This is a genomic window from Blautia sp. XA-2221 (assembly GCF_028767025.1).
In the GTDB taxonomy this organism is placed as follows: Bacteria; Bacillota; Clostridia; order Lachnospirales; family Lachnospiraceae; genus Blautia_A.
In genome coordinates this window covers 1-42,843 of sequence record NZ_JAJQXX010000018.1, presented here as the reverse complement: position 1 = coordinate 42,843, position 42,843 = coordinate 1, and the positions used below count along the sequence as shown (strand labels likewise).

Genomic DNA, 42,843 nt, shown 5'->3' with positions numbered 1-42,843 from the left:
ATGGGGTCTTAGCTCAGCTGGGAGAGCATCTGCCTTACAAGCAGAGGGTCATAGGTTCGAGCCCTATAGGCCCCATAGAAATCAAGGGTGGATTCCCGAGTGGCCAAAGGGGGCAGACTGTAAATCTGTTGGCACCGCCTTCGAAGGTTCGAATCCTTCTCCACCCATTAACCTGAAAAGGTTAAGAGCTAATGTCAAAGGCTCATGGTAAGCCGATGTGGCTCAATTGGCAGAGCAGCTGATTTGTAATCAGCAGGTTATCGGTTCGAGTCCGATCATCGGCTTTCAATTCAATAATACCGCGGGGTGGAGCAGTCTGGAAGCTCGTCGGGCTCATAACCCGAAGGTCACAGGTTCAAATCCTGTTCCCGCTATTTATGCCCAGATAGCTCAGTTGGTAGAGCAGAGGACTGAAAATCCTCGTGTCGCTGGTTCGATTCCGGCTCTGGGCATTTCCTTTTGGAAAGTCATTCATGTACTTTCTGAAAAGAAATAAATAATTTAATAATATGGGGTATTAGCTCAGTCGGTAGAGCACTTGACTTTTAATCAAGTTGTCCGGGGTTCGAATCCCCGATGCCTCATGAAAAGCCTTCAAGTATTTACCTGAAGGCTTTTATTCTATCTGAAAACAGATTTTTTCTATTGATGTTTGATCCGAAGCAGCCATACAATTCAAGAGTTAGTAACAGATCACTGGTTGAATAGAAAAACAAAAATCAGCTTATAAAATTCTTGATATCCTATTTCTTCATCAGGATTATATTTCGCATTATCTTTATTCACAAGTTTATCTTTTTCTTTTATATCAGAATGCACTTTCTTTTTATCCACAAGTTTATTTTCTTCTTTTATTCAGAAGATATTTTTCTTCATACACAAGCTTATCTTCTTCTTTTATATTAGAATATACTTTTTCTTTATCCACAAGTTTATTTTCCTTTATATCAGAATGTACATTATCTTCATTCACAAGTTTATCTTTTTCTTACATATCAGAAGGTACTTTTCAGAGAAAGAGAGAAAGGTTCTGGATTTCAGGCTTCTTGTTGACAGTAGTTCTTATACACGTTGATATAATGAAAGTGATTTCCGGAAATATATTTGGGGAAATACTGGAAGAAGCTTTTTCCAACTATAAAGTTTTAAGGTTAATAGCCGGAAAGGCTAATAATTAATGTAAAAGGTTCATGGTAGGTTGATAATTACATTACTTTATCATGAATTGGGTTTTGAAATATACAGAACATGATGTAATGAAAATGATAAAAAGTGAAATTTATAGTTCTATCTTTCTAAATGATCCGCATAGAGTTATAGTACCTGAAACATTGTGGGAAAGGCGCAGCCCTGGTGGGACAGGCATAAGAATAAGGAGGGCTATTATGAGAGGATTAAAAGAATTTTTCTGTAAGATAGTTGCTGCTGTGATCTGTTTTGGTATAAAAGTATTTTCTGGAAATATATTGCTCAACATACCGAAAGAAAAAAATGCGTCATTTTATCCGGAAATGAAAAGAAATAAAAAATGCGGAAGTCACAAAGTACAGGCTGGCGGCAGGTGTGCTGAAACGACAGGTTCTGTAACTGGTAAAATATCTTATGTCAAAAATAGTATAGATAAAAGTCGATATCATTTATTTTTAAAGCAGGTTTTTTACTGGCTTCAGGGGCCGGGTGACAGAATGCAGATAGTTAAGTATTCCAGTGCAAAGAAAGGTTTAGAACTAAAAAAGAAAGAGTTGCTCTATTTAGTTCCTGAATAATCTGAGGATTTAATGTTCTGGAAGCTCTGTGTTGGATGATAAAAATAAAAAAGATTAAGAGCTAATGTCAAAGAGCCATAGTAAGCTTGGTTTGGTTGGCAAAGCAGCTGATCCGTTTACTCCTGCCCGGCTATATTATACTTCGGGCAGGAGTTTTTGTGTCAGAGAAGAAGAGATTTTTATAAAGAAATCTGCTTATAAAACATCACAAAGCGACATATATTAAGACAAAGTACATACGGGAAAATTTATGAGAAAAAGAGAAAGGTTTTGGATTTCCGGTTTTCTGATGTTGTTTTTTGTTCCGTATATAGGCGTTATGGCAGTAAATGGAGTGGAGGCTGCAATTATAAACAGAACTCCGGAGCCGGAAGAATATATTCCTCTTATTCTTTCTTTGCAGATTCCGGATGATTATGAAAAAGAAGCAGTAAAGGCTCAGGCAGTCATAGCCAGAACAAATTTTTTCAGGAGGATTCAGGAAAAAAATATTTCAGATGTGCTGGGGGAGATCTGCAGAGAAATAAAAAATGAAAAATTTGCGTGGCTTTTTCCAGATAAAATTTATGAAAAAGCTGTAAAAGAAACGCAGGGGCAGGTATTGATATCAGATGGTGAACTGAAACTTGTTCCCTATCATGAAATCAGCAACGGTCAAACCAGGGACGGAACACAGGCCTTTCATGATAAAAAATATTCTTATTTGAAGTCTGTGGACAGCAGCGGAGATAAAAATTCTCCACTTTATTTAAACAGTACATATATACAAGAACAGCAAATGCCTTCTAAACTGGATATAGAGCAAAGAGATGGCAGTGGGCATGTGGTAAGTCTTAGGGCAGATGGGGATATTCTGGAAGGAGAGGCGTTTGCACAGGGAATGGGGCTTTCCTCTTCGGATTTTTCGATTCAGAAAGTGGGTGGAGAGTTTCGCTTCCTTTGTAAAGGAAAAGGACACGGGTTGGGATTTTCCCAATATGGAGGAAATGAGCTTGCCAGAGATGGAAAAGACTGGAAAGAAATCCTAGAAACATATTTTCCAGCAATGGAAGTTGCGGCATATGAAGGATAGATATGTCAGAGAAGAAAAACCAGAAAGAAATCCAGGAAACATATTTTCCAGCAATGGAAGTTGCGGTATATGAAGGATAGATTTTTGAGAATTAATGGCGGTTCTGTTATGTGCTATTGGATATTTTCTCATTTATAGTAAATAAAAGTGAATAGACTCAGGTATTCTGGACACCCTATAAATACAGAAATGATTATAAGCAGAGGTGAAAGGAATATGACAAAAAACAGAATTGTAAAGTATGCCACAAACACAGCCCTTTTAGCAGTTCTGGCTGCAGCCGGAATTGGAGCTTATCAGCTTGGTACATCAAAACCAGAAGAAAATATCCAGGAAGAACAGGATTTTGTGGAAATGGAACAGAGCACAGAAGAGGAACCTATGGTAGATGTGGGAACAACTGAGGTAGAAGCTGATATGGAAAATACATCAGGGGACCTGGCAGGAACAGAAATGGCAGACGAAAACAACAGCAGCGAGACAGAGTCTGCACAGGAAGAAACAACTTTAGAGGAGGAAAGCCAACAGCCAGAAGAAGAAGGAATTACTGGCCAGGCTGGAGAAAACGAAACGACAGATGCAGCGGCAGGCGCAGTAGAAGCCCCGGTCTTGAGCTTTTCGGAGGAAACACAAATGGAATGGCCGGTAAATGGAAATATTCTGCTTGACTATAATATGGATCAGACTGTATATTTTCCAACGCTTGATCAGTATAAATTAAGTCCTGCTATTTCAGTGCAGGCTGCTGAAGGAGCTCCGGTGCTGGCTTCTGTGCCTGGAACAGTATATTCAATCGAGCAAAATGCACAGACAGGAACAACTGTGACAATGGAAATAGGAAGCGGCTATCAGGCTGTTTACGGGCAGCTGAAAGACCTTGCCGTAGAAGAAGGCGAAACAGTAGAGAAAGGCACTGTAATCGGCTATATTGCAGCTCCTACCAAGTATTACAGTGAGGAAGGAAGCAATCTTTATTTTGCAATGAAAAAAGACGGAGAGCCTGTTGACCCGATCGCCTATCTTCCGGAATAAAAATAAAAGAAACAGTTCGGTTTTCTATGGAAGTATTTTTAAAAAATAAGGAACATGGAACTGTTCACAAAAAATAAGAAACAACGTATAATAAAAGCAGGTGGGAACAAAAATCCGCAGTCGGCAGTTCTCCTACCTGCTTTTTATTTATCAGTGATGTACTTTGTACGGCCGGCTGCTTTTATATAGATGCAGGGATGGCTGCTGAAGCGAAACGGCAGTTGTCCTTTACATAGATGGAGTAGAGAATGAATTATACATATATGGTACAGTGTGCGGACGGCAGTCTTTATACAGGGTGGACAAACTCTCTGGAAAAACGTCTGAAGGCTCATAATGAAGGAAAAAACGGGGCGAAATATACAAAGGCAAAGCGTCCGGTACGTCTTGTTTATTATGAGGGATTTGCTACCAGGGAAGAGGCCATGAGGCGTGAATGTGAAATAAAAAAGCTTACCAGAAAGCAGAAAGATGTTTTGAGAAATTTTTAACCGGAACACAATATATAAGCTATAAATGAGCAAATATCGAATTTTCATTATGGAATCCGCAATATGCGGACATAAAAGAAATATTAAGCTTTATATGTACATTTTATACAGACAGATTTGTAATGATCTTGTCTACTTTTTTGAATTGACTTATTTATAGATATAAGATGAAATAGATCAAAAAAATAATTAAAGGCATAAAAATATCCATTTGTCTGATAAAAACTGTCTGTCAGACAAATGGATATGGACGTTATAGTGGCATGGTGGCAATAAAGAAATACATTACAATAAAATGGCAGGCGCTTCCAAGCATAATAAACACATGAAAGATTTCGTGGGAACCAAAATTTTTATGTCTGGCATTGAAGATCGGAAGTTTTAATCCATAAATAATACCGCCAATGGTATAAATGATCCCACCGGCCAGAAGCCAGTTGAATCCGGCTCTGGGAAGCGCATGAAAAATCGGGACAAAAGCAAGGACACAGAGCCAGCCCATTCCAATATACAGAACAGAGGAAACCCATTTCGGACAGTTGATCCACAGTGCTTTTAGAAGGATTCCAACAATGGCTATTGTCCATACAAGACCGCAGAGAATATATCCGATTTTATTGTGAAGAGCAATGAGACATACAGGCGTATAGCTTCCTGCGATCATAATAAAAATCATCATATGGTCTATTTTGCGAAGCCTGCGGTTGATTTTTTCTGTGGAATCTACAGAATGGTAAAGGGTACTCGCTGTATAGAGAAGGATCATTGTCAGTATAAATACTGCAAGAGCAGTAATGTGCAGAGTATCTTCAGCTCGTGCGGCTTTTATGAGAAGTGGAGCTGCTCCGGCTGCCGCCAAAAGAACAGCTATGCCGTGAGTGATGGCACTCCATGGATCTTTCAGTTTCAATTTCATGAAAATCGCCTCCTGATTTAAGCTTGACTTAGATGTTTTGATATGTAGTTTTAAAAACTACATATTAAGTATATGACAACTATATTACAAACATGCATAAAAGTAAAGGGATTTTACAGAATTTTAATATTTTTTGATAATCAAAGTAATTTTCGCGAAATATTGTATAGTCCGGGCAGAGCTACCCTTACGTTCTTTTTTGAGCAAAGCAGAACAGTTATCAGATCAAGATGGGATTGGATATAAGCTGGCATATGAGAGATGATGAACGGCAGAATGATATCGGTTACGGTTCTTCTGCGCCACAGTAATTGGTATCTGTGCAACAGCAGTTGGTATCCGGTTATAGAGAATACAGAAAATCAGGGTGGCAATAATAAGAGCAATTTAATAGAATGGCAAAATAAAGCAAAGCTTCATCTTGGGGACAGTGTTATGATTTTTCTGTTATATTTAATACGGCAGAAAATGGAAAACTCTGTCATTATTCGGATCGGGTGAAATGATCAAAAAAGAAATTATATTAGAGTAAATGTATAAAAATCCTCCATTTACAGATACTATTTCCAGAATCGGAAAGTACAGTAAACGGAGGATTTTTTATATGAAAGCTACGGGAATCGTAAGGCGTATAGATGATCTGGGCAGAGTTGTGATACCTAAGGAAATACGCAGAACATTAAGGATAAAAGAAGGAACTCCACTGGAAATTTTTACAGACAGAGAGGGCGAAATTATTCTGAAAAAATATTCTCCTATTGGTGAACTCAGTATGTTTGCCAAGGAGTATGCAGAGGCTCTGGCTCAGACAACAGGATTTCTTGCGTGCATTACTGACCATGATCAGGTTGTGGCGGCTGCAGGACATGGAAGCAGAGAAATTGCAGGAAAAGAAATCAGCCGGTGTCTGGAGAAAGTTATTGCAGAGAGGGAAGGCAAGTGCTTTAATTACGGAGAAAAAGGAAAAATTCCTGTTGCAGACAGCCAGGAAGGAGTTTTATATGCGCAGATCATTCAGCCGATCATTTGCGCCGGAGACGCCATAGGGGCGGTGATCCTCATTGGAAAAAGTGAAAAGGATATATTTGGAAACCCGGAGAAAATGCTGGTACAGACAGCAGCAGGATTTCTGGGAAGACAGATGGAGCAGTAAAAAAGCTTCATTTTGCAGCTTCTGACATTCATTTATATGATTTATTATTGAGAATATAAGCATAGAAAAACCACCCTTATAACTTTGATAGGTTCATATCAAGGTTTGGGTGGTTTTTTCTATGTTAAATAATGCTGAAAGTTAATTTCCTTATAGCTGGGAGTGCCTTCTATAGATTTCTCAGCATTTCTCAGCAATCTCGTAGATCAGTCGTTCGGTATCCTCCCATCCAAGGCATGGATCAGTGATGGAACAGCCTGGAATCATATGATCGCTGATATCCTGCCGGCCTTCTAAGAGATAGCTTTCGATCATAACACCCTTTACAAGCTTTTTCAGGTCGGAATTGTAATTGCGGCTGTGGAGAACCTCACTGACAATACGGATCTGTTCTTTATACTGCTTGCCGGAGTTGGAGTGGTTCACATCAACAATAACAGCCGGATTTTTGAGATTCCACTGATTATATAATTCTGCAAGGCGTACAAGTTCTTCATAGTGATAATTTGGCTGAGTCTGGCCGAATTTATTTACGCCGCCTCTGAGGATCGTGTGGGCAAGTTCGTTTCCACTGGTAGCAACATCAAATCCACGGTAAATAAAATGGTGGGAATGCTGGGCCGCGGTAACGGAATTTAACATAACAGAAAGATCTCCGCTGGTAGGATTTTTCATTCCAACAGGGATATCCATTCCGCTTGCAGTGAGTCGGTGCTGCTGGTTTTCTACAGAGCGGGCGCCGATCGCTTCATAAGACAGAACATCGTCCAGATAGCTGCGATTTTCAGGGTAAAGCATTTCGTCTGCGGTAGAGAGCCCGGTTTCTGCCAGCACACGGATATGCATTTTACGAATGGCGATGATGCCGGCCAGGAGATCAGGAGCCTTGTCCGGTTCCGGCTGATGAAGCATACCCTTGTAGCCGTCTCCTGTGGTGCGGGGTTTGTTGGTATAGACTCTCGGAATGATGATCAGCTTGTCTGAAACCTGGTCTGCAACATTTTTCAGCCGGTTTGCGTATTCGCACACAGTATCCTCGTTGTCTGCAGAGCAGGGCCCAACCAGAACAACGAATTTATCAGATTCTCCGGTAAAAACTTTGCGGATCTCACTGTCTCTCAGAGATTTTACTGATCTGAGTTCATCTGTTAAGGGATACTGTTCCTTCAGCACTTCGGGCAAAGGAAGCTGGTGGTTGATGTTCATTGACATGATAGATTTCCTCCGTAAGTAGATTGGTTATAAAATATTTATAAAGGTTGTGGACAGTAATGTGTAAACAATAGCGGAAATTTTTATTTACGAAACATTCATAGTATATCACTTTAAATCGGAAAAGTCCACCGGATTTTCAAGCATATGATATTCTTCCAGGGTAAGACCGGTAAGCGAAAGATAAGAGGCAAGAGATCTGGTTACATATCGAATGTGCCAGGGTTCCCAGGGGATCCCGGTGATATGCTCTTTATTTTGGGGATAGCGTATAATAAAACCAAAAAGCGCAGCATGACGGTTCAGCCAGATTCCCTCCTTTGTTTCTGCAAAGGCCTCAGTCAGCTCCATTTGTACTGCAGGGCAGGACATATCCAGCGCCAGACCGCTCTGATGTTCGCTGGAGCCCGGAGACGCTACATAAGGCGCTCCTGTAAAAAGCTCTTTCTGGCGGCTGTAGGAGCGGTAGCCGGAGATGCAGTACAGGCTCAGTCCCTCAGAGCGGCTGCGCATGATCAGCTCCAGAGCGGAGCGGGCAGTTTTTTCTTCCAGAAGGCGCTTGGGCTCTCCGGGAACAGCATCAAACGGCAATCCGATATCAACCAGATGCTCCGGGATAAAATCTGCCGGAAGCGGATGCTCCCTGTTAATGAGAATCGTGTAGTCTTTGTCCATAAAAATCCCCCCTTACCTTTTATGATATGAAAGGCACAGAGGGGATATGACCGTTTAATCAAGAGCTTTTTCGCTGATTTCCTCAAGAAGATTCTTTTTCAGATCATAAAGCTTCTGAGAAAGATCTACATAAACCTTCTGAGGATTCACCAGACGGCGGGATTCATCCCAGAGAGTATCCTGCTCTTTCTGGCAGTATTCGCGAAGCTCCATAACCTCAGGCGAAGTGTAAACCCGTTTTCCTTCCCGGATCACCGGAATAAGAAGTTCACGAAGCTCGTAGGTGCCGCCCAGAACCTTTGTCTTTTTCCAGGTATCCACCGGATCAAAGATGATCATAGTTTCTTCCGGGTCAAAGCTCTCATCAGTCAGACAGATCAGGTCGGCCTTGATCTTTCCGGTTTTTTTGCTGTAAATACGATAAACCGTTTTGTCTCCGGGGTTTGTTACTTTTTCTGTATTTTCGGAAAGCTTGATCTTTGGCACAAAAGTATTACTGTCAGCATCTTTTACTGCGGCCAGCTTATAAACTCCACCAAAAGCCGGATTGTCTTTGCTGGTAATCAGATTGGTTCCCACGCCCCAGGAATTGATTTTTGCATCCTGGGTTTTCAGGCTGTCGATCAGGTATTCATCCAGATCGCTGGAAGCCGAGATGGTAGCGTCATCGAAGCCGGCAGCAGCCAGCATTTTGTACGCTTCCTTTGAGAGATAGGCAAGATCGCCGCTGTCAATACGGATGCCATATTTTGTCAGCGGAATACCCTCCTCACGCATTTCCTCAAATACACGGATCGCATTGGGAACGCCTGATTTCAGTACATCATAGGTATCGACAAGAAGGATACAGGAATCAGGGTACATTTTTGCATAGGTTTTAAATGCAGTATATTCATCCGGAAAACTCATGATCCAGCTGTGAGCATGAGTACCCAGAACAGGAACATGGAACATCTGGCCTGTAAGAACATTGGAGGTTCCCACACAGCCGGCGATCACAGCCGCGCGTGCGCCGTAAATGCCCGCATCAGGTCCCTGAGCGCGGCGAAGTCCGAATTCCATAACTCCGTCTCCACGGGCTGCATAACAGACTCTTGCCGCCTTGGTGGCAATAAGACTCTGATGGTTAATGATATTAAGGATCGCTGTTTCTACAAGCTGCGCTTCCATAACAGGGGCAATTACTTTTACAATAGGTTCCCGTGGAAAAACAACAGTTCCTTCCGGAACAGCGTAAATATCACCTGTAAAATGAAAAGTGCTGAGATATTCCAGAAAATCTTCCTGGAATATATTCAGACTGCGAAGATAAGCGATATCTTCCTCTGTAAAACGGAGATTTTCGATATATTCGATCATCTGCTCCAGTCCGGCTGTAATGGCAAAGCTGCCTCCGCAGGGATTGGTACGGTAAAACATATCAAAGATCACGGTCTGGTCTGTCGGGTTTTTAAAATACCCCTGCATCATGGTCAGTTCATAGAGATCAGTGAGCAGAGTGAGATTATTTGCTCTCATATAATGTCTCCTTTATTGAGAATGCTTTTTGTTTGTCTTATTATACTTTGCTGATTTAAGGAAATTATAGTATAAAAAACAGTATGTTTCAATAAATCTTTATAAAAAGAAAGACTGTTCCGCAGGGAAAAAAGAGGCCGTAGAAAATTTTTTGAAAAAAATTTAAAAAAATTAAAAAAAGGGGTTGCATTTTTTTTTAGACTATTATATAATACCACTTGTCGCAAGCGAGAAGCGAAAAAACATAGGGCTATCGCCAAACGGTAAGGCAACGGACTCTGACTCCGTCATTTCAAGGTTCGAATCCTTGTAGCCCTGCTAAATGAGCATCTTTCAGTTCACTGAAAGGTGCTTTTTTCTTTGTCAGTAAATAAAAACGTTCCTCGAGAATCCAGGGAGTCTGAAGCAGACCTGTCCTCTTTGTTCTGTATTGGACAGGTCTGCCTGCAGTATAAAAACAGTGCAGTATTCTGGGACACAGGATCAGGGCGCTGTGCAGCAGCCTATTTTTCGGTTGTTCTGAGTACACATCTTTAAAAATTCTTCCATAGCCCGGCTGAGATATCGGCCTTTTTTCCAGTAAAAACAGATATTACGGCAGTTGTCCTTCAGAGGCAGCTTGTAATAGACCACATTGGGATTGGGTGTAACCTTTGTTATCATAATATCTCCAATAAAGGAAATGCCCATGCCGGAGCAGGTAACATTGTAAGAGGTCATTTGCTGGTCCATTTCAAAAGTAACAATAGGGTCAAAATGATGTTTTCGACAGATTTCCAGAGCTCTTTTTCCAGTATCATTTTCCTGTTTCAGCATAATAAAAGGTTCCTTTTTAAACCGTGACAGAGGAACTGAGGGAATCTGCGGATCCAGAAATTTTCCTGTCTGAATGTCAGAAACAGAAAGCTGAAAATCCCGGAGACTGTCATTAACAGGAAAGGAGCCGGGTACAGCAAGAAGAAGATGTTCTTCCTGATAAAGAATGCTGTCAAAAATTTCCGGATTCAGGCTGGTATTATCCAGTACAAGGTCAATACTTCCGCTCTGGAGCATTTCTGTAAGCTTTACTGTGGATTCTTCCACAAGACGGATCTGGATCTGTGGATAAAGAGCTGCAAAATCAGCCATAAGTGGCGGAAGGATCCACGAAGAAAATAAGTTACTGCCGCCCAGGATCAAAGTTCCTGTTTTCAGTCCTCCCCAGTCATTGATAAAGTCTGAAAAGTCTTTTTCTATATTCATGATACGTTCTACACAGCGGATATACTGTTCGCCACATTCCGTAAGTCCAAGAGGTTTTGTGCTTCTGTCAAACACCGGATAACCGATCCGGGCCTCTACACGCCTGACATTGGCGCTGAGAGAAGGCTGAGAAATAAAAAGATTGGCAGCAGCCTTTGAAAAACTTTTTTCTTTATAAACTTCATAAACGTATTCCATTCCCTGAAACATAATGGTTCTCCTTAATATAATTTTTAAATTATAATAATTATAAAAATATATGTATTTGATTATATATTAGCATATTAATATAATGAGAACAATGAAAATGAATGGGTACAGAATCGGTTGCTGCTAATGAAAGTTTATTTGTAAGATCGGCCCGGCAGGAATCTTGGGCGGAAAAGCTAAGAACAGTGGACGGTGATCAGAATCTGTATGAAAATCACCGGAATCAGCAGCAAATAAGAAAAGGCCGGATGGGATAAAAAACTGCTTCGGTTATAGAGCAGGAAAATGCAAAGGGAGAAAAACAATGAACAAAAATGGGGAAATAGAGAAGAAACAGGATTATCGTGTAGAAAAGGATTCCATAGGAACAAAGGATGTTCCGCAGAATGTGTATTACGGAGTGCAGTCTCTCCGGGCAGCAGAGAACTTCCATATTACAGGACTGAATATGCATCCTGAGATCATCAACAGTCTTGCGTATATTAAAAAAGCAGCTGCAATTACCAACTGTGAGATCGGTATGCTGGACAAAAAGAAAGCAAAAGCCATTGTACAGGCCTGTGATGAGATTCTGGAAGGAAAGCTTCACGGTGACTTTATTGTAGACCCGATCCAGGGCGGTGCCGGAACTTCTTTAAATATGAATGCCAACGAGGTTATTGCCAACCGTGCCATTGAGATTCTGGGAGGAGAAAAGGGCGATTATTCCATTATTAATCCCAATGATGATGTAAACTGCGGACAGTCTACAAATGATGTGATCCCTACAGCCGGTAAGATGACCTCTCTCAGACTTCTGAAGAATCTGAAAAAAGAACTTCTTCGTTTACATAAAGCGCTTTGTGAAAAGGCAAAAGAATTTGATCATGTAATCAAGATGGGACGTACACAGATGCAGGATGCGGTTCCGATTCGTCTGGGTCAGGAATTTAATGCGTATTCTGTTGCAGTTATGCGTGATATCCACCGTATGGACAGAGCAATGGAGGAAATGTGTACTCTCAATATGGGCGGAACTGCTGTAGGAACAGGAATTAATGCTGATGAGGCATATCTCAGAAGAATTGTTCCCAACCTGGTAGAGGTTTCTGATATGGAATTTGTGCAGGCCTATGACCTGATAGACGCAACACAGAACCTTGATCCTTTTGTTGCAGTATCAGGAGCAGTAAAAGCCTGCGCGGTAACTTTATCCAAGATTGCAAACGATCTGCGTCTGATGTCATCCGGTCCAAGAGCCGGATTTGGGGAGATTAATCTTCCGGCAAAGCAGAATGGTTCCTCTATTATGCCCGGTAAAGTTAATCCGGTAATTCCGGAGGTAGTCAATCAGGTTGCTTTTAATGTGATTGGAAATGATGTGACGATCACCATGGCAGCAGAAGCAGGTCAGCTTGAGCTGAATGCATTTGAACCTATTGTATTTTACTGTATGTTCCAGTCCATTGATACACTGGCTTATGCAGTTGAGACATTTGTGGATAACTGCGTAACAGGAATCACAGCAAATGAAACACGTTGCCGTTATCTGGTGGAAAACAGTGTGGGAATCATTACTGCGATCTGTCCTCATGTGGGTTATCAGAAAGCAGCGGACATTGCAAAAAAAGCAATCAAAACCGGAGAATCTGTCCGCAGTCTGATTTTGAAGGAAGGACTTTTAGATGAGGAGCAACTGGATCATGTTCTGGATCCGGTCAATATGACGGAGCCTGGAATTTCCGGAAAAGAGATTCTCATGGCAAATGATAAATAATAACGCCGCAGTAAATTATATATTTTAGTGATTAAAAAATAAACAAAATCCCTTTTTGGCAGTCAGAGCAAATCAGTTGATGATGCCGGAAAGGGATTTTTTGTGTATATAAATGAAAGGGCATCGACATGCCAGGATCACGACACATACGGGGGAAATGCTATTGCCGAAGATGACCGGGGATGCATTTTGACCAAGTCATTGTGAAGGCTGTGAACAGAGACGTCAAATCTGCCCTTGCAGTGCATAACTTCTGTGGATATAATAAGAAAAAAATGTATTGACACAGAAAAGAGGGCGTAATATGGCATACAGTTTCAGCGGAAGAGTCCGCTACAGTGAAATCGGAGAAAACGGTCTTTTAACTTTGCCGGGGATACTGAATTATTTTCAGGACTGCAGTACTTTCCATTCAGAGGCAGCAGGGCTTGGGATAGAGGTTTTAAAGGAAAGAAATAAATTCTGGGTACTTTCTGCATGGCAGGTGGTTGTAAATCGTTATCCGTGCCTGGGAGAGGAGATTGTTACTTCAACATGGCCTTATGGATTTCGGGGATTTATGGGATTCCGTAATTTTACCATGGACACGGCGAAGGGAGAGCGGCTTGCATACGCCAATACATTCTGGACCTTTATAGACGGGAAAAACGGACTGCCCTGCAAGCTCAGATCTGAAGACACAGAGGGATATGGTCTGGAGGAAAAGCTGGATATGGAATATGCATCCAGAAAGATCATTGTGCCTGAGGGTTTTGAAGGAGAAGAAAATTTTCCTGTGCAGAAGCATCATCTGGATACCAATCATCATGTAAACAACTGTCAGTATATTCAGATGGCAATGGATTATCTTCCTCTTGATTTTAAAATCAGGCAGATGAGGGCTGAATATAAACAGCAGGCCCGGCTTCACGATATCATCTGTCCGGAGAGAGCTGTGGACGGAGATAAAGTTGTGATAAAGCTGAATGACACAGAGGCAGAGCCCTATGCAGTAGTGGAGTTTATCAGGTAGGAGAATATTGACGGGGGGAGAAACCGGCAGGGATGATGCGGGCATTTATGAAAAAGAGTATAAAATGCAACTTTTTTATGGAAAGTCAGAAAAACAGGTAAAATAATGTTTTTTGCAAAAAGGATGCTTGTGTCACATAAAAGAATTTTGTATAATTTTGGTATAGAAATTGACATTCCAGACAGAAGTTCCGGTGGTGTCGGATATTTTGTGTGAGAGAATTTCTATGATTTTATACGAAGGAAAGAGCTGCGACAGAAAAAATCTGAGCAGATTAAGTGAAAAGGTGAAACCATGAGTGGGATTAAAGATGTGGCAAAGCGGGCGGGAGTTTCGATATCAACAGTTTCAAATGTTCTGAATAAGTCAAAATATGTCAGTCCGGAGTTGGCCAGGAGAGTTGAAATGGCAGTGGAAGAGCTGTCTTATGAGGCAAATCCGATTGCCCGAAGCATGAAGAATAATAAGACAGGAACTATTGGTGTAATAACAGAAGATATTTGCGGGGTATTTTATCCATATGTGGTAAAGGGAATTAATTCTGTAGCAGAAGAAAAAGGATATCAGATCATGATCTGTGATGCTCAGGGAACATATGGGGATAAGCAGGCAATAAAAAGAGAAAAAGAACTGTTTCGCCGTATGATTGCCAGCAGAGTTGACGGCATTATTTTTGTTTCTTCTGTATCTTCGGAAAACAGAGAAAAGTATTTCAGCCAGATAAAAAAGCAGGCAAACAAATATAAAAAAATTCCTCTAGTAAGTATAGAAAGAGATTTAACCGGAGTAGGAATTGATTCTGTATATTTTGACAGTTATGCAAATTCCAAGATGGCTATTCAACATCTGATTGACTGCGGATGCAGGAAAATATGTCATATTACAGGTCCGACCCATATGGAAATTGTAAAGGAACGAGCAAAGGGATACAGGGATTGTCTGAAAGAAAATAATCTTGATTATTGTGAGGACATGATCGTTCATGGTGATTACAGCCATTTGAGCGGCTATGTTGCAGTAAAGCAGCTTATAAAGCAGATTCCTGATATGGATGGAGTGTTTTGTGGAAATGATCAGATGGCAATTGGTGTTATGAAGTATCTGAATGAGCATGGAAAAAGGATCCCGGAAGATATTAAGCTGATAGGCTATGATGATGTGTTTCTTGCAAGTGTAGTAGAGCCATCTCTTTCTACGATTCATATAAGGAAACGTCATGCCGGGATTGAAGCTGCAAAAATGCTTTTCAGAAGAATTGAAAACCCGGATATAAATATTGGACAGCCAGTGGCAGTAAAAATGGATGCCAGGCTGGTAGTACGTCAGTCAACAGTAAAAACAGCTTCAGAGGACTGGAATCTGGTGGACTGGTGAAGAGAAATCGAATAGTAAAGAGAAGTATACCCCGACAGTTTTGTAAATTGTCGGGGTATTAATTTTTGTTCTATTATGTTAAAGATGAGAAATAGAGTAAAATATTATAAAAATAGAACAAATGATTTGATTTAAGAAACGTTTTTCTAAAGATATTTACAAATAAAAATGGAATGTTTTGTGCAAAATAGATAAAAATACATATAAAAAACGTTTTAATATGCACAAAAAATAATTTTTTGTAACTTTTTAATTGACAAAAACGTTTTTCTGAATTATTATGTAAGCAACTTAAACAAGAAAAGAAAGGAAACCGGAATCCATATAGTATAAATGCACAATATGTTATGGATTCATTTTTTTAAAACACAGAAAAACGTTTTACTGAACTTTGAGAACAAAGGGAGGAATAGCATGACAGAAAAAATGAGGATGGCAGAACAAGCCCTGGAACAGGGCGGCGGGATTTTACGTCTGGCGCCTACATGGGTTCCCCGTTCATTTTGCAGACCTGGAAAAAGAATCAAGCTCCACCCGGATGATTACTTTATTCTGGGACAGAGAGGCGGAATTGATGAGAGATGGTTTTCTTCTACAACATGGGCAGAGAATGGTCCGGACACTCCGGAAGATGAAGGATTAAGCTACGTTGTTGTAGATGAAGAGGGGAAAGACAGAGTTCTTCTAAGGGATGTGGTTGAGCTTCTTGGAGCAGAGATTATTGGAGAAGCTCTCTGGAGCAAATATCACAGATGGGCAATGTTTTCCAAGTTTTTTGATAATGCTGGTCCTTTGCCCCACCATATTCATCACAGAACAGAGCATGCAGCCAGGGTTGGCGCAGCAGGAAAACCGGAAATGTATTTTTTCCCTTCTCAGATGAATAATCATGGAGGTGAATTTCCTTTTACGTTTTTTGGTTTTAATCCGGAAACAACAAAAGAAGAGGTGCTTGAAGCGCTGAAAAAATTTCCGAAAGGAGATAATAAAATCCTTTCTCTGGCAATGGCTTACAAATTAGACCCTGATACAGGATGGGATGTACCACCGGGAGTTATGCATGCACCGGGAAGCCTTTGTACTTATGAACCGCAGTTTGCATCGGATGTATATGCGATGTATCAGTCAGTTTTGATGAATGGGCAGATTGTTGGAGAAGATCTCCTCTGGAAAAATACCCCGGAGGAAGAAATCGGTAATTATGAGTATCTGCTTGATGTGATTGACTGGGAGAAAAATGTAGATCCGGAATTTCATAAGCACCGTTTTATGAGGCCGATTCCAGTGAAACCCGTAGAGGATATGCGGGCAGATGGTTATATAGAGGAATGGATTTGTTATAAATGTGAGACGGTCAGCGCCAAGCGTCTGACGATTCTTCCGGGACGGAGCGTTACTATTAAAGACCATGCTCCATATGGTCTGATCTGTCTGGAGGGACATGGAACATTTGGCAAATGGGAAATAGAATCTCCTGCGTTGATCCGTTATGGCGAACTGACACATGATGAGTATTTTGTTACAGAAAAAGCAGCAAAAGAGGGGGTAGTAATAAAAAATCCTTCCTCTACCGATCCGATTGTCATACTGAAGCATTTTTCAGATAATCCGGATCTGATCATTCAATAAAGACTTAAAGGAGGAGAAGAATTTTGGCAGGTAAATACGTACTGGAAGCCACAGGAATTATGAAATCTTTCTCCGGAGTGACTGTTCTTAATGGCGCAGAATTGTGTATTGAGCCCGGTGAACTTCATGCACTGATGGGAGAGAATGGTGCAGGAAAATCCACATTAATGAAGATTATCATGGGTATTTATACAAAAGATGCAGGAAAGGTAATGCTGGATGGAAAGGAAGTAGAATTCAAATCAGCCAGGGATGCCCTTGATGCCGGCATATCCATGATTCATCAGGAGCTGAGTCCGATTCCGGAGATGACAGTTGCAGAGAATGTATTTCTTGGCAGGGAACAGAAAAAAATAAAAGGTCTGCCTTTTGTAGATAAGAAAGAGTTAAACAGGAAAACACAGGAGCTTCTTGAAGAATATAATCTGGAGCAGTTTATCAGACCATCTATGAAAATGAAGGATCTGAATATTGCACAGATTCAGATGATGGAAATTATTAAGGCTGTTTCTTATAATTCAAAAGTCATTATTATGGATGAACCTACCTCATCTCTTTCGGAAAAAGAGACGGAGACACTTTTTGAGATTATTGACAGTCTTCGGAAAAAAGATGTGGGAATTATTTATATTTCTCATCGTATGGAAGAGGTATTCCAGCTGGCTGACCGTGTTTCTGTTCTTCGTGACGGACAGTTTATAGGATGCGTGAAAGTTGCAGATGCATCCAGAGAACAGCTTATAAACATGATGGTAGGACGTGAGCTGGAAGGGGGATATCCGAGAAACACCGCCCAAAAAGGTGAAGTTGTACTGGAACTGAAAAATTTTACCAGAAAAGGCGTTTTTGAAAACGTAAATCTGAAAGTGCATGCAGGAGAAATCCTCGGTATGGCAGGTCTTGTAGGCGCCGGACGAAGTGAGGTAATGAAATCTCTGGTGGGATATGATCCTCTTGATACAGGAGAAATTTATCTGGACGGACAACAAATATCGATCAGACATCCTCATGATGCGATCAGACATCATATTGTCATGGCTTCTGAGGACAGAAAAGAACTTGGATTAGTACTTTGCCGGAGTATTAAGGAAAATGTATCGCTTCAGAACTTTGACAAGCTTTCAAGTGCATCCTTTATCCAGAAAATAAAAGAAAAAAAGATGGCATCTGAATATACAGAAAAGATGTCTACAAAAATGAATGGTATTGATGATCTGGTATCAAGTCTTTCCGGTGGAAATCAACAGAAGGTTGTGCTTGCAAAATGCCTGCTGTCAGACCCCAAAGTGCTTATTATGGACGAACCTACCAGAGGAATTGACGTAGGTGCCAAGGCTGCTATATATAAGATCATGGTTGGACTGGCAGAACAGGGAATTGCAATTATAATGATTTCCTCAGAAATGCCTGAATTGATTGGAATGAGTGACAGGATCATAGTTATGTCAGGCGGCAAGATCAGAGGCGAGCTGGAGGGTCAGGAAGCGCAGTCTCAGCAGACAATTATGAATTTAGCATTTGGAGGAGAATAAAATGGCACAGAAAAAAGATATGGGCAAAATTCTGAGGCAGTTTGGTCTTGTGTTTGTGGCTCTTATTATCATTATTTTTATGAGTATAACATCAGATGTATTTTTGACAAGTCAGAACATTATAAACATTCTGAGGCAGATTTCCATTAACGGTATTCTGGCAGTAGGTATGACATTTGTTATTCTGACAGGAGGCATTGACCTTTCCGTAGGTTCTGTAGTTGCTATTACAGGCGTTATTGTAGGCTCTCTTTTACAGAGCGGTACAAACTGGTTTCTTGCAAGCCTTGCAGCGCTGGCAATTTCCATGGTCTGTGGAGCTATTAATGGCTGGTTGATTTCTTATGTGGGATTTCAGCCGTTTATTGCAACGTTATCAACAATGACTATTGGAAGAGGGTTCGCACAGGTATATTCCAATGGAAAACCTTATACAATTTCGGATCCGTCCTTTAAGGTGATCGGCCAGGGAAATTTCCTGGGGATACCGGTACCGATCATCCTTCTTGTAATTTTCTGTGTGATCGGAATGATCATTTTGACAATGACAACGTTTGGACGTTACGTATTTGCAATCGGCGGAAACATTAATGCGGCAAAGCTTTCCGGTGTACGGACTCAGAGAGTTCAGTTAATGGTTTATGTTTTGTCTTCTGTATGCGCATGGATGGTTGGTCTGATCCTGGCAGCGCGTATCAGTTCCGGACAGCCCACTGCAGGAGAGTCTTACGAGATGGATGCCATTGCGGCGACAGCGATTGGCGGAACCAGCATGAATGGAGGTATTGGTTCCCTGACAGGAACTATCTGCGGTTTTGTAATTCTCGGACTTCTGCAGAATTCCATGAACCTTATGAACATTAATTCTTTCTGGCAGCAGATCGTAAAAGGACTTCTGATCATTATTGCAGTATTTCTTGATATGAGAACAAAGGGAAAGAAAAATTAATAAAAATGAACTTAATATCGTGCAGATATAAAAAAATACAATTATTCAAGGAGGAATCAGAAATGAAAAAACAGATTATCGGTGGTTTACTGGCAGTATCAATGGTAGCTTCTATGGGAACAATGAATGTGGCAGCCGCAGAAAAAGACAATGCGGACATTAAAATCGGATTTTCTTCAAAAGATAATTCAGATACTTTTGTAGCTGCAATTGCAGATGCAGCGGAGGCGAGAGCGAAAGAGCTTGGCGTAGAACTTCTGATGTATGACGCCGGTGGTGATGTAAATAAACAGATCAGTGACTGTGAGACTCTTCTTGCGGCAGGCGTAGATGCGCTGGTAGTAATTCCTCAGAGCGTGGAGGGAAGCGCGCCGGTAGTAGGAATGGCAAATGATGCAGGCGTTCCGATTATTGTAGATAATGGAGATATCGGAGATACCAATTATACAGCGTTTGTAGGATGTACAGACCAGGAATCCGGAGAGCTTCTGGGAAAATGGTTTATTGAAGAATCCGGTCTGAAGGAAGGCGATAAAGTAGCTATTATTGAAGGACCTATGGGACAGTCCGGACAGGTTGGACGAATGGCAGGATTTGAGGAGGTCGGACTTCTGGATTATTTTGACGTTGTGGCAACTCAGACAGCAAACTGGAAACGTGATGAAGCAATGGCGCTTGCGGAGGACTGGATCACAACTTATGGTGAAGATCTGAAGGCTATTATCTGTGAAAACGACGATATGGGTATGGGCGCTCTTTCAGCGGCTCAGGCAGCAGGTCGTGATGATATTATCATTGGCGGTGTAGATGGTCTTGAGGATGCTGTACAGGCAGTAAAAGATGGAACTTATGGAGTAAGTGTTCTTCAGGATTCAGCAGGACAGGGAGCTACAGGCGTTGATGTTGCAGTTGCAGCAGCAAAAGGAGAAGAAATTGCAAAGGATACAAGAATCCCATTCCGTCCTATCACAAAAGACAATGTTGACGCTTATCTGGAAGGCGGCGTAGAAGCTATTTCCGGTGATGATGCAGAAACAAAGGAAAAAGCAACAGAGGAACAAACCGAAGAAAAAGCAGCAGAAGAGGAAAAGGCTGAATAAGTAAAAAAGAATATAAGACCTGAATGATAAGAGCAAGGCACCGCTGGCAAAGAAAATAATGGAAAGGACTTTGCGGCGGTGCTTTGTGCGCTGAAAATCCGGTATATTCTTCCGGAAAACAGCAGAAAGGAGTGCTGATATGCTTAGAAATATTCCCAAAATTCTTCCGCCGGAGCTGGTTAAAACTATGATGGAAATGGGACATTCAGATGTGCTGATCATTGCAGATGCTAATTTCCCGGGGACGGCTCATGCAAAAAAAATAATCCGTATGGACGGTATTATGATCCCGGAACTGCTTGAGGCAGTGCTACAGCTGTTTCCGCTGGATAATTTTATAGAAAATCCAGTACGTCTTATGAGAAACCTTCCCACAGAGCCGGTTCCGGAAATCTGGGAAACTTATCGGGATCTGCTGAAAAAATATGACAGAGATGATGCCTTTCATGATTTTGAATTTATTGACAGACTTCCGTTTTATAAAACTGCAGAGGAGGCTTTTGTGATCGTTCAGACAGGAGATGAATCACGGTATGGAAATATTATCCTGCAGAAAGGAGTCTGCTAAGCGTTGATGGACTATCAGGAATGCATTTTGATGATAAGGAGCTTGGTTTTCTGAAAAGCTTTACAGCCGGGTTTCTTACAAACTGCGGCCTGAAAGTGGCAGGCGCGCCCTGTGAATATGAGGGAGAATTTTAGGCAAGAAAAGAATTCAAGGAATTAAAGAAAAGGATAGAAAAATAAGGAGGCAGAAATAATGACAGAAAAAGAACTGATTATTAAGGCGGGAGAAGAATTAGACGCAAAGCTTGCTGAGGCGAAGAAAACAGGAAATCTTGTGGTAAAAGATGCAACAGAGGATGAAAGTGTGATCAGATCCACATTTGAAAAAGGAGAAGGAATTTTCCGACTGTTTCCGGCATTTGTACCCAGAAGATTTGGAAAAGCAGGACGCAGGCTGAAACTTCATCCAGATGATTATTTTGCTTTTGGAATGGCAAGAGGTTCCATTACTGAAAGATGGTTTGCATCAACAATCGCAGCGCAGAACGGTGAAACAGCCAAAGCAGATGAGGGTATGGCTTATGTATGCGTGGATTATGACAGTGATGAGAAGTTTTCACTGAGAAATGCAGTGAAGGTTCTGGGAGAAGAGCTGGTTGGAAAAGAACTGATGGAGAAATATAATGGATGGCCAATGTATTCCAAGTTTTTTGATAATGAAAATCCGTTATTCCATCATCTTCATCTGACTTTTGAAGACGCAGCGCGAGTAGACAAGCTTGGAAAACCGGAATGTTATTATTTCCCAAAACAGTTGAACAATTATTTTGGGGAAGCCAATTATACATACTTTGGATTTGATCCGGATGTAGATCCGGAGGAAATCAAAGACCGGATCAGAAGTTTTGAAGATGATGATACCAGAATTACTGATCTTTCAAGAGCTTACAGGATTGAGCTGGGAACAGGCTGGTACACTCCGGCAGGTGTGATTCATGCGCCGGCTTCTGTTCTGACATATGAGCCTCAGTGGAATTCTGATGTAAACTCTGTTTATGAAAATATTGTTTCCGGAGAAGTTTATCCGCCTGAAATGCTGGATGAAGAACTTCCTGAGGATAAAAAAGATGTGGAGGACGTATTTAAGCTTCTTGACTGGGAGAAGAATGTGGATCCTCATTACAGAAAGCATTATTTCCGCAGACCGGTTGTGGAAACAGAGACAGAGCAGTATGTTCAGAAGTGGATAACCTATGCGAATCCATACATTGCAGCAAAGGAACTGACTGTTAATCCGGGACAGACAGTGACCATCAGTGACGGAGCTGCATATGGATGTATTTTTGTTCAGGGGCATGGAAAATTTGGAGTTTATGATGCAGAAGCGCCTACACTTCTTCACTTTGGACAGCAGAGTACAGATGAATTTTTTGTTTCTGAGCAGGCTGCAGTAAAAGGCGTTACTATTACAAATACCAGTCAGGTAGAACCTCTTGTTGTATTAAAGCATTTCGGACCAAATTGTCCGGGCGTACCGCAGGAAGTGCCGGAAAAATAAGACGTAAAGTAAAAGCTGTTATATACAGTGTTGTTTCAGAGACAGCCCGGAATGCCAGGAAAAGTAAGTATTCCGGGCTGTGTCTATAGCAGGAGGAAAAGTATGAAGTATTTGGTAGGAATTGATAACGGAGGAACCTTTTCAAAGGCTGCCATTTTTGATGAAGAGGGAAATCAGATTTCAGTTGCCAGTGTTCCAACAGAAACTCTGACACCAAAACCAGGATACACAGAAAAGGATCTGAATGAACTGTGGAAGGTAAATGCACAGGCTGTTCGTCAGGCGATAGAAAAAAGTGAAATTGATCCTTCGGATATTGCAGGTGTTTCTTTTTCCGGTGCGGGAAAAGGACTTTATATGGTCGGTTATGATGGAAAACCCTCTTACAACGGTATCATGTCCACGGACACAAGAGCCTGGGAACAGGTGGAAAAATGGTATCGAGATGGAGTTAATAAAAAAGTTTACGAAAAAACTTTTCAGGAAATTCTTGCAGTTCAACCGGTAAGTCTTCTGGCCTGGTTCAGAGATAATCAGCCGGAGGTTCTGGAGCGCACGAAATATATTTTTGCAGTAAAGGATTATATCCGGTATATGCTGACCGGAGAAGCCTACAGTGAATATACAGATTGTTCAGGCGGAAATCTTGTGAATATGGTAACAAAACAGCATGACAGAGAGCTGATGGCTCTGTACGGGCTGGAGGATTGTTATGACAAGCTCCCTCCTCTGAAATATTCGGCAGAGATTTGTGGATATGTGACCAGAGAAGCCAGTGAACAGACGTTGCTTCCGGAAGGAACACCAGTTGCAGCAGGAATGTTTGATGTAAATGCCTGTGGTATTGCGTCAGGACTTTCAGATGAAGAACAGATGTGTATGATTGCCGGAACCTGGAGCATTAATGAATTTATTGGAAAGAAGCCAGTGACAAATGGAACCGTTGATTTGAATTCCATGTTCTGTATGCCGGGATATTTCCTGATCGAGGAAAGCAGTCCTACGTCAGCCGGAAATATGGAGTGGTTTATCCGCAACCTAATGAATTATGAAAAGGCAGAGATAGAGGAACGAGGTGGTTCCGTCTATGATATTACAAATGAGTGGGTATCTTCTATAGAACCTCAGGATAATAATGTGATTTTTCTTCCATTTCTTAACGGGTCAAATGAAGATGCTCTTGCAAAGGGAACTTTTGTGGGTCTGACTGCCTATCACAACAAAAAGCATATGCTCCGGGCGGTTTATGAGGGGATTGTATTTTCTCATGTGACCCATGTGAAAAAGCTTCTGAGAAACAGAACAGCGCCAAAGAGTATCCGGCTGTCCGGAGGGGCTGCCAATTCAGATGTATGGGTTCAGATTTTTGCAGATGCACTTCAGATTCCCATTGATGTTGTGGGAGATAAGGAACTGGGCGCTCAGGGCGCGGCTATGGCAGCGGGAATTGCAGCCGGCATATATAAGGATTATCAGGATGCTGTCAGCCGTACGGTAACAATAACAAAAACTGTATATCCAAGACCGGAATATAAAGAAATCTACGAGAGAAAATATGCGGCATACAGGGCTGTAATAGACGGCCTTTCGGGAGCATGGGAATATTTTAAAAACTGATACAGGAGGCAAGAAACATAATGAAAATGGCGATTATGGGAGCCGGAGCTATTGCAAATAAAATGGCGGCAACAATTATAAAAATGGAGAAAGTAGAAGCATATGCCATTGCGGCCAGAGATCAGGATAGGGCAGAGACTTTTGCCGCTCAGTATGGATTTACCCGGGCATATGGATCTTATGAAGAAATGCTTGAGGATCCGCAGGTGGATCTGGTTTATATTGCAACACCTCATTCTCATCATTATAAATGTGTGAAAATGTGTCTGGAAGCAGGAAAAAATGTACTCTGTGAAAAATCTTTTACGGTAAATGCGGAACAGGCAAGAGAGTTATTTTCTGTTGCCCATGAGAAAAAGCTTTTTCTTACGGAAGCTATATGGACAAGATATATGCCGTCAAGAAAAATGATCAATGACATTATTGACAGCGGTGTGATCGGAGAAGTCACCTCTCTTTCTGCCAATCTGGGGTATGAACTCAGTCAGGTTACAAGAATCTGGGATCCAAAACTTGCAGGGGGCGCTCTTCTTGACGTAGGCGTTTATCTTGTGAATTTTGCCAGAATGGTATTTGGAGAAAAGGATGCGGAAATTCATACATCGGCTGTTTTTAGAAACGGTGTCGATATGATCGATAATATAGATATGATTTTTCCGGACGGAAAAACAGCGTCTATGCAGTGTAACGTTCATGGCGCTCTTAATCGTGCAGGCGCAATTTTTGGAACAAAGGGATACATAGAGATCACCAATATCAATAATCCGGAAAAAATCACAGTATTTAATGACCAGTACCAGGAAATCGCTTCCTATCTTCCTCCTGAACAGATTACCGGGTATGAGTATGAGGTGGAAGCGTGTGTACGTGCACTTGAAAACGGTGAGCTGGAATGTGAAGAAATGCCCCATGAAGAAACAATTCGTGTAATGGAGATTATGGATGGGATCAGAAAGGAATGGGGATATGAAATCCCTGTTCAGGAATAAGGGAGTATACATATGAGAGCATATACATTGGGATTATATGAGAAAGCTATGCCCCATACTCTTACCTGGAAAGAAAAACTGGAAGCTGCCAGAGCAGCAGGATATGATTTTGTGGAGATCAGTATTGATGAAACGGACGAAAAACTCGCAAGACTTGACTGGAGCAGAGAAGAAAGACAGAAACTGGTAGATCTGATGTATCAGACGGGAATCCCTGTTCGCACCATGTGCCTCAGCGGTCACAGAAAATATCCTATCGGAAGCAGTAATCCTGAAACTTGTGCCAGGGGCATGGAAATTATGGAAAAGGCCATTCAGCTTGCGGATGATCTGGGAATTCGTATTATACAGCTTGCCGGATATGATGTTTATTATGAGGAGTCTACCTTGGAAACCGTAAAGCACTTTGGGGAAAACCTGAGAAAGTGTGAACAGATGGCAGCCAGAGCAGGGATTGTCCTTGGTTTTGAGACTATGGAAACGGAATTTATGAATACGGTAGAAAAGGCAATGAAGTATGTACACAGTATTGATTCTCCATATCTGGGGGTTTATCCGGATATGGGAAACATTACGAATGCGGCAAAAACTTATGGTACAGACGTTCTGGAAGATATCCGTACAGGAGCAGGCCATCTGGATGCAGTCCATTTAAAAGAAACAGTTCCGGGAGTTTTTCGGGAGGTTCCTTTTGGAAAAGGACATGTGGATTTTCCGGCAGTGATTCATGAAACATGGAAAGCAGGAGTCAGAAGATATGTAACAGAATTCTGGTATACCGGGAATCCCTGCTGGAAGAATGATCTGGATTTTGCAGCAGGGATGATGCGGCCGATTCTTGATGCACAAACAGTGTAACGATGATACTTTTTTCAGAAAAATATTGGTTTGCCGTAAAGAAAAGTATATACTGTAGTCAGGTGTTTTTTTGGTATAAAACATATTCAGGAGGAGAAAACAATGCTGGAAAAATTAAAAGAGGAAGTTTATAAGGCAAATATGGATCTGCCCAAATATGGACTTGTAACATTCACCTGGGGAAATGTCAGCGGAATTGACAGGGAAAAGGGACTGTTTGTAATTAAACCAAGCGGGGTGGACTATGATAAACTGACTCCGGAAGACATGGTAGTGGTTGATCTTCAGGGAAATAAGGTGGAAGGAAAGTATAATCCGTCCTCTGATACAGCTACTCATGTGGTTCTTTATAATGCATTTCCGAATATCGGGGGGATTGTACATACGCATTCTTCCTGGGCCACAAGCTGGGCTCAGGCCGGAAGAGGGATTCCCTGTTACGGAACAACTCACGCAGATTATATTTACGGAGAGGTTCCATGCGTTCGTAACCTGACAAAAGAGGAAATTGAGGAGGCCTACGAGAAAAATACAGGCGTTCTGATCGCCGATTATTTTAAGGATAAGGATTATGAGGCTGTTCCGGCAGTTCTCTGTAAAAATCATGGTCCTTTTACCTGGGGAAAAGATGCTCATGAAGCAGTGCATAACGCTGTGGTTCTGGAGGAAGTAGCAAAAATGGCAAGCCGCTGCGAACTTATTAACCCACAGGTAAAACCGGCGCCTCAGGAACTTCAGGATAAACATTATTACAGAAAACACGGTGCAAATGCATACTACGGACAGAACGATAAATAAAATTTTTATGCAGGATGTAACTATATAAAAAGTGAACAGATGTATTTTGGCAATATATTGCCGGATATAAAAAACAGGCTTCTCGGTTTTCGGGAAGCCTGTTTTTTAGGTGCAGAGAATTCTGAATCTGTTTTTTATATTTATTTATCCGGCAGAGTATAAAGAACATCAGGAGCTTCCGGACAATGCAGAAAATCTTTCAGACAGTCAATGATAAACTCATGATCGGCAATATGATACAGATTGGAGGCAATGATGGTTCCGAGTACAGCATTACTTTCCTTGACACGTATCGGAAATCCTCCGCCGCACAGGGCATAATCGGCTGTTGAAAGACCATGGTTCTCCAGGGTATCCTGATCCTGCTCAAAGGTAAGCGCAGACAGAAGAGAACTGCGCTCCATCAGGGATACCGTATTGAATTTACGTTCCATCCATTTCTGATTCAGGAGGTTCGTGCCGTCAGGACAGTGCTGGAATACAATGCATCCGTTATTCATACGGATGGATATGGCAATGGTAATGTTTTGTTTTTGCGCACAGGAAACCATAAATATTCCAAGTTCGTAGGCAGTGCTGTGATTGAAAATTGGGAATTGAAGAAGTTCCTCCTGTTTTTTCAGAATTTCAATATTTTTGTCCATTACATATTCCTCCTTGTTGAGTAGGGAAAATCAAAGAAAAAGGTTTTTCTGAATATATTATACAAGAATCTTTTTATGTCAGCAAGAGAAAATCTTGTTGTCTGCTGAACTTTAGCATATCTTTCCGCAATATGTGTGGTAATGTCAGGAAAATTACTGAAGATTACCACATGTCAGGGAGTTTGCATACATGAAGATTTACGATTATCAGGGAAAGAAAAATGTCAGCGGCGACATGATCCGTCAACTGCGGGTAAAGAACCGGATGTCCCAGAATGATCTGGCGGCAAGGGTTCAGGTAGAGGGCGTGATGCTGGAGCGGGACAGTATCAGCAGAATAGAAAGCGGAACAAGATTTGTTGCGGATTATGAGCTGTTTGTATTTGCAAAAGTTCTTGGAGTAGATGTTGCATCCTTGCTGGAATTTCAGGAGAAGAAGTAGAGACTGCCGGAAACGGCAGTTTTTTCTGTTATTTAAAGTTGTTTTATGATACAATAACACTCATAAAGCTGCTGGTTTATATCAGATGCGTAAGAACGATATTCAGAAGCATATTTTGGAGGATTATAATGATAGAAATAGGAAAAAAACAGAAGCTCCTTGTAGTAAAAATCGTGGAATTTGGAGTTTATCTGGCAGAAAATAAGGAAGCGGATGCAAAAAATCGTGTGCTTCTTCCGGCAAAGCAGGTGCCTCAGGGAACAAAAGAAGGCGACTGTCTGGAAGTATTTATTTATAAAGATTCACAGGATCGTCTGATCGCCACAACAAGAGAGCCTGTGCTTACAGTAGGACAGACTGCTGTTCTGAAGGTGCGCCAGGTAACAAGAATCGGCGCTTTTCTTGACTGGGGACTGGAAAAGGATCTGCTTCTCCCTTATCATGAGCAGACTGTCCGGGTAAGAGAAGGACAGGAATGCCTGGTAGCTCTTTATGTGGACAAAAGCAGCCGTCTGTGTGCAACAATGAAGGTATACCCATATCTTGAGAAAAAATCTCCTTATAAAGAAGGCGATCAGGTAAGGGGACGTATTTATCAGGTGAGCGATAATTTTGGCGTGTTTGTGGCAGTTGACGACAGATTTTCCGCATTGATCCCTGCAAGGGAGGCTACAGGAAAATACCGTCCGGGAACTGTTATGGATCTTCGTGTTTCCGGAGTTAAGGAAGACGGCAAGCTGAATGTGTCCGATCGCCAGAAAGCCTATATTCAGATTAATGAGGATGCGGAAAGCGTTCTTCAGATTATTGAAGAGTTTGCAGGTGTGCTGCCGTTTGATGATAAGGCGTCACCGGAGGTTATAAAAAGAGAGTTCGGGCTCAGCAAAAATGCTTTTAAGAGAGCGGTAGGACATCTTCTGAAAGAAGGAAAGATAGAGATTAGAGACCGGAGGATTTATCAGACAAAGAAATAAGGAGCGGATTATGAATTTTACACATCTTCATGTTCATACAGAATACAGTCTTCTGGACGGTTCCAATAAGATCCAGGAATATGTGGCCCGTGTAAAAGAGCTGGGGATGGACAGTGCGGCTATTACGGATCACGGCGTTATGTATGGAGTGATTGATTTTTACAGAGCTGCAAAGGCAGCAGGGATCAATCCCATTCTGGGCTGCGAGGTTTATGTGGCGCCGGGGTCCAGATTCGACAGAGAGGCGGGAAGCGGTGAGGATCGTTACTATCATCTGGTGCTTCTTGCAGAAAACAATCAGGGCTACAGTAATCTGATGAAGATTGTTTCCAAAGGCTTTGTAGAAGGATTTTATTATAAACCCAGGGTAGATATTGAGGTTCTGGAAAAGTATCATGAGGGAATTATTGCTCTCAGCGCCTGCCTGGCAGGCGAGGTAGCCAAGTATCTTACAAGAGGAATGTACGAGGATGCAAAAGCTGCCGCGCTTCGGTATCAGGATATTTTTGGAAAAGGAAATTTCTTTCTGGAAATGCAGGATCATGGGATCCCTCAGCAGCAGACTGTAAATCAGCAGCTTCTTAAAATGCACAAAGAAACAGGAATTGATCTGGTAGTTACAAATGATGTGCATTATACTCTGGCGGAGGATGCCCAGCCTCATGATGTTCTTTTGTGTCTTCAGACAGGAAAAAAGCTGGCAGATGAAAACCGTATGCGATATGAAGGAGGGCAGTATTATGTGAAATCTCCTCAGGAGATGGAAATGCTGTTCCCTTATGCCACAGAGGCTCTGGAAAATACTCATAAAATTGCAGAGAGATGTCATGTGGAAATTGAGTTTGGAGTGACGAAGCTTCCCAAGTATGATGTGCCGGAAGGCTATACTTCCTGGGAATATTTGAATAAGCTCTGTTTTGAGGGACTTGAAGAACGTTATCAGCCTGTTACCCAGGAACTTCGGGAACGTCTTGACTATGAGCTTTCCACCATAAAAAATATGGGTTATGTGGATTATTTCCTTATTGTATGGGACTTTATCAAATATGCCCGTGACAATGATATTATGGTAGGACCGGGGCGAGGATCTGCGGCAGGAAGTCTTGTGGCTTATACTCTGGGGATTACCCAGCTTGATCCTATCCGCTATGATCTTCTTTTTGAGAGATTCCTGAATCCGGAACGAGTTTCCATGCCTGATATTGACGTGGACTTCTGTTTTGAGAGACGGCAGGAGGTCATTGATTATGTTGTTCGAAAATATGGAAAAGACCGGGTAGTTCAGATTGTAACCTTTGGTACTCTGGCTGCCAGAGGTGTGATCCGTGACGTAGGGCGGGTGCTTGATATGCCCTATGCTCAGGTAGACGCTATTGCAAAAATGATTCCGCAGGAATTGAATATTACCATAGACAAGGCTCTTCAGATGAATCCTGAGCTTCGCAAAGCTTATGAAGAGCAGGAAGATATCCACGGGCTGATCGATACGGCGAAACGACTGGAGGGGCTTCCCAGACATACGTCCATGCACGCTGCCGGCGTAGTGATCAGTCAGAAGGATGTAGATGAATATGTACCTTTATCCAGAGCGCAGGACGGATCCATTACCACCCAGTTTACCATGACTACTCTGGAGGAACTGGGACTTCTGAAAATGGATTTCCTGGGACTTCGTACTCTGACAGTAATTCAGAATGCAGTCCATCAGATTGAGAGGACAACCGGAAAGCTTCTGGATATGCAGCAGATTGATTATAACGATAAAAAGGTTCTTGATTCCCTGGGTACAGGAAGATCAGATGGTGTGTTCCAGCTGGAAAGTGCGGGGATGAAAAACTTCATGAAAGAGTTGAAGCCGCAAAGTCTTGAGGACGTGATCGCCGGTATTTCCCTTTACCGTCCGGGTCCGATGGATTTTATCCCTCAGTATATCCGTGGAAAAAACCGTCCGGATACCATCAGTTATGACTGCCCTCAGCTGGAACCTATTCTGAAACCTACTTATGGCTGTATTGTATATCAGGAGCAGGTTATGCAGATCGTTCGGAATCTGGCAGGTTATACTCTGGGCAGAAGCGATCTTGTGCGCCGTGCCATGTCCAAGAAAAAAGCTTCTGTTATGGAAAAAGAGCGGCAGAATTTTGTGTACGGAAATCCGGAGGAAGGAGTTCCGGGCTGTATTGCCAATGGGATTCCGGAAAAAGTAGCTAATAAGATTTATGATGACATGATCGACTTTGCAAAATATGCATTTAATAAATCTCATGCGGCTGCCTATGCTGTGGTTTCCTATCAGACTGCTTATCTGAAGTATTATTATCCGGTAGAATTTATGGCTGCGCTTATGACATCCGTAATAGAAATGCCTAATAAGGTTTCTGAATATATCCAGGTATGCCGTCAGATGAATATTAAGATTCTTCCTCCGGATGTAAACAGTGGTATTTATGGCTTTTCTGTGGATAATGGAGCGATCCGCTATGGGCTTTCTGCTATTAAGAGCGTGGGACGGCCTGTGATCGAGGCTCTTGTGGAGGAACGTGAAAACAGAGGTCCGTATCTGTCACTGAAGGATTTCATCCAGAGACTGACAGGAATTGTGAATAAAAGAGCAATCGAGAATTTTATCAAAGCAGGAGCAGTTGACTGTCTGGAGGGCAATCGAAGACAGAAAATGACCGTCTACGCGCAGATTGTGGACAGCATCGCCCAGGACAAAAAGAATACAGTTGCCGGACAGATGAGCCTTTTTGATTTTGCGGAAGAGGATGTAAAAAAGGATTTTGAGATCCGTATGCCTGATGTGGGAGAATACGATAAGGATACGTTGCTTTCCTATGAAAAAGAGGTTCTTGGTATTTACCTCAGCGGACATCCTCTGGAACGTTACAGCAGTATGATGGAAAAAATGATCTCTGCAAAAACAACAGATTTCCAGGCAGATGAAGAAGGTGGGATTCCAAAGATCACAGACGGCCAGAAAGTGATCGTAGGCGGAATGATCGCGGATAAAACAATCAAATATACAAAAACTAACAAGGTCATGGCATTTTTCACTCTGGAGGATCTTGTGGGAACTGTAGAGGTTGTTGTTTTTCCCAGAGATTACGAAAAATGGCAGAAATATCTGAATGAAGATGCAAGAGTTTTTGTTCAGGGGCGTGTGGATGCAGGTGATGACAGAGCCTCCAAGCTGATTCTGGAAAAAGTACGTTCTTTTGATGAAATGCCAAAAGAAGTGTGGATCCAGTTTAAAGACAGGAATGATTATGCAGGAAATGAGGAAGAACTTCTGAGAAATCTGCGTTCGACTCCGGGAAACAGCAGTGTTGTGATCTATCTGAAGGATGTCAATGCCATGAAGAGACTTCCGGCAGGATATCACGTGCAGATCACCGATTCCTGGACAGAAGAGATGAAGAAAAAATATGGAAGCTCCAATGTTAAAGTTGTAGAAAGAGTATTGAAAAACTTCTGAAAATGCTATAAACTATAAACCGAATATGTGTAAAACAGAAGGGATTTTTTGCTCTGAAAGCAGAAAATCCGGAAGATGGAGGAATGGAATCATGGCAGAAAAAACGATAAAAACCATCGGTGTACTGACCAGTGGCGGAGATGCGCCGGGAATGAACGCTGCGATCCGTGCTGTTGTAAGAAGAGGATTAAGCAGCGGTTTAAATGTAAAAGGTATTTATAAAGGCTATAATGGTCTTTTAAATGAAGAAATTGTAGATATGTCTGCAAAAGATGTATCTGACACGATCGAACGTGGCGGTACAATCCTGTATACAGCGCGCTGTTCAGAATTCCGTACGGCAGAGGGGCAGCAGCGTGGCGCTGAGATCTGCAAAAAGCATGGAATTGATGGTCTTGTTGTTATTGGTGGAGACGGCTCTTTCGCAGGAGCTCAGAAACTTGCAAATCTCGGAATCAACACAATCGGCGTACCGGGAACCATTGATTTGGATATTGCATGTACGGAATACACCATTGGATTTGATACAGCTGTAAATACAGCAATGGAAGCCATTGATAAGGTGCGTGATACCTCCACATCTCATGAGAGATGCAGTATCATTGAAGTTATGGGACGTAATGCAGGATATCTTGCAATGTGGTGCGGTATTGCCAATGGCGCAGAGGATGTTCTGATCCCGGAAAAATATGATTATGACGAGCAGAAACTGATCAATAATATTATTGCCAGCCGTAAGGCAGGAAAGAAACATCATATTATTATCAATGCAGAGGGTATCGGTCATTCTGAAGCGATGGCGAAACGTATTGAAGCAGCTACAGGAATCGAGACACGTGCCACTATCCTGGGTCACATGCAGAGAGGTGGAAGCCCTACATGTAAGGACAGAGTATATGCATCTATGTTGGGTGCGCTTGCAGTCGATCTTCTTGTTGCGGGCAAAAACTGCCGTGTTGTAGGCTATCGCCATGGAGAGTTTGTTGATTTTGACATCAATGAGGCTCTTGCGATGAATAAAGATGTTTCTCCGTATATGTGGGAGATCTGCAATTCACTTTCTCATAATTATGATAAACATTCAAAAAATAAATTATGATACAACGGAGGCTACCGTCAGGCGGCCTCTATTGTGTATAAAAAGGAGATTTCCATGATCACCAGTTTACAGAATAATCAGGTAAAAAATATCATGAAACTGAATCAGAAGGCGAAGGCAAGACGGGAACAGGGACTCTTTATTGCAGAAGGAAGAAAGATGTTTCTGGAGGCGCCTCTTCACTGGATCGAAAAGGTTTATGTTTCAGAGACTGTGGAAAAACAGGACGCAGAGGTGATGGAAAAAGCTTCCCGGACAGAGTGGGAGACGGTAACAGATTCTGTTTTCAGACAGATGAGCGATACCCAGACACCTCAGGGGGTTATGACTGTTCTTCGGAAGCCGTCTTATGAGCCTGAAACTATTCTGAAAGGAAAAAAACCTCTGATCATGGTTCTGGAAGATCTGCAGGATCCGGGAAATGCGGGAACCATTTTCCGTACCGCAGAAGGAGCAGGCGTGGATGGTATTTTTCTTACAAAAACCTGCGTGGATATTACAAATCCCAAAGTGATCCGTGCTACAATGGGATCAGTATACAGAATGCCTTTTGTATATGTGGAGGATGTGGTATCTCTGAAAGAGATGATCCAGGACACAGGAATCCGTTTTTTTGCCGCACATCTGCAGGGTAAAAATGCCTATCATGAGGAAGACTATACCGGGGGAACTGCTTTTCTCATAGGAAATGAGGGCAAGGGACTGACAGAGGAAGCTGCAGGAGCGGCGGACTGTCTGATCCGGATCCCCATGTGCGGTCAGGTGGAATCTCTGAATGCAGCGATGGCTGCCGGTATCTTGATGTACGAGGCGGCAAGACAGCGAAGAGGTTAAGTATACCTCTGAAATACTTTGTGGAAGGGAGGAATTTCATGGAGTTCGTTATGGAGCCGTTTATGTGGCTTGGAATCGTGGCGCTTTTTCTGATTATTGAAGCTTTTACGGTAGGTCTGACAACGATCTGGTTTGCAGGCGGCGCTCTGGTGGCGGCGATTGCTTCAGGTCTGGGGGCAGGTCAGGCAGTTCAGTGGATCCTGTTTTTTGCCGTGTCAGTAATACTTCTTATTTTTACCAGGCCACTGGCAGTCCGGTATATGAACAGAGGAGTGGAGCGTACGAATGTAAACAGTCTGATCGGAGAAAAGGCAGTTGTTATCCAGGAAATCAGCAATCTGGACCAGACCGGACAGGTGAAGGTAGGAGATGTGGAATGGATGGCAAGAACAGAATCTGATGAAATGAAGATTCCGGAAAAAGCAGTGGTGGTGATCAAAGCGGTACAGGGTGTAAAACTTATTGTAGAGGAAGTAAAGGAGGGTTAATATGACATTTCTTGTTTTCATTGTTATTGTAGGAATCATTGCGTTGCTGGTAGCAGCATCCTGCATCAAGATTGTTCCGCAGGCGTATGCGATTGTTCTGGAACGTCTTGGCGCATATAAAACAACATGGAATACAGGTATCCATTTTAAAATGCCTTTTATTGAGCGTGTTGCCCGCAGAGTTAATTTAAAGGAGCAGGTAGTGGATTTCCCGCCGCAGCCTGTAATTACCAAAGATAACGTAACCATGCAGATCGATACGGTTGTGTTTTTCCAGATCACAGATCCGAAGCTTTTTGCCTACGGTGTGGAAAATCCGATCATGGCAATCGAAAATCTTTCTGCAACAACACTCCGTAATATTATCGGTGATATGGAACTGGATGAAACTCTGACTTCCCGTGAAGTGATCAATACCAGAATGCGCGCATCTCTTGATGTGGCTACAGACCCGTGGGGCATCAAGGTCAACAGAGTAGAGCTGAAAAATATCATTCCTCCTGCAGCAATCCAGGATGCAATGGAAAAACAGATGAAGGCAGAGCGTGAACGCCGTGAAGCGATCCTTATTGCAGAGGGCGAAAAAAGATCCACAATCCTTGTTGCGGAAGGTAAAAAACAGTCTGCGATCCTTGATGCAGAGGCAGAAAAACAGGCAGCTATCCTTCGTGCCGAGGCACAGAAAGAGCGTATGATCAGAGAGGCGGAAGGACAGGCGGAGGCAGTTCTTAAAGTTCAGAACGCCAATGCAGAAGGTATCCGAATGATCCGTGAAGCAGGCGCTGACCAGGCAGTTCTTACTCTGAAGAGTCTGGAAGCATTTACAAAAGCAGCAGACGGAAGAGCAACAAAGATCATTATTCCTTCCGAGCTTCAGGGACTGGCAGGTCTTGCTACATCTCTGAAGGAATTTGTTACAGATGATAAAAAAGAGCTTCTGGAGAAAGTAGTTCTGGATCAGGAATGATCTGAAATTTTTACAGGAGCAATCAGATAAAAGAGGAGAGAGGATTATGAATTTAAAGGGACGGAATTTCCTGACACTGAAGGATTTTACACCGGATGAGATTCTGTATCTTATTGATCTTGCAGCAGATCTGAAGGGAAAGAAAAAAGCCGGAGAGCTTCATGAGTATTATAAAGGAAAAAATATTGCGCTTATTTTTGAAAAAACAAGTACAAGAACCAGATGTGCTTTTGAAGTAGCTGCTCATGATCTTGGTATGGGAAGCACTTATCTGGATCCTTCAGGTTCCCAGATCGGTAAAAAAGAAAGTATTGCAGATACAGCCAGAGTTCTTGGCAGAATGTATGACGGAATCGAGTACAGAGGCTTTGGACAGGAAGTTGTTGAAGAACTTGCCGCTCATGCGGGAGTGCCGGTATGGAATGGACTGACAAATGAATATCATCCAACACAGATGCTGGCTGATATGCTTACGATCCGTGAGCATTTTGGGGAACTGAAAGGAATCCGTCTTGTATACATGGGCGATGCCCGCTATAATATGGGAAATTCTCTTATGATCGCCTGTGCGAAGCTGGGAATGCACTTTGTTGCCTGCACCTCCAAAAAATATTTCCCGGATAAGGAGCTTGTAGAACTTTGCCGCACCTATGCTGCAGAGTCAGGAGGAACCATTACTCTTACAGAAAATGTAGAAGAGGGAACCAGAAATGCAGATGTTATTTATACAGATGTGTGGGTATCCATGGGAGAGCCTGACCAGGTATGGGAAGAGCGTATCCGTGACCTGACTCCTTATAAGGTAACAAAGGAAGTTATGAAAAATGCCGGAGAGAAAGCAATTTTCCTTCACTGCCTTCCTGCTTTCCATGATCTTAAAACAAAGATCGGAAAAGAAATGGGCGAGCGCTTTAATCTGACAGATATGGAAGTAACTGACGAGGTATTTGAATCCCCGCAGTCCCTTGTGTTTGACGAGGCAGAAAACCGTATGCACACGATCAAGGCTGTGATGGTTGCCACTCTGGGCCAGCCGGAGAACAGATAATGTATGATCAGGAAACAATTTTAAAAGAAATCAGGACAAAATGGGCGGGCAAAACCGTCCATTTTGCAAAAGAAACAGACTCTACCAACGAATGGGCAAAAAGGCTGTCCAGGGAGGGCGCGCAGCATGGAACTCTTGCTGTGGCAGAATTCCAAAACGCAGGAAAAGGCCGGCTGGGAAGACGCTGGCAGGCTCCGGAGGGCAGCTCTGTCATGATGTCTCTTCTTCTGAAACCTGAGTTTGAACCGCAGTATGCATCTATGCTGACTGTGGTTATGGGATTGAGCGTTGCTCAGGCAGTGGAGAAGCTGGGAGTACAGGTATCGATTAAGTGGCCAAATGATGTAGTAATGTCCCGCAGAAAGATCTGTGGGATTCTTACGGAAATGGGGCTGAACGGAAATAAAATACGGGAAGTTGTCATTGGTGTGGGGATTAATGTAAATCTAAAAGAAATTCCCACAGAACTTCAGGATAAGGCAACCTCTCTTTATCTGGAAACAGGAAAGACATATGACAGGGTTCAGGTTCTGGCTCGGATTCTGGAAAGCTTTGAAAAAAATTACGAGAAATTTATCCGGACCTGTGATCTTTCCGGAATGATAGAGGAGTACAATCAGCTTCTGGCAAACAGAAACCAGCCTGTCCGTATTCTTGATCCGAATCATCCGTGGGAAGGCACGGCTCTGGGAATCAACCAACAGGGAGAACTTCTGGTAAGGGATGAACAGGGAAAAATCCAGATCGTCCGTGCCGGAGAAGTATCTGTAAGAGGTCTGTACAGTTATGTGTAATGTGATTTTCAAATTCACACAGAAGAAACATATTCTGTAAATGGTACAGGGATAAGTCGTTGCTGTGAAGATCGTGAACAGTAACGAAATAAGAGAAACATCAGGAGGAATATTCAGGAATGTATCAGGATAAAATCGTGCTCTGCGGCGCCAGTGCCTATGAGCAGAAATATTATTTTAATCAGGATTTCAGCTCTCTGCCGGATGCTGTAAAGCAGGAACTTCAGATTATGTGTGTTCTTTATACGGAAGATATCGGCGGAATTCTGACGCTGGAGTTTGATGAAGAAGGAAATCTTCAGTTTAAGACAGAGGCCCTTGACGCAGACGCCATGTATGACGAAATTGGAAGCGTATTAAAGATCAAGCAGCTTCAGAGTGAAAAAAGAGAACTTCTGGAATCCCTGGAAATGTACTACCGTGTATTTTTCCTCGGAGAAACACCGGAAGAGGAAAGCACTGGTGAATCAGAGGATTCGGGGAAAAAATCTGTGGATCCTGTGGAAAACGGAGACTAATCCATGGATATGAGGTGGAAAATCGGTCAGGTTGAAATAGAAAATCCGTTTGTACTGGCTCCTATGGCAGGAGTGACAGACCTGCCTTTTCGAAAGCTTTGCAAAGAACAGGGGGCAGGACTGCTCTGCACAGAAATGGTCAGTGCAAAAGCAATCTCCTTTCATAACAAAAATACAGCAGCCCTTATGGAAATCGACCCTTCAGAGCATCCAGTATCTCTTCAGCTTTTTGGCAGTGAGCCGGAGCTGATGGCTGAGGTGGCAAAAAGTATTGAAGATCAGCCCTTTGATATTCTGGATATTAATATGGGCTGTCCGGTGCCAAAGGTTGTAAACAACGGAGAAGGGTCTGCGCTTCTGAAAAATCCGGAGCTGATCAGAAAGATTGTAACTGCTGTTTCACAGGCAGTGAAAAAACCGGTTACAGTAAAAATGAGGATAGGATTTGAGGGATTTCCTGTAGATCCGGTAGAGATTGCCAGGATCATGGAAGATTCCGGCGCGGCGGCTATTGCAGTTCACGGAAGAACAAGACAGCAGTATTATTCCGGGCATGCAGACTGGGATACAATCCGCAGGATCAAGGAGGCGGTATCTGTTCCGGTAATTGGAAACGGAGATGTGGATTCTCCGGAAAAAGCAGAAGCTCTTTTGAAAGAAACCGGATGTGATGCTGTGATGATCGGACGGGCAGTTCGTGGAAATCCGTGGATCTTCCGGGAAATGGTCCATTATTTTTCTACAGGAGAGAAGCTGGCAAGACCGTCTGCAGAGGAACTCAGGGAAGAAATTCTTCGTCATGCCCGCTGGCAGATCGAGAAAAAAGGAGAATTTACAGGAATACGGGAAATGAGAAAGCATGTGGCCTGGTATACGGCCGGAATGAGACACAGCGCAGGACTCAGAAGAGAGTCGAATCTTATTTCCGGTTATCAGGAGTTGGAAGCGCTTTTGGACCGTATGACAGAACAGAATCAGAGGGATCAAGCGCAATAAAAAAGGTGCCGGATTTTCGCCTGAAACAAGGGGGAATCAGGCGCTTTTTTGCTTGACAACAGAGGCATATTTGGGTATAATACTGAAATTGTGAATATCCTAGAATAAGACTGCCTTTTTGGCGGTATTATGTATCTGGGAGCTGATGTCCAATAGTCTACGGATATTGAAAGGGAGTAAGGTAATATGGAAGAAAAGAAAAACTTACTAACCTATGCAGGACTTAAAAAATTAGAGGAAGAGCTGCATGATTTAAAGGTAGTAAAAAGAAAAGAAGTAGCTGAAAAAATCAAAGAAGCCAGAGAACAGGGCGATCTTTCGGAGAATGCAGAGTATGATGCAGCGAAAGATGAACAGAGAGACATCGAAGCACGTATTGAAGAAATTGAAAAAATACTGAAAAATGCAGAAGTCGTTGTTGAGGATGAGGTAGATCTGGACCGTATCAGCGTTGGCTGTAAGGTTAAAGTCCATGACTATGACTTTGAAGAAGATATGGAATTAAAAATTGTAGGTTCCACAGAGGCAAACAGTCTGGAAGGCAAAATCTCCAATGAGTCTCCGGTAGGAAAAGCGCTGATCGGCGCTCACACAGGAGATATTGTGGAAGTTGAAATGCCTGCGGGAATCATGAAGTACAAAGTTCTGGAAATCCAGCGCAACGTGTAGCGAGGAAAGAAAGCACGAACGAAGTAAACACAGAATATTTACAAAACAAGGAGGTACGGAAGTGGCAGAGCAGAAGAAGCAGCAGGAACAGGATCTGAACCAGTTGCTGAAGGTCCGCCGGGAAAAGCTGGCAGATCTGCAGGCAAACGGGAAAGACCCGTTCAAAATCGTAAAATATGATGTGACACATCATAGCCAGGAAATTAAAGATCATTTCGATGAGCTTGAAAGTCAGACAGTTACAGTAGCGGGCCGTATGATGTCCAAACGTGTAATGGGAAAAGCTTCTTTTTGTCATGTACAGGATCTGGAAGGAAGTATTCAGTCCTATGTGGCAAGAGACAGTCTGGGAGAGGAAGCTTATAAGGATTTCAAAAAACTTGACGTAGGTGATGTGATCGGCATCAGAGGAGAGGTTTTCCGCACAAAAACAGGCGAGATCTCTATCCATGCTGCAGAAGTTACTCTTCTGTCCAAGAGCCTTCAGATCCTTCCGGAGAAATTCCATGGTCTGACAAACACAGATCTCCGTTACCGTCAGAGATATGTGGACCTTATCATGAACCCGGAAGTAAAGGATACTTTCATCAAACGTTCTAAAATCTTAAGCGCTATCCGTACTTATCTGGCTGGCGAGGGATTTATGGAAGTAGAGACTCCTATGCTTGTTTCCAATGCAGGCGGAGCCGCTGCAAGACCTTTTGAGACACACTTCAATGCTCTTGACGAGGATCTGAAGCTTCGTATCTCTCTGGAACTTTATCTGAAACGTCTTATTGTAGGCGGACTGGAAAAAGTATATGAAATCGGACGTGTATTCCGTAATGAGGGACTTGATACCCGTCATAATCCGGAATTTACACTGATGGAGCTTTATCAGGCATATACAGATTACCACGGCATGATGGATCTGACAGAAAATCTTTACCGTTATGTTGCACAGGAAGTTCTGGGAACAACAAAGATCAGTTATAACGGAATTGAGATGGATCTGGGTAAACCGTTTGAAAGAATTACCATGCTTGATGCTGTTAAGAAGTATTCCGGTGTAGATTTCAATGAGATCCATACTCTGGAAGAAGCAAGAGCTGCAGCAGACGAGCATCATGTACAGTACGAGGAACGCCATAAGAAAGGCGATATCCTGAATCTGTTCTTTGAGGAGTTTGTAGAGGATCACCTGATCCAGCCGACCTTCGTTATGGATCATCCGGTGGAGATTTCTCCTCTTACAAAGAAAAAACCGGAAAATCCGGATTATGTAGAGCGTTTTGAGTTCTTTATGAACGGCTGGGAAATGGCAAATGCATATTCCGAGCTGAACGACCCTATTGACCAGCGTGAGCGCTTTAAAGCACAGGAAGAGCTTCTGGCACAGGGAGATGAGGAAGCAAACACTACAGATGAAGACTTCATGCATGCTCTGGAGCTTGGTATGCCTCCTACAGGAGGAATCGGATTCGGAATCGACCGTATGTGCATGCTTCTTACTGACAGTCAGGCGATCAGAGATGTACTGCTTTTCCCGACAATGAAGAGCATGGGAGCCGCAAAGAATGAAGCTAACAATGCTGCACAGTCTGCTCCGGTTGAAAAAACAGTGGAAAAAGCAATTGCTGAAGTGAAAGAAACATACGATTTCTCTAATGTAGAAGTGGAACCATTATTCAAAGATATGGTTGATTTCGATACATTCAGCAAGTCAGATTTCCGTGCTGTAAAGGTTAAAGAATGTGAAGCAGTTCCAAAATCTAAGAAGCTTCTGAAGTTCGTATTAGACGACGGAAGTGGCGTGGATCGTGTGATTTTAAGCGGAATTCACGATTATTACGAGCCAGAATTCTTAGTAGGAAAGACATTGCTTGCAATCACAAACCTTCCACCACGTAAGATGATGGGAATTGATTCTTGTGGTATGATCATCTCCGCTACACACCTTGTAGAAGGAAGAGAAGGACTCAATGTTTTGATTCTTGATGATAAGATTCCAGCAGGAGCAAAATTGTACTAAGTGAGTAAAAATACTTCGCAATTTGACAACAAAAATTTTCTTTGACAACAATTTGACAACAAATTTGTATTCCAACATGAATCATCATGAAGAATGGTGATTAGTTGTCAGTAATACTACTCCAACAATATAGATTGTTGAGGGCACTTTTTGAAAGAAAAATCTTTCAGAGAGTGCCCTTTTTTTATTCATTAACAATGTCCGTTGTGGTCGAGTAAAAGCTGAAAGGAGAAACAGATTTGAAAACAGAAGATATGTACTATAACCAACAGAAGCGTTCAGAGGTAAAAGAAGAAGCCCGTCGACTTAGAAGAAAATTTCTTCGTTATCAACAAGCAGAAATCGTATATAGCCTGTCACATAAAAAGTTGATGGAACTTGCAAATGATGCGGGTGCGATTTACAGAATGGATGGAATCGTTTTGATAAACAGAGAAATCTTTGATGAATATCTTGAACAATTTCATGAAAAATAAGATGACAAAATCGGAGAAAGGAATTTACTTGAGATGCATGGAAAGGTATGGATGTTTTCTAATCTTATTGATGATGAAGATATAGAATTTATGCAACATGAATTTATAAGTTATAAACAAGCTATGGATTATTATGAGCTTGGATATAAGCCAATCGTAAGATTATCTCACAAGGCAGGAGCAGTTTATAAGATTGGAAAAAAAGTTCTAATTAAGCGAAGCACATTTGAAAAATATCTGCGGAAAAATATCAGAAGGGAGAAAGAAGAATGGGAAAGGTTATTTCAGTAGCAAACCAGAAAGGCGGAGTTGCAAAAAGTACAACGACTTTAAATCTTGGAGTTGGGTTGGCAAGACAAGGGAAAAAAGTGTTATTGATTGATGCGGATCCACAGGGAAGTTTAACTGCAAGTCTTGGATATGTAGAACCGGATGATAT

42 protein-coding genes and 7 tRNA genes are annotated in these 42,843 nt (G+C 42.2%); 41 read left to right on the top strand and 8 right to left on the bottom strand.

The features are described from left to right. The first annotated feature begins 2 nt into the window (after window positions 1-2). The 6 genes from LU279_RS12750 (at window position 3) to LU279_RS12725 (ending at window position 584) form a co-directional block, all read left to right on the top strand. Window positions 3-75: transfer RNA gene (locus LU279_RS12750), tRNA-Val, on the top strand. Window positions 76-85: 10 nt separating this feature from the next. After that, window positions 86-167 (top strand) — tRNA-Tyr (locus tag LU279_RS12745). 44 nt (window positions 168-211) lie between these two features. Further along, window positions 212-284, top strand: a tRNA-Thr gene (locus LU279_RS12740). A 16-nt stretch (window positions 285-300) separates the two neighbouring features. Further along, window positions 301-374 (top strand) — tRNA-Met (locus tag LU279_RS12735). Between the two features lie 5 nt (window positions 375-379). Beyond that, a tRNA-Phe gene (locus tag LU279_RS12730) sits at window positions 380-452 on the top strand. 59 nt (window positions 453-511) lie between these two features. Continuing rightward, a tRNA-Lys gene (locus LU279_RS12725) sits at window positions 512-584 on the top strand. Window positions 585-693: 109 nt separating this feature from the next. Here LU279_RS12725 and LU279_RS12720 read toward each other — a convergent pair. Next, entirely contained in the window at window positions 694-834 is a 141-nt protein-coding gene (locus LU279_RS12720) for a hypothetical protein (protein WP_274422864.1), read from the bottom strand. 4 nt (window positions 835-838) lie between these two features. Then, window positions 839-973, bottom strand: coding sequence for a hypothetical protein (locus LU279_RS12715; RefSeq protein WP_274422863.1), 135 nt, complete (start codon window positions 971-973; stop codon window positions 839-841). A gap of 412 nt (window positions 974-1,385) precedes the next feature. Here LU279_RS12715 and LU279_RS12710 point away from each other — a divergent pair, with 412 nt between their 5' ends. The 4 genes from LU279_RS12710 to LU279_RS12695 all read left to right on the top strand — a co-directional run bounded on the left by LU279_RS12710 (window position 1,386) and on the right by LU279_RS12695 (window position 4,361). Continuing rightward, on the top strand, window positions 1,386-1,766 hold the full coding sequence (locus LU279_RS12710) for a hypothetical protein (RefSeq protein WP_274422860.1): 381 nt from the start codon (window positions 1,386-1,388) through the stop codon (window positions 1,764-1,766). Between the two features lie 250 nt (window positions 1,767-2,016). After that, complete coding sequence (locus tag LU279_RS12705; RefSeq protein WP_274422858.1) at window positions 2,017-2,838, top strand: SpoIID/LytB domain-containing protein; 822 nt, start codon at window positions 2,017-2,019, stop codon at window positions 2,836-2,838. 216 nt (window positions 2,839-3,054) lie between these two features. Beyond that, window positions 3,055-3,870 carry a M23 family metallopeptidase gene (locus LU279_RS12700; protein WP_274422857.1) on the top strand — a complete coding sequence of 272 codons (816 nt, stop codon included), beginning with the start codon at window positions 3,055-3,057 and terminating at the stop codon, window positions 3,868-3,870. Between the two features lie 248 nt (window positions 3,871-4,118). Further along, on the top strand, window positions 4,119-4,361 hold the full coding sequence (locus tag LU279_RS12695; RefSeq protein ID WP_274422855.1) for a GIY-YIG nuclease family protein: 243 nt from the start codon (window positions 4,119-4,121) through the stop codon (window positions 4,359-4,361). Between the two features lie 253 nt (window positions 4,362-4,614). On the opposite strand, the gene trhA is transcribed toward LU279_RS12695, so the two are convergent. After that, window positions 4,615-5,277, bottom strand: a complete 663-nt coding sequence (gene trhA / locus LU279_RS12690; protein ID WP_274422853.1) for a PAQR family membrane homeostasis protein TrhA — start codon at window positions 5,275-5,277, stop codon at window positions 4,615-4,617. Window positions 5,278-5,881: 604 nt separating this feature from the next. Between trhA and spoVT the strand changes: the two genes are divergently transcribed. Further along, entirely contained in the window at window positions 5,882-6,430 is a 549-nt protein-coding gene (gene spoVT / locus LU279_RS12685) for a stage V sporulation protein T (RefSeq protein ID WP_274422852.1), read from the top strand. Window positions 6,431-6,610: 180 nt separating this feature from the next. On the opposite strand, the gene LU279_RS12680 is transcribed toward spoVT, so the two are convergent. The 3 genes from LU279_RS12680 to LU279_RS12670 all read right to left on the bottom strand — a co-directional run bounded on the left by LU279_RS12680 (window position 6,611) and on the right by LU279_RS12670 (window position 9,835). Next, window positions 6,611-7,642 (bottom strand): 3-deoxy-7-phosphoheptulonate synthase, encoded by a 1,032-nt coding sequence (locus tag LU279_RS12680; protein ID WP_274422851.1) that lies wholly within the window; start codon window positions 7,640-7,642, stop codon window positions 6,611-6,613. 108 nt (window positions 7,643-7,750) lie between these two features. Next, window positions 7,751-8,317, bottom strand: coding sequence for a M15 family metallopeptidase (locus tag LU279_RS12675; protein ID WP_274422850.1), 567 nt, complete (start codon window positions 8,315-8,317; stop codon window positions 7,751-7,753). Between the two features lie 54 nt (window positions 8,318-8,371). Then, window positions 8,372-9,835: a nicotinate phosphoribosyltransferase gene (locus tag LU279_RS12670; protein ID WP_274422849.1), complete on the bottom strand. Its 1,464-nt coding sequence runs from the start codon at window positions 9,833-9,835 to the stop codon at window positions 8,372-8,374. A gap of 246 nt (window positions 9,836-10,081) precedes the next feature. On the opposite strand from LU279_RS12670, the gene LU279_RS12665 reads away from it, so the two are divergent. Next, window positions 10,082-10,153: transfer RNA gene (locus LU279_RS12665), tRNA-Gln, on the top strand. Between the two features lie 165 nt (window positions 10,154-10,318). On the opposite strand, the gene LU279_RS12660 is transcribed toward LU279_RS12665, so the two are convergent. Beyond that, a complete protein-coding gene (locus tag LU279_RS12660) occupies window positions 10,319-11,287 on the bottom strand; it encodes a LysR family transcriptional regulator (protein WP_274422848.1) in 969 nt (322 codons plus the stop codon). 304 nt (window positions 11,288-11,591) lie between these two features. On the opposite strand from LU279_RS12660, the gene LU279_RS12655 reads away from it, so the two are divergent. From LU279_RS12655 to LU279_RS12595, 13 genes are all read left to right on the top strand, one after another. Then, window positions 11,592-13,043 (top strand): aspartate ammonia-lyase, encoded by a 1,452-nt coding sequence (locus LU279_RS12655; RefSeq protein ID WP_330684682.1) that lies wholly within the window; start codon window positions 11,592-11,594, stop codon window positions 13,041-13,043. A 304-nt stretch (window positions 13,044-13,347) separates the two neighbouring features. Further along, entirely contained in the window at window positions 13,348-14,055 is a 708-nt protein-coding gene (locus LU279_RS12650) for an acyl-[acyl-carrier-protein] thioesterase (protein WP_274422847.1), read from the top strand. A 294-nt stretch (window positions 14,056-14,349) separates the two neighbouring features. Further along, window positions 14,350-15,429, top strand: a complete 1,080-nt coding sequence (locus tag LU279_RS12645; RefSeq protein WP_274422845.1) for a LacI family DNA-binding transcriptional regulator — start codon at window positions 14,350-14,352, stop codon at window positions 15,427-15,429. Between the two features lie 414 nt (window positions 15,430-15,843). Continuing rightward, entirely contained in the window at window positions 15,844-17,058 is a 1,215-nt protein-coding gene (locus LU279_RS12640; RefSeq protein ID WP_274422844.1) for a hypothetical protein, read from the top strand. Between the two features lie 23 nt (window positions 17,059-17,081). After that, window positions 17,082-18,590 carry a sugar ABC transporter ATP-binding protein gene (locus LU279_RS12635; RefSeq protein WP_274422843.1) on the top strand — a complete coding sequence of 503 codons (1,509 nt, stop codon included), beginning with the start codon at window positions 17,082-17,084 and terminating at the stop codon, window positions 18,588-18,590. A 1-nt stretch (window position 18,591) separates the two neighbouring features. Then, a complete protein-coding gene (locus tag LU279_RS12630; protein ID WP_274422842.1) occupies window positions 18,592-19,539 on the top strand; it encodes an ABC transporter permease in 948 nt (315 codons plus the stop codon). A 62-nt stretch (window positions 19,540-19,601) separates the two neighbouring features. Further along, on the top strand, window positions 19,602-20,639 hold the full coding sequence (locus tag LU279_RS12625) for a substrate-binding domain-containing protein (RefSeq protein ID WP_274422841.1): 1,038 nt from the start codon (window positions 19,602-19,604) through the stop codon (window positions 20,637-20,639). Window positions 20,640-20,778: 139 nt separating this feature from the next. Next, window positions 20,779-21,207 (top strand): RbsD/FucU family protein, encoded by a 429-nt coding sequence (locus tag LU279_RS12620; RefSeq protein ID WP_274422840.1) that lies wholly within the window; start codon window positions 20,779-20,781, stop codon window positions 21,205-21,207. A gap of 192 nt (window positions 21,208-21,399) precedes the next feature. Then, window positions 21,400-22,704, top strand: coding sequence for a hypothetical protein (locus LU279_RS12615; RefSeq protein ID WP_274422839.1), 1,305 nt, complete (start codon window positions 21,400-21,402; stop codon window positions 22,702-22,704). Window positions 22,705-22,806: 102 nt separating this feature from the next. Continuing rightward, window positions 22,807-24,321: an FGGY-family carbohydrate kinase gene (locus tag LU279_RS12610; RefSeq protein ID WP_274422838.1), complete on the top strand. Its 1,515-nt coding sequence runs from the start codon at window positions 22,807-22,809 to the stop codon at window positions 24,319-24,321. A 20-nt stretch (window positions 24,322-24,341) separates the two neighbouring features. After that, window positions 24,342-25,310, top strand: a complete 969-nt coding sequence (locus LU279_RS12605) for a Gfo/Idh/MocA family protein (RefSeq protein WP_274422837.1) — start codon at window positions 24,342-24,344, stop codon at window positions 25,308-25,310. A gap of 12 nt (window positions 25,311-25,322) precedes the next feature. After that, complete coding sequence (locus tag LU279_RS12600) at window positions 25,323-26,168, top strand: L-ribulose-5-phosphate 3-epimerase (RefSeq protein WP_274422836.1); 846 nt, start codon at window positions 25,323-25,325, stop codon at window positions 26,166-26,168. A gap of 102 nt (window positions 26,169-26,270) precedes the next feature. Further along, window positions 26,271-26,966, top strand: a complete 696-nt coding sequence (locus LU279_RS12595; protein WP_274422835.1) for an L-ribulose-5-phosphate 4-epimerase — start codon at window positions 26,271-26,273, stop codon at window positions 26,964-26,966. A gap of 140 nt (window positions 26,967-27,106) precedes the next feature. Here LU279_RS12595 and LU279_RS12590 read toward each other — a convergent pair whose 3' ends face one another. After that, the gene (locus LU279_RS12590) at window positions 27,107-27,610 is read right to left on the bottom strand and encodes a heme-degrading domain-containing protein (RefSeq protein WP_274422834.1); all 504 of its coding nucleotides are present in this window, start codon (window positions 27,608-27,610) and stop codon (window positions 27,107-27,109) included. Between the two features lie 190 nt (window positions 27,611-27,800). On the opposite strand from LU279_RS12590, the gene LU279_RS12585 reads away from it, so the two are divergent. From LU279_RS12585 to LU279_RS12510, 16 genes are all read left to right on the top strand, one after another. Continuing rightward, window positions 27,801-28,052: a helix-turn-helix domain-containing protein gene (locus LU279_RS12585; protein ID WP_022066567.1), complete on the top strand. Its 252-nt coding sequence runs from the start codon at window positions 27,801-27,803 to the stop codon at window positions 28,050-28,052. 128 nt (window positions 28,053-28,180) lie between these two features. After that, complete coding sequence (locus LU279_RS12580) at window positions 28,181-29,026, top strand: CvfB family protein (RefSeq protein ID WP_274422833.1); 846 nt, start codon at window positions 28,181-28,183, stop codon at window positions 29,024-29,026. Between the two features lie 10 nt (window positions 29,027-29,036). After that, window positions 29,037-32,504 carry a DNA polymerase III subunit alpha gene (locus LU279_RS12575; protein WP_274422832.1) on the top strand — a complete coding sequence of 1,156 codons (3,468 nt, stop codon included), beginning with the start codon at window positions 29,037-29,039 and terminating at the stop codon, window positions 32,502-32,504. Between the two features lie 91 nt (window positions 32,505-32,595). Beyond that, window positions 32,596-33,603, top strand: coding sequence for a 6-phosphofructokinase (gene pfkA, locus LU279_RS12570; RefSeq protein WP_274422831.1), 1,008 nt, complete (start codon window positions 32,596-32,598; stop codon window positions 33,601-33,603). Window positions 33,604-33,657: 54 nt separating this feature from the next. Continuing rightward, complete coding sequence (locus LU279_RS12565; RefSeq protein WP_274422829.1) at window positions 33,658-34,437, top strand: TrmH family RNA methyltransferase; 780 nt, start codon at window positions 33,658-33,660, stop codon at window positions 34,435-34,437. 38 nt (window positions 34,438-34,475) lie between these two features. Then, complete coding sequence (locus tag LU279_RS12560) at window positions 34,476-34,925, top strand: NfeD family protein (protein WP_330684680.1); 450 nt, start codon at window positions 34,476-34,478, stop codon at window positions 34,923-34,925. 1 nt (window position 34,926) lies between these two features. Next, on the top strand, window positions 34,927-35,892 hold the full coding sequence (locus LU279_RS12555; RefSeq protein ID WP_274422828.1) for an SPFH domain-containing protein: 966 nt from the start codon (window positions 34,927-34,929) through the stop codon (window positions 35,890-35,892). 46 nt (window positions 35,893-35,938) lie between these two features. Beyond that, window positions 35,939-36,940 (top strand): ornithine carbamoyltransferase, encoded by a 1,002-nt coding sequence (gene argF / locus LU279_RS12550; protein ID WP_274422827.1) that lies wholly within the window; start codon window positions 35,939-35,941, stop codon window positions 36,938-36,940. After that, window positions 36,940-37,734 (top strand): biotin--[acetyl-CoA-carboxylase] ligase, encoded by a 795-nt coding sequence (locus LU279_RS12545; protein ID WP_274422826.1) that lies wholly within the window; start codon window positions 36,940-36,942, stop codon window positions 37,732-37,734. The genes argF and LU279_RS12545 overlap by 1 nt, the downstream gene beginning before the upstream one ends. A gap of 119 nt (window positions 37,735-37,853) precedes the next feature. After that, window positions 37,854-38,252, top strand: a complete 399-nt coding sequence (locus tag LU279_RS12540; protein WP_274422825.1) for a DUF6145 family protein — start codon at window positions 37,854-37,856, stop codon at window positions 38,250-38,252. Window positions 38,253-38,261: 9 nt separating this feature from the next. Then, the gene (gene dusB, locus LU279_RS12535) at window positions 38,262-39,248 is read left to right on the top strand and encodes a tRNA dihydrouridine synthase DusB (RefSeq protein ID WP_334305590.1); all 987 of its coding nucleotides are present in this window, start codon (window positions 38,262-38,264) and stop codon (window positions 39,246-39,248) included. Window positions 39,249-39,434: 186 nt separating this feature from the next. Beyond that, window positions 39,435-39,917 (top strand): transcription elongation factor GreA, encoded by a 483-nt coding sequence (greA, locus tag LU279_RS12530; protein ID WP_022066556.1) that lies wholly within the window; start codon window positions 39,435-39,437, stop codon window positions 39,915-39,917. A 61-nt stretch (window positions 39,918-39,978) separates the two neighbouring features. Beyond that, entirely contained in the window at window positions 39,979-41,928 is a 1,950-nt protein-coding gene (lysS, locus tag LU279_RS12525; RefSeq protein ID WP_274422823.1) for a lysine--tRNA ligase, read from the top strand. Between the two features lie 239 nt (window positions 41,929-42,167). Further along, a complete protein-coding gene (locus LU279_RS12520; protein WP_009263257.1) occupies window positions 42,168-42,404 on the top strand; it encodes a DUF6462 family protein in 237 nt (78 codons plus the stop codon). A 33-nt stretch (window positions 42,405-42,437) separates the two neighbouring features. Continuing rightward, a complete protein-coding gene (locus LU279_RS12515; RefSeq protein WP_009263256.1) occupies window positions 42,438-42,695 on the top strand; it encodes a DUF6462 family protein in 258 nt (85 codons plus the stop codon). Further along, window positions 42,674-42,843 (top strand): ParA family protein (locus LU279_RS12510; RefSeq protein ID WP_274422865.1); only part of this gene is annotated, 170 nt, incomplete at its 3' end. The genes LU279_RS12515 and LU279_RS12510, both read left to right, overlap by 22 nt.

Excerpts from the sequence above, each read along its gene's own strand:
- LU279_RS12655 (WP_330684682.1), top strand. The coding sequence starts at position 11,592 with ATGAACAAAAATGGGGAAATAGAGAAGAAACAGGATTATCGTGTAGAA.
- LU279_RS12650 (WP_274422847.1), top strand. The coding sequence starts at position 13,348 with ATGGCATACAGTTTCAGCGGAAGAGTCCGCTACAGTGAAATCGGAGAA.
- LU279_RS12575 (WP_274422832.1), top strand. The coding sequence starts at position 29,037 with ATGAATTTTACACATCTTCATGTTCATACAGAATACAGTCTTCTGGAC.
- LU279_RS12645 (WP_274422845.1), top strand. The coding sequence starts at position 14,350 with ATGAGTGGGATTAAAGATGTGGCAAAGCGGGCGGGAGTTTCGATATCA.
- LU279_RS12595 (WP_274422835.1), top strand. The coding sequence starts at position 26,271 with ATGCTGGAAAAATTAAAAGAGGAAGTTTATAAGGCAAATATGGATCTG.
- LU279_RS12610 (WP_274422838.1), top strand. The coding sequence starts at position 22,807 with ATGAAGTATTTGGTAGGAATTGATAACGGAGGAACCTTTTCAAAGGCT.
- LU279_RS12600 (WP_274422836.1), top strand. The coding sequence starts at position 25,323 with ATGAGAGCATATACATTGGGATTATATGAGAAAGCTATGCCCCATACT.
- LU279_RS12675 (WP_274422850.1), bottom strand. The coding sequence starts at position 8,317 with ATGGACAAAGACTACACGATTCTCATTAACAGGGAGCATCCGCTTCCG.
- LU279_RS12585 (WP_022066567.1), top strand. The coding sequence starts at position 27,801 with ATGAAGATTTACGATTATCAGGGAAAGAAAAATGTCAGCGGCGACATG.
- dusB (WP_334305590.1), top strand. The coding sequence starts at position 38,262 with ATGAGGTGGAAAATCGGTCAGGTTGAAATAGAAAATCCGTTTGTACTG.
- LU279_RS12620 (WP_274422840.1), top strand. The coding sequence starts at position 20,779 with ATGCTTAGAAATATTCCCAAAATTCTTCCGCCGGAGCTGGTTAAAACT.
- LU279_RS12555 (WP_274422828.1), top strand. The coding sequence starts at position 34,927 with ATGACATTTCTTGTTTTCATTGTTATTGTAGGAATCATTGCGTTGCTG.
- LU279_RS12565 (WP_274422829.1), top strand. The coding sequence starts at position 33,658 with ATGATCACCAGTTTACAGAATAATCAGGTAAAAAATATCATGAAACTG.
- LU279_RS12540 (WP_274422825.1), top strand. The coding sequence starts at position 37,854 with ATGTATCAGGATAAAATCGTGCTCTGCGGCGCCAGTGCCTATGAGCAG.
- LU279_RS12590 (WP_274422834.1), bottom strand. The coding sequence starts at position 27,610 with ATGGACAAAAATATTGAAATTCTGAAAAAACAGGAGGAACTTCTTCAA.
- LU279_RS12515 (WP_009263256.1), top strand. The coding sequence starts at position 42,438 with ATGCATGGAAAGGTATGGATGTTTTCTAATCTTATTGATGATGAAGAT.
- LU279_RS12670 (WP_274422849.1), bottom strand. The coding sequence starts at position 9,835 with ATGAGAGCAAATAATCTCACTCTGCTCACTGATCTCTATGAACTGACC.
- LU279_RS12630 (WP_274422842.1), top strand. The coding sequence starts at position 18,592 with ATGGCACAGAAAAAAGATATGGGCAAAATTCTGAGGCAGTTTGGTCTT.
- LU279_RS12560 (WP_330684680.1), top strand. The coding sequence starts at position 34,476 with ATGGAGTTCGTTATGGAGCCGTTTATGTGGCTTGGAATCGTGGCGCTT.
- LU279_RS12545 (WP_274422826.1), top strand. The coding sequence starts at position 36,940 with ATGTATGATCAGGAAACAATTTTAAAAGAAATCAGGACAAAATGGGCG.
- LU279_RS12580 (WP_274422833.1), top strand. The coding sequence starts at position 28,181 with ATGATAGAAATAGGAAAAAAACAGAAGCTCCTTGTAGTAAAAATCGTG.
- trhA (WP_274422853.1), bottom strand. The coding sequence starts at position 5,277 with ATGAAATTGAAACTGAAAGATCCATGGAGTGCCATCACTCACGGCATA.
- LU279_RS12680 (WP_274422851.1), bottom strand. The coding sequence starts at position 7,642 with ATGTCAATGAACATCAACCACCAGCTTCCTTTGCCCGAAGTGCTGAAG.
- greA (WP_022066556.1), top strand. The coding sequence starts at position 39,435 with ATGGAAGAAAAGAAAAACTTACTAACCTATGCAGGACTTAAAAAATTA.
- LU279_RS12615 (WP_274422839.1), top strand. The coding sequence starts at position 21,400 with ATGACAGAAAAAGAACTGATTATTAAGGCGGGAGAAGAATTAGACGCA.
- LU279_RS12700 (WP_274422857.1), top strand. The coding sequence starts at position 3,055 with ATGACAAAAAACAGAATTGTAAAGTATGCCACAAACACAGCCCTTTTA.
- LU279_RS12710 (WP_274422860.1), top strand. The coding sequence starts at position 1,386 with ATGAGAGGATTAAAAGAATTTTTCTGTAAGATAGTTGCTGCTGTGATC.
- spoVT (WP_274422852.1), top strand. The coding sequence starts at position 5,882 with ATGAAAGCTACGGGAATCGTAAGGCGTATAGATGATCTGGGCAGAGTT.
- LU279_RS12605 (WP_274422837.1), top strand. The coding sequence starts at position 24,342 with ATGAAAATGGCGATTATGGGAGCCGGAGCTATTGCAAATAAAATGGCG.
- pfkA (WP_274422831.1), top strand. The coding sequence starts at position 32,596 with ATGGCAGAAAAAACGATAAAAACCATCGGTGTACTGACCAGTGGCGGA.
- argF (WP_274422827.1), top strand. The coding sequence starts at position 35,939 with ATGAATTTAAAGGGACGGAATTTCCTGACACTGAAGGATTTTACACCG.
- LU279_RS12640 (WP_274422844.1), top strand. The coding sequence starts at position 15,844 with ATGACAGAAAAAATGAGGATGGCAGAACAAGCCCTGGAACAGGGCGGC.
- LU279_RS12625 (WP_274422841.1), top strand. The coding sequence starts at position 19,602 with ATGAAAAAACAGATTATCGGTGGTTTACTGGCAGTATCAATGGTAGCT.
- LU279_RS12660 (WP_274422848.1), bottom strand. The coding sequence starts at position 11,287 with ATGTTTCAGGGAATGGAATACGTTTATGAAGTTTATAAAGAAAAAAGT.
- LU279_RS12695 (WP_274422855.1), top strand. The coding sequence starts at position 4,119 with ATGAATTATACATATATGGTACAGTGTGCGGACGGCAGTCTTTATACA.
- LU279_RS12705 (WP_274422858.1), top strand. The coding sequence starts at position 2,017 with ATGAGAAAAAGAGAAAGGTTTTGGATTTCCGGTTTTCTGATGTTGTTT.